The 56355-nt window shown below is 57.3% G+C and carries 65 protein-coding genes and 1 tRNA gene (2 of these 66 only partly in view); 4 read left to right on the forward strand and 62 right to left on the reverse strand.

What is annotated here, in order from left to right; genetic code table 11:
- From ACFPPD_RS03415 to spoIVA, 30 genes are all read right to left on the reverse strand, one after another.
- A protein-coding gene (locus tag ACFPPD_RS03415) for an RNA polymerase sigma factor (RefSeq protein WP_209743671.1) crosses the window boundary here: on the reverse strand, positions 1–147 show its 5' portion. Its footprint begins 450 nt before the window's first position; 147 of the gene's 597 nt are visible here — the first part of the coding sequence; its start codon is at positions 145–147; the stop codon falls past the left edge of the window.
- Between the two features lie 484 nt (positions 148–631).
- Positions 632–1777 carry a prephenate dehydrogenase gene (locus ACFPPD_RS03420; RefSeq protein WP_209743140.1) on the reverse strand — a complete coding sequence of 382 codons (1146 nt, stop codon included), beginning with the start codon at positions 1775–1777 and terminating at the stop codon, positions 632–634.
- Positions 1778–1781: 4 nt separating this feature from the next.
- Positions 1782–2879, reverse strand: a complete 1098-nt coding sequence (hisC, locus tag ACFPPD_RS03425) for a histidinol-phosphate transaminase (RefSeq protein ID WP_209743142.1) — start codon at positions 2877–2879, stop codon at positions 1782–1784.
- Positions 2880–3032: 153 nt separating this feature from the next.
- On the reverse strand, positions 3033–3890 hold the full coding sequence (gene trpA / locus ACFPPD_RS03430; protein WP_209743144.1) for a tryptophan synthase subunit alpha: 858 nt from the start codon (positions 3888–3890) through the stop codon (positions 3033–3035).
- On the reverse strand, positions 3887–5125 hold the full coding sequence (trpB, locus tag ACFPPD_RS03435) for a tryptophan synthase subunit beta (RefSeq protein WP_378081242.1): 1239 nt from the start codon (positions 5123–5125) through the stop codon (positions 3887–3889). The genes trpA and trpB overlap by 4 nt, the downstream gene beginning before the upstream one ends.
- On the reverse strand, positions 5122–5805 hold the full coding sequence (locus tag ACFPPD_RS03440) for a phosphoribosylanthranilate isomerase (RefSeq protein ID WP_209743146.1): 684 nt from the start codon (positions 5803–5805) through the stop codon (positions 5122–5124). The genes trpB and ACFPPD_RS03440 overlap by 4 nt, the downstream gene beginning before the upstream one ends.
- 2 nt (positions 5806–5807) lie before the next feature.
- On the reverse strand, positions 5808–6608 hold the full coding sequence (gene trpC / locus ACFPPD_RS03445) for an indole-3-glycerol phosphate synthase TrpC (protein ID WP_209743148.1): 801 nt from the start codon (positions 6606–6608) through the stop codon (positions 5808–5810).
- Positions 6598–7644, reverse strand: a complete 1047-nt coding sequence (gene trpD, locus ACFPPD_RS03450) for an anthranilate phosphoribosyltransferase (RefSeq protein ID WP_209743150.1) — start codon at positions 7642–7644, stop codon at positions 6598–6600. The genes trpC and trpD overlap by 11 nt, the downstream gene beginning before the upstream one ends.
- Before the next feature lie 18 nt (positions 7645–7662).
- A complete protein-coding gene (gene trpE / locus ACFPPD_RS03455; RefSeq protein ID WP_209743152.1) occupies positions 7663–9243 on the reverse strand; it encodes an anthranilate synthase component I in 1581 nt (526 codons plus the stop codon).
- 668 nt (positions 9244–9911) lie between these two features.
- Positions 9912–10118, reverse strand: a complete 207-nt coding sequence (locus ACFPPD_RS03460; protein WP_209743154.1) for a hypothetical protein — start codon at positions 10116–10118, stop codon at positions 9912–9914.
- 224 nt (positions 10119–10342) lie between these two features.
- On the reverse strand, positions 10343–10711 hold the full coding sequence (gene aroH, locus ACFPPD_RS03465) for a chorismate mutase (protein ID WP_209743156.1): 369 nt from the start codon (positions 10709–10711) through the stop codon (positions 10343–10345).
- Positions 10708–11823 carry a 3-dehydroquinate synthase gene (gene aroB / locus ACFPPD_RS03470; protein WP_209743158.1) on the reverse strand — a complete coding sequence of 372 codons (1116 nt, stop codon included), beginning with the start codon at positions 11821–11823 and terminating at the stop codon, positions 10708–10710. Before aroB ends, aroH begins: the two co-directional genes overlap by 4 nt.
- Complete coding sequence (gene aroC / locus ACFPPD_RS03475) at positions 11823–12998, reverse strand: chorismate synthase (protein ID WP_209743160.1); 1176 nt, start codon at positions 12996–12998, stop codon at positions 11823–11825. The genes aroB and aroC overlap by 1 nt, the downstream gene beginning before the upstream one ends.
- Positions 12999–13111: 113 nt before the next feature.
- The gene (locus ACFPPD_RS03480; RefSeq protein ID WP_209743162.1) at positions 13112–13270 is read right to left on the reverse strand and encodes a hypothetical protein; all 159 of its coding nucleotides are present in this window, start codon (positions 13268–13270) and stop codon (positions 13112–13114) included.
- A 64-nt stretch (positions 13271–13334) separates the two neighbouring features.
- Positions 13335–14156, reverse strand: coding sequence for a CheR family methyltransferase (locus ACFPPD_RS03485; protein WP_209743164.1), 822 nt, complete (start codon positions 14154–14156; stop codon positions 13335–13337).
- 12 nt (positions 14157–14168) lie between these two features.
- Entirely contained in the window at positions 14169–14612 is a 444-nt protein-coding gene (gene ndk / locus ACFPPD_RS03490; RefSeq protein ID WP_209743166.1) for a nucleoside-diphosphate kinase, read from the reverse strand.
- 63 nt (positions 14613–14675) lie between these two features.
- Positions 14676–15650, reverse strand: a complete 975-nt coding sequence (locus tag ACFPPD_RS03495) for a polyprenyl synthetase family protein (protein ID WP_209743168.1) — start codon at positions 15648–15650, stop codon at positions 14676–14678.
- 4 nt (positions 15651–15654) lie between these two features.
- A complete protein-coding gene (locus ACFPPD_RS03500; protein WP_209743170.1) occupies positions 15655–16539 on the reverse strand; it encodes a menaquinone biosynthetic enzyme MqnA/MqnD family protein in 885 nt (294 codons plus the stop codon).
- A complete protein-coding gene (locus ACFPPD_RS03505; RefSeq protein ID WP_378081247.1) occupies positions 16526–17113 on the reverse strand; it encodes a UbiX family flavin prenyltransferase in 588 nt (195 codons plus the stop codon). Before ACFPPD_RS03505 ends, ACFPPD_RS03500 begins: the two co-directional genes overlap by 14 nt.
- Before the next feature lie 47 nt (positions 17114–17160).
- A complete protein-coding gene (locus tag ACFPPD_RS03510; RefSeq protein ID WP_209743172.1) occupies positions 17161–18036 on the reverse strand; it encodes a UbiA-like polyprenyltransferase in 876 nt (291 codons plus the stop codon).
- Entirely contained in the window at positions 18033–18755 is a 723-nt protein-coding gene (locus tag ACFPPD_RS03515; RefSeq protein ID WP_209743174.1) for a demethylmenaquinone methyltransferase, read from the reverse strand. Before ACFPPD_RS03515 ends, ACFPPD_RS03510 begins: the two co-directional genes overlap by 4 nt.
- 6 nt (positions 18756–18761) lie before the next feature.
- Positions 18762–19637 carry a heptaprenyl diphosphate synthase component 1 gene (locus ACFPPD_RS03520; protein ID WP_209743176.1) on the reverse strand — a complete coding sequence of 292 codons (876 nt, stop codon included), beginning with the start codon at positions 19635–19637 and terminating at the stop codon, positions 18762–18764.
- 150 nt (positions 19638–19787) lie between these two features.
- Positions 19788–20321 carry a hypothetical protein gene (locus ACFPPD_RS03525; RefSeq protein WP_209743179.1) on the reverse strand — a complete coding sequence of 178 codons (534 nt, stop codon included), beginning with the start codon at positions 20319–20321 and terminating at the stop codon, positions 19788–19790.
- Between the two features lie 86 nt (positions 20322–20407).
- Complete coding sequence (gene mtrB / locus ACFPPD_RS03530; protein WP_209743181.1) at positions 20408–20629, reverse strand: trp RNA-binding attenuation protein MtrB; 222 nt, start codon at positions 20627–20629, stop codon at positions 20408–20410.
- Positions 20630–20738: 109 nt separating this feature from the next.
- Positions 20739–20815 (reverse strand) — tRNA-Pro (locus ACFPPD_RS03535).
- 114 nt (positions 20816–20929) lie between these two features.
- The gene (locus tag ACFPPD_RS03540; RefSeq protein WP_209743183.1) at positions 20930–21202 is read right to left on the reverse strand and encodes an HU family DNA-binding protein; all 273 of its coding nucleotides are present in this window, start codon (positions 21200–21202) and stop codon (positions 20930–20932) included.
- 130 nt (positions 21203–21332) lie between these two features.
- On the reverse strand, positions 21333–22319 hold the full coding sequence (locus ACFPPD_RS03545) for an ABC transporter permease (RefSeq protein WP_209743185.1): 987 nt from the start codon (positions 22317–22319) through the stop codon (positions 21333–21335).
- Complete coding sequence (locus tag ACFPPD_RS03550; RefSeq protein ID WP_209743677.1) at positions 22316–23806, reverse strand: sugar ABC transporter ATP-binding protein; 1491 nt, start codon at positions 23804–23806, stop codon at positions 22316–22318. The genes ACFPPD_RS03545 and ACFPPD_RS03550 overlap by 4 nt, the downstream gene beginning before the upstream one ends.
- Positions 23807–23933: 127 nt before the next feature.
- On the reverse strand, positions 23934–25073 hold the full coding sequence (locus ACFPPD_RS03555; RefSeq protein ID WP_209743187.1) for a sugar ABC transporter substrate-binding protein: 1140 nt from the start codon (positions 25071–25073) through the stop codon (positions 23934–23936).
- 329 nt (positions 25074–25402) lie between these two features.
- Positions 25403–26881, reverse strand: a complete 1479-nt coding sequence (spoIVA, locus tag ACFPPD_RS03560; protein WP_209743190.1) for a stage IV sporulation protein A — start codon at positions 26879–26881, stop codon at positions 25403–25405.
- A gap of 322 nt (positions 26882–27203) precedes the next feature.
- Between spoIVA and ACFPPD_RS03565 the strand changes: the two genes are divergently transcribed.
- Complete coding sequence (locus ACFPPD_RS03565; RefSeq protein WP_209743192.1) at positions 27204–27965, forward strand: fibronectin type III domain-containing protein; 762 nt, start codon at positions 27204–27206, stop codon at positions 27963–27965.
- Positions 27966–28046: 81 nt separating this feature from the next.
- Here ACFPPD_RS03565 and ACFPPD_RS03570 read toward each other — a convergent pair whose 3' ends face one another.
- The 22 genes from ACFPPD_RS03570 to ACFPPD_RS03675 form a co-directional block, all read right to left on the reverse strand.
- A complete protein-coding gene (locus ACFPPD_RS03570) occupies positions 28047–28781 on the reverse strand; it encodes a hypothetical protein (protein WP_209743194.1) in 735 nt (244 codons plus the stop codon).
- Between the two features lie 22 nt (positions 28782–28803).
- Positions 28804–29163, reverse strand: a complete 360-nt coding sequence (locus ACFPPD_RS03575) for a 2Fe-2S iron-sulfur cluster-binding protein (RefSeq protein WP_209743196.1) — start codon at positions 29161–29163, stop codon at positions 28804–28806.
- A gap of 28 nt (positions 29164–29191) precedes the next feature.
- Entirely contained in the window at positions 29192–29782 is a 591-nt protein-coding gene (locus ACFPPD_RS03580; protein ID WP_209743198.1) for a nucleotidyltransferase domain-containing protein, read from the reverse strand.
- Positions 29783–29804: 22 nt separating this feature from the next.
- A complete protein-coding gene (locus ACFPPD_RS03585; RefSeq protein WP_209743200.1) occupies positions 29805–30098 on the reverse strand; it encodes a 2Fe-2S iron-sulfur cluster-binding protein in 294 nt (97 codons plus the stop codon).
- Between the two features lie 28 nt (positions 30099–30126).
- Positions 30127–30345 (reverse strand): DUF2768 family protein, encoded by a 219-nt coding sequence (locus tag ACFPPD_RS03590; protein WP_378081253.1) that lies wholly within the window; start codon positions 30343–30345, stop codon positions 30127–30129.
- Positions 30346–30536: 191 nt separating this feature from the next.
- Positions 30537–30809, reverse strand: coding sequence for a stage VI sporulation protein F (locus ACFPPD_RS03595; protein ID WP_209743201.1), 273 nt, complete (start codon positions 30807–30809; stop codon positions 30537–30539).
- Between the two features lie 106 nt (positions 30810–30915).
- Complete coding sequence (locus tag ACFPPD_RS03600) at positions 30916–31950, reverse strand: NAD(P)H-dependent glycerol-3-phosphate dehydrogenase (RefSeq protein WP_209743203.1); 1035 nt, start codon at positions 31948–31950, stop codon at positions 30916–30918.
- Positions 31940–32557, reverse strand: coding sequence for a glycerol-3-phosphate 1-O-acyltransferase PlsY (gene plsY, locus ACFPPD_RS03605; protein WP_209743205.1), 618 nt, complete (start codon positions 32555–32557; stop codon positions 31940–31942). The genes ACFPPD_RS03600 and plsY overlap by 11 nt, the downstream gene beginning before the upstream one ends.
- Before the next feature lie 11 nt (positions 32558–32568).
- Complete coding sequence (der, locus tag ACFPPD_RS03610) at positions 32569–33891, reverse strand: ribosome biogenesis GTPase Der (protein WP_209743207.1); 1323 nt, start codon at positions 33889–33891, stop codon at positions 32569–32571.
- Positions 33892–34028: 137 nt separating this feature from the next.
- Positions 34029–34208 (reverse strand): capping complex subunit for YIEGIA, encoded by a 180-nt coding sequence (locus tag ACFPPD_RS03615; RefSeq protein WP_209743209.1) that lies wholly within the window; start codon positions 34206–34208, stop codon positions 34029–34031.
- Positions 34201–35118 (reverse strand): YIEGIA family protein, encoded by a 918-nt coding sequence (locus ACFPPD_RS03620; protein WP_209743681.1) that lies wholly within the window; start codon positions 35116–35118, stop codon positions 34201–34203. The genes ACFPPD_RS03615 and ACFPPD_RS03620 overlap by 8 nt, the downstream gene beginning before the upstream one ends.
- A gap of 8 nt (positions 35119–35126) precedes the next feature.
- The gene (locus ACFPPD_RS03625; protein WP_209743211.1) at positions 35127–35744 is read right to left on the reverse strand and encodes a hypothetical protein; all 618 of its coding nucleotides are present in this window, start codon (positions 35742–35744) and stop codon (positions 35127–35129) included.
- Between the two features lie 133 nt (positions 35745–35877).
- Positions 35878–37125: a 30S ribosomal protein S1 gene (gene rpsA, locus ACFPPD_RS03630; RefSeq protein ID WP_209743213.1), complete on the reverse strand. Its 1248-nt coding sequence runs from the start codon at positions 37123–37125 to the stop codon at positions 35878–35880.
- 121 nt (positions 37126–37246) lie between these two features.
- The gene (locus ACFPPD_RS03635; RefSeq protein ID WP_209743216.1) at positions 37247–37834 is read right to left on the reverse strand and encodes a lysophospholipid acyltransferase family protein; all 588 of its coding nucleotides are present in this window, start codon (positions 37832–37834) and stop codon (positions 37247–37249) included.
- Between the two features lie 3 nt (positions 37835–37837).
- Positions 37838–38542: a (d)CMP kinase gene (gene cmk, locus ACFPPD_RS03640; RefSeq protein ID WP_209743217.1), complete on the reverse strand. Its 705-nt coding sequence runs from the start codon at positions 38540–38542 to the stop codon at positions 37838–37840.
- Positions 38543–38686: 144 nt separating this feature from the next.
- A complete protein-coding gene (locus ACFPPD_RS03645; protein WP_209743220.1) occupies positions 38687–38971 on the reverse strand; it encodes a hypothetical protein in 285 nt (94 codons plus the stop codon).
- A gap of 57 nt (positions 38972–39028) precedes the next feature.
- Entirely contained in the window at positions 39029–39673 is a 645-nt protein-coding gene (locus tag ACFPPD_RS03650) for a flagellar brake protein (protein WP_209743222.1), read from the reverse strand.
- 232 nt (positions 39674–39905) lie between these two features.
- Entirely contained in the window at positions 39906–41264 is a 1359-nt protein-coding gene (gene ypeB, locus ACFPPD_RS03655; protein WP_209743224.1) for a germination protein YpeB, read from the reverse strand.
- A gap of 113 nt (positions 41265–41377) precedes the next feature.
- Positions 41378–41536, reverse strand: a complete 159-nt coding sequence (locus ACFPPD_RS03660) for a hypothetical protein (protein ID WP_209743226.1) — start codon at positions 41534–41536, stop codon at positions 41378–41380.
- A gap of 51 nt (positions 41537–41587) precedes the next feature.
- Positions 41588–42283: a glutamic-type intramembrane protease PrsW gene (prsW, locus tag ACFPPD_RS03665; protein WP_209743228.1), complete on the reverse strand. Its 696-nt coding sequence runs from the start codon at positions 42281–42283 to the stop codon at positions 41588–41590.
- A 237-nt stretch (positions 42284–42520) separates the two neighbouring features.
- Positions 42521–43120: a genetic competence negative regulator gene (locus ACFPPD_RS03670; protein WP_209743230.1), complete on the reverse strand. Its 600-nt coding sequence runs from the start codon at positions 43118–43120 to the stop codon at positions 42521–42523.
- 194 nt (positions 43121–43314) lie between these two features.
- Positions 43315–43581 (reverse strand): YtxH domain-containing protein, encoded by a 267-nt coding sequence (locus tag ACFPPD_RS03675; RefSeq protein ID WP_209743232.1) that lies wholly within the window; start codon positions 43579–43581, stop codon positions 43315–43317.
- 179 nt (positions 43582–43760) lie between these two features.
- Here ACFPPD_RS03675 and ACFPPD_RS03680 point away from each other — a divergent pair, with 179 nt between their 5' ends.
- Positions 43761–44648, forward strand: a complete 888-nt coding sequence (locus ACFPPD_RS03680; RefSeq protein ID WP_209743234.1) for a polysaccharide deacetylase family protein — start codon at positions 43761–43763, stop codon at positions 44646–44648.
- A gap of 53 nt (positions 44649–44701) precedes the next feature.
- Here the strand turns inward: ACFPPD_RS03680 and ACFPPD_RS03685 are convergent, their stop codons facing one another.
- Both ACFPPD_RS03685 and ACFPPD_RS03690 read right to left on the reverse strand, forming a co-directional pair.
- Positions 44702–45007: a hypothetical protein gene (locus ACFPPD_RS03685; protein WP_209743236.1), complete on the reverse strand. Its 306-nt coding sequence runs from the start codon at positions 45005–45007 to the stop codon at positions 44702–44704.
- Positions 45004–45600 (reverse strand): CPBP family glutamic-type intramembrane protease, encoded by a 597-nt coding sequence (locus ACFPPD_RS03690; RefSeq protein WP_209743238.1) that lies wholly within the window; start codon positions 45598–45600, stop codon positions 45004–45006. Before ACFPPD_RS03690 ends, ACFPPD_RS03685 begins: the two co-directional genes overlap by 4 nt.
- A 110-nt stretch (positions 45601–45710) precedes the next feature.
- On the opposite strand from ACFPPD_RS03690, the gene ACFPPD_RS03695 reads away from it, so the two are divergent.
- Positions 45711–46634: a hypothetical protein gene (locus ACFPPD_RS03695; protein WP_209743240.1), complete on the forward strand. Its 924-nt coding sequence runs from the start codon at positions 45711–45713 to the stop codon at positions 46632–46634.
- Positions 46635–46863: 229 nt separating this feature from the next.
- On the forward strand, positions 46864–48456 hold the full coding sequence (serA, locus tag ACFPPD_RS03700; protein ID WP_209743242.1) for a phosphoglycerate dehydrogenase: 1593 nt from the start codon (positions 46864–46866) through the stop codon (positions 48454–48456).
- Positions 48457–48764: 308 nt separating this feature from the next.
- Here serA and ACFPPD_RS03705 read toward each other — a convergent pair whose 3' ends face one another.
- From ACFPPD_RS03705 to ACFPPD_RS03740, 8 genes are all read right to left on the reverse strand, one after another.
- Positions 48765–50219, reverse strand: coding sequence for an ATP-binding protein (locus ACFPPD_RS03705; protein ID WP_209743244.1), 1455 nt, complete (start codon positions 50217–50219; stop codon positions 48765–48767).
- A 3-nt stretch (positions 50220–50222) separates the two neighbouring features.
- Positions 50223–50936: a response regulator transcription factor gene (locus tag ACFPPD_RS03710; RefSeq protein ID WP_209743246.1), complete on the reverse strand. Its 714-nt coding sequence runs from the start codon at positions 50934–50936 to the stop codon at positions 50223–50225.
- Positions 50937–50960: 24 nt separating this feature from the next.
- Positions 50961–52220 (reverse strand): cytochrome c biogenesis protein CcsA, encoded by a 1260-nt coding sequence (gene ccsA, locus ACFPPD_RS03715; RefSeq protein WP_209743248.1) that lies wholly within the window; start codon positions 52218–52220, stop codon positions 50961–50963.
- A complete protein-coding gene (gene resB / locus ACFPPD_RS03720; protein WP_209743250.1) occupies positions 52217–53926 on the reverse strand; it encodes a cytochrome c biogenesis protein ResB in 1710 nt (569 codons plus the stop codon). Before resB ends, ccsA begins: the two co-directional genes overlap by 4 nt.
- A gap of 21 nt (positions 53927–53947) precedes the next feature.
- Positions 53948–54481, reverse strand: coding sequence for a redoxin domain-containing protein (locus tag ACFPPD_RS03725; RefSeq protein ID WP_209743252.1), 534 nt, complete (start codon positions 54479–54481; stop codon positions 53948–53950).
- A gap of 459 nt (positions 54482–54940) precedes the next feature.
- Complete coding sequence (locus ACFPPD_RS03730) at positions 54941–55675, reverse strand: pseudouridine synthase (protein ID WP_209743254.1); 735 nt, start codon at positions 55673–55675, stop codon at positions 54941–54943.
- A gap of 21 nt (positions 55676–55696) precedes the next feature.
- The gene (locus ACFPPD_RS03735) at positions 55697–56236 is read right to left on the reverse strand and encodes a spore maturation protein (protein WP_209743256.1); all 540 of its coding nucleotides are present in this window, start codon (positions 56234–56236) and stop codon (positions 55697–55699) included.
- A gap of 5 nt (positions 56237–56241) precedes the next feature.
- Positions 56242–56355 carry the end of a nucleoside recognition domain-containing protein gene (locus tag ACFPPD_RS03740; RefSeq protein WP_209743258.1) on the reverse strand. The gene runs 522 nt beyond the window's last position, so 114 of the gene's 636 nt are visible here — the last part of the coding sequence; the start codon falls outside the window, past its right edge; its stop codon occupies positions 56242–56244.

Raw genomic sequence — 56355 nt, forward strand, 5'->3', positions numbered from 1 at the left:
GATGTCTTCCGCAAGCATTTCCAGCTTGGCGCTCTTGAGCATATGATATACGAAAGCCAGTATTTTTTTCTGATATCGACCCATAAGCGTAGAATACATCTCTACGTTACCGTCCTTGATTTCCCGAATTAATTGGGAATCGGTCATCATGTTCGCGACCCTCCCCCGTATTTGGGTGAACGTTCGCAGCCGGCGGTCTTACACAATTGTACCGGCCAAAAACGAAAAAGTTGCGCCCTGCGGCGCATGTCTATTTGATAAGCCAGTATTTTACAAATTCTATGAGTTATTGTATCACAGGAATCGCCTATTTGCGCTTAAAAATTTCTCAATTTTCTAAGGAAATGCTGTCCATTTACCAAGTCTTTAGGACCGAAACCCTGCGATGCCTCCTATCGGTTCGCGGGCAAAAAAAAATCCGCCCCGGAGGGCGGTCGCACATAGTGCAAGGATTGGATAGGAGTGGAGAGAAACCATACTGTACTTTTATTATATGTATCCGATTACATTTTGTCAATAAGCGCTTACATTTTATTTTAAAACGGTTTCATTCGTCTTTTCCATAGAAAAGACGACCGTTGCCGGTCGCCTTCCTGCGGGTCGCCGCCGATTCGCGCGCGTCTTCTCCGCCTTACATATGAACGTCGTATCCGATCGATTGCAATAAGGCCGTCGCCCGATCCAGGTCGTCCTCCTGCTTAAAGGAAAGCCGAAGCACGCCGGGAACGTCTTCCCTGCTTTCGATGATTTGCAGGTTGCTTAAGTTAATCTTCGCTTGTCCGAGCTCCGTGGCGATTTTCCCGATGATGCCCGGATGGTCAGGCACGTCGACGTAACATTCGTACAGCGACGTGATCATTCCTTTGCGCCTTTCGGGCAGTTGGCTGCGGAAATCCCCGGCGCGCCGGAACTCTTCCGCGATCCCGTCCCCGTCCTCGCGGGAGATAAGACCGGCAAATCGCTCCATGCCTTCCTGCCATTCTTTCACGAGCTTCAGCATGACGTCGCGGTTGTTCAGGAGGATGTCCCTCCATATATAAGGATCGCCGGACGCGATGCGCGTAATATCCCTGAAGCCGCCGGCGGCCAACGTGCGGTATAGCTCGTTCGTTTCGTTATACCCGGCGATCTGGTTCACGAGAGCGACCGCGATCATGTGGGGAAGATGGCTGATGGCGCCGACGATATCGTCGTGCTGAACCGCGTCCGTCTTGACGATATGGGCGCGAGTCAGCTTGAGCAGCTTCTCGAGCTTCTCGACCGCCTCTTCCGGCGTGCCCTCCGACGGCGTCAGCACGTAGTAGGCGTTCTCGAGCAAGTGCAAGCTCGCCGCCTCGACGCCCGAGCGCTCGGAGCCCGCCATCGGATGGCCGCCGATGAAGACGGCGCCTTGCAGCTTGAGCTTCGAGGCGTGGCGAACGACGGAAGCTTTCGTGCTGCCGACGTCGGTAATGATGCAGCCGGGCTTCAACGGCAGTCGGGACAGCTCGTCGACGTATTCTTCGAGCCTGCCGACGGGCACGCATAGGAAGAGGAAATCGGCATCGCTCGCAGCCTCCGCAATCGAAGTCGTCGCTCTGTCCACGACGCCGCGCGAGACGTATTTCTCCGTAGAAGCCGCGTTGACGGAGTGGCCGACGACTTCAAGACCGGGCTTGCCTTTGAAGCAAAGCGCCAGCGAGCCGCCGATGAGTCCGACGCCGAAGATGGCGATTTTGGTTTTATGACTCTCCGCGTTGCCGTTCGGCGCCGCGAAGCCGCTAAACTCTCCGCTCATGCCTTCACACCTTTACCGCGATTTCTTGCAGGACGGCGGATAAGGCTGCGACGACCTTCTCGTTCTGCTCTTGGCTGCCGACGGTAATGCGGATATGCGTCGGATATTTCTTATGGCCGCCGCGGACGATGATGCCTTTGCGCAGCAAAGCGTCGAAAACGTCCTGGGACGGACGCTTAACGTCGACCATGATGAAGTTGCCGTAAGCCGGGAACGCATCGAGGCCGAGTTCAGCGAACTTCTCGTTCAGGTAGACGAGGCCTTTCTTGTTCGCTTCGCGGCAAGAAGCGACGAATTGCTCGTCCTGCAGCGATGCGAGAGCGGCCGCTTGGCCGAATCGGGACGTGTTGAACGGCTCGCGCACTTGGTTAATGCTGCGAATGACGTCCGGGCGTCCGATGCCGTAGCCGATGCGCAGCGACGCGAGGCCGTATATTTTGGAAAACGTCCGAAGCAGGATGACGTTCGGATATTTCTTCAGCAAGGCGAGGCCGTCCGGGAAGGAAGGATCGTCGATATACTCGCAGTACGCTTCGTCCAGGACGACGAGCACGCCGGCAGGTACCTCGGACAGGAAGCTTTCCACCTCGTCCGCCGTATTGATCGTACCTGTCGGATTGTTCGGGTTGCACACCCAGACGACCTTCGTCTTGTCGGTCACGCGGGCGAGCATCGCCGGCAAATCGTGCGTGCCGTCTTTCAGCGGCACTTCGATGATCGAGGCGTTCTCGATCGTGCAATTGTGCTTATATTGAGGGAACGTCATGTCCGCCATGATCGTCTCGTCGCCTTGGCTCAAGTAAGCGCGCGCGATCATGAGAATGATCTCGTCGGAACCCGCTCCGAATATGATTTGATCCGCGTTCACGCCGAAGCGCGCCGCGATGGCGTTCGTGAGCTCGACGGCGGCGCCGTCCGGATAAATGCTGATGTTCTCGAATTCGTTCCGGATCGCTTCGAGCGCCTTCGGCGAGCTGCCGAACGGATTTTCGTTGGATGCGAGCTTGATGACCTCGGTCAACCCGAGCTCCCTCTTGACGTCTTCGACGGGCTTGCCCGGCTGATAAACCGGCAAGTGGACGATATTCGGTTTCGGTTGCATAGTGGATTCCCTCCTGTGTAAAGGCAAACGGAGCGTAAGCGCCTCGTCCCGAAAGACGAAGCGGCAGGCGCTCCGGATGAACATGTGCTTCTATTGTGACACATCGACGCGGTGGTGTACAGATTGCATTTAATCGGATGCGCTTATCGTTTGCTAGACGGTAGCCTTCCGCGGCTTCAGATCGGAAATAAAGTCCTCCACGGCCTGCAAGCCCCGTTTTCTTTCCTCGGCGGAAGACGAAGTCAACAGCGGCAACGCTTCTTCGACTTGTCGGACGATCGCGCTGCCGACGATGACGCCGTCGCATTGACCCGCGAATCGCTCGGCATGCTCGCGGGACGAGATGCCGAAGCCGACGCAGATCGGCACGCTGGCCGCGCGGCGAACGGTCGCGAGGAACGAGTCGATGCCTTCGTGGAACGTCGAGCGTACGCCCGTGACGCCGAGCGACGATACGCAGTACACGAATCCTTTCGCCTTGGCGGCGATGCGTTCGACGCGCGCTTCGGAAGTCGGCGCGACGAGAGGAATGAGATGAATGCCGTACGCTTCGGCGAGCGCGCGCGTCTCCGCGTCTTCTTCGAGCGGCAAGTCGGGCAGGATCGCTCCGCTGAAACCGTTGATCTTCAAGAGGCCGAAAAACTTCTCCAAGCCGAGCTGATACGCCGGATTGAAATAGCTGAACAGAATGAACGGCAGCTTCACGCCGCGGTCTCTCGCCTTGGAAGCGACGCGGATGCAATCCATGAGGCTGATCCGATTGCGAAGAGCGCGTTCGGACGCGCGCTGAATGACGGGACCGTCCGCGAGAGGATCGGAGTACGGCACGCCGAGCTCGATCATGTGGGCTCCTGCCCTCTCGGCCGCTTGGACGAGGGCGATCGACGTTTCCAAGTCCGGATCTCCCATCGTCAGGAAAGGAATGAGCGCCGTCTCGCCCGATTCTTTCAGCTGCGCGAATACGTCGTCGATCAGGTTGGTCGCGATGTTCGTTTCGTTCCGGTCGCTCATGCTTGCCCCTCCTCTGCCGCTAAGTAGCCCATAATGGATTCGACGTCTTTGTCGCCTCGTCCGGACAAGCTGACGACGATGATTTGATCTTTGCCCATCGTCGGCGCGATTTTCAGCGTATGAGCGATCGCGTGGGCGGATTCGAGCGCCGGAATGATGCCTTCCGTTCGGGACAGCAAGCCGAGCGCGTCGAGCGCCTCTTTGTCCGTAATCGGTACGTATTCGGCTCTCTTCGTATCCTTCAAGTATGCATGTTCCGGTCCGATGCCAGGGTAGTCGAGGCCCGCGGATATGGAGTGCGCCGGCAATACTTGACCGCCTTCGTCCTGCAGAACGTAGCTCATCGAGCCTTGGAACACGCCGGGGCGCCCCTTCGTCATCGTCGCCGCGTGCTCCTCGGTGTCGACGCCGCGGCCTGCCGCTTCCACGCCGATCAAGCGAACGCCTTCGTCGCCGACGAACGGATGGAAGATGCCGATCGCGTTGCTTCCGCCGCCGACGGCCGCGACGACCGCGTCGGGCAATCTGCCTTCGGCTTGCTGGATTTGCTCCCGCGCTTCAAGGCCGATAATGCGTTGGAAATCGCGCACCATCATCGGATAAGGATGAGGTCCCGTGACCGAACCGAGAATGTAGTACGTATCGTCGACATGGCTGACCCAGTAACGCAGCGTTTCGTTGCAGGCGTCCTTGAGGGTCCGAGTTCCCGATAGGACGGGAATGACCTCGGAGCCGAGCAGCTTCATGCGGAACACGTTCAACTGCTGACGCTTCGTGTCCTCTTCGCCCATGAACACTTTGCATTCGAGTCCCATCAAGGCGGCGACGGTCGCCGAGGCGACGCCATGCTGTCCCGCTCCCGTTTCGGCGATGACCTTTTTCTTGCCCATCCTTTTGGCGAGCACCGCTTGCCCGATCGTGTTGTTGATTTTGTGCGCGCCCGTATGGTTCAGATCTTCGCGCTTTAAGTAGATTTTCGCTCCGCCCAATTGCTCCGACAGTCTCTCCGCGTAGTATAGCGGCGTAGGTCGACCGGAGTATTGCTTGAGCAAATAGCGGACTTCCTCGAGGAAATCGGGGTCGTCCTTATATTTCAAATAGGCTTCTTCCAGCTCGATAAGCGCGTTCATGAGCGTCTCGGGGACGTACTTGCCTCCGAATGGTCCGAAGCGGCCGTTCTCGTCCGGCACCTGTTTCCCGTCGTACGGTTTCGTTTGCGATTGCATTTGGCTCATGGTAGATGCACCCTTTCTACGAATGCGGCGATTTTCCCGTTATCCTTGGTTCCGTCCGTCTCCACGCCGCTGGAGATGTCCACGCCTGCCGGCCGGTAAGCCGAAATCAGTCGGTCCGCGTTATCCGGCGATAAGCCGCCGGCGACGAACAAACGCAAGCCGTTCGCCTTGGCCGCCTCCTGATAAGAAGGGATGACGTCCCAGCGGAACGTCTTGCCCGTGCCTCCGCCCGCCGTGTCCAGCAATATCGTCGATACGGCGCCTTCATAAGCGGTCAATCTGGCCGGCCCGTCCGTCGGCTCCTCTTCGGAGCTTTCCGTGACCGGCAATGCGCGCCACACTTCCACGCCGAAGCGCTCTCCGACTTCGCGGCTAAACGCCGGCGTCTCTTTCCCGTGCAATTGAACGACGTCGAGCGGCACGGCGGCAAGCGTCGCCTCTAGCTCCTCCATCGACGGATCCACGAATACGCCTACGGCGAGCGGACGATTGCCGCCGGCCATCGGCACGCCTCGGGCGACTTCGAGCAATCGAGCCGCCCGCTCAGGAGTCACTTGCCTCTTGCTTTTCGCGAACACGAAGCCGATATAGGCGACGTCGAGTCCGCCCATGCCTACCAACGTCGCTTCTTCTTTGATGCCGCATATTTTGACCGCCGTAGCGACCTTCGCTTCGTTCATTTTCAAGCGCCTTCTTTCGCGACCGGACCGAGCAAATCGTTCACCGCTTGGCCGACCTGCGGTTGCCGCATGAAATGCTCGCCGACGAGCACCGCTTGCGCGCCCGCCTTGCGAACGAACGCGACGTCGCCCGGAGAAGAGATCGCGCTCTCGCTAACGGCGACGACGTCTTTCGGCATGAGGCCGATCAGCCGTTCGGTAACGCCGAGGTCCGTGACGAACGTCTTCAGGTCGCGGTTGTTGACGCCGATCAGCGTCGCCTTGCCGACTTCGAGCACGGCTTCGAGCTCTTCGCGGTTGTGGACCTCTACGAGCACGTCCAGACCGAGGTCCCGGGCGAGCGTATGGAAATCCGACAACTGGCTCTTCGACAGTATCGCGGCGATCAGCAAGATCGCATCGGCGCCGATCAAGCGGGCTTCGTAAATCTGACGCTCGTCCACGGTGAAATCCTTGCGCAGCAACGGCACGTTCACGGCCGAACGAATGCTTGTCAAGTAAGCGTTGCTGCCTTGGAAATAGTCGACGTCCGTGAGGACGGAGATGCAATCCGTTCCCGCTTGCTCGTAAGCTTGCGCCAAGCCGACCGGATCGAAGTCCGGACGGATGAGCCCTTTGGACGGGCTCGCCTTCTTGACTTCGGCGATCAGTCCTACCGGGCGGTTGCGCCTCACGAGAGCCGCCTCGAAACCGCGGCAAGCGGCCAGCGATGAGATTTCCTTCTCCGCTTGGGCAATCGATAACGTTTGTTTTAGCGTCTCCACTTCGCGTTGCTTGGTGGCGACGATGCGATCAAGAAACATGGCTCACTTCTCCCGTCGTTGCGATCCATTGCTGCAATTTTTCCGCCGCGAGGCCGGCATCGATCGTCGCCGCGGCGACTTTCACGCCGTCTTCGAGCGATTCCGCGCGGCCGGCGACGTAGATGCACGCGCCCGCGTTCGCGAGCACGACGTCGCGGTATGCGCTTCGTTCGCCGCCGAGCACCCTGCGAATGATCTGGGCGTTCTCGACCGCGTTGCCTCCTTGCACGTCCCCTAGCGATACGCGGATCAAGCCGAGCTGCTCCGGCGAGATGTCGTACGTCGTCACTTCGCCGTTCCTCAGCTCCGACACCTGCGTCGGCGCCGACAAGCTGATCTCGTCGAGACCGTCGTGGCTGCCGACGACCATCGCGCGTTTCAGCCCGAGACGGCCGAGCACTTCGGCCACTGTCGCCGTCTTCGTTCTATCGTATAGACCGATTAGTTGGCGATCGGCGTTCGCCGGATTGGCGAGCGGTCCGAGCATGTTGAATATCGTCCGAACGCCCAGCTCGCGGCGAGGGACTGCCGCGTGCTTCAGCGCGGGATGGTACAGTTGAGCGAACATGAAGCAAATATTCGTACGTTCCAAGCATACCGCAGCTTGCTCCGCGGTCAAGTTAATATTCACGCCGAGCGCTTCGAGCACGTCCGCGCTGCCGGCTTTGCCGCTCATCGCGCGGTTGCCGTGTTTGGCGACGCGCGCGCCCGCGGCCGCGGCGATGATCGCCGACGCCGTGGAAATGTTGAATTTATGAATGCCGGAGCCGCCGGTTCCGCACGTGTCGAGCAGATCCTCGTTCTCGGTCGCGACCCGGCTGGAGAAGGAACGCATCGCCTCGGCGAAACCCGTAATCTCGTCCACCGTCTCGCCTTTCATTCGAAGGGCGATTATCGTGCCGCCGATCTGCGCCGGGGTCGCTTCGCCCTTCATGATCGTCGTCATCGCGGCGTAAGCTTCGTCGCGGGTCAAGTCGTCACCGTTCATCAGCCTCGCGAGCGCTTGAGGCAAGCTGAACGTCATCGTTTCGTTCATGTCGAGTCATCCCCTCTCTCAGTCGTAGTCGAGATTCGTGCGGCGGTCTCCGGCCAGTACGGCGGAGAACCCGTTCTCATTGCGTTTGGCTTGGCCGGCTGGCGGGAACGCCGCTTCCGCGGCTCTGATCGCCTTAAGCATCCCCTTCGCCTTGTTGACCGTTTCCTCGTACTCTTTTTCCGGAACGGAGTCCCACACGATGCCCGCACCCGCTTGCACGTACGCTTTGCCGTGTTTGAAAATGATCGTCCGAATCGTGATGCACGTATTCAGGTTACCCGAAAATCCGAGATAGCCGATCGCTCCTGCATACGCGCCCCGGGCTTCGTTCTCGAGCTCGGCGATGATCTCCATCGCCCGAAGCTTCGGAGCGCCGGACACCGTGCCCGCCGGCAGGCAGGACAGGAACGCGTCGTAGAAGTCTTTGTCCGGACGCAGCTTGCCGGCGACGTTCGAGACGATGTGCATGACGTGGGAGTATCGCTCGATCTCCATGTAACTGTCGCATTTGACGGTGCCGAACGTGGATACGCGGCCCAAGTCATTACGGCCCAGATCGACGAGCATGACGTGCTCGGCGCGTTCTTTCTCGTCCGCGAGCAGCTCCTTCTCGAGCGCCAAGTCCTCTTCCGGCGTCGCTCCGCGCGGCCTCGTGCCGGCGATCGGGCGTGTTTCCACTTTGCCGTCGTCCACTTTGACGAGCAGCTCCGGCGACGTGCCGACGACGACTTCGTCGTCCAGCTTCAGGATGTACATGTACGGCGACGGATTCATCGTGCGAAGGACTCGATACACGTGAAGCGGATCGACCTCCGTCTCGATATGAAACCGCTGGGACAACACCACTTGAAAAATGTCTCCCGCGCGAATGTACTCTTTCGCTTGATTGACGTTGTCGATGAACTGCTCCTTGCTCAAGTTCGACGAGATGTTTCCGAGATCCGGATCTTGCGGCGGCGCGCCTCTCGACGGTTGTATCGGCAACGGCTGCTGAATGCGGCGGATCGTGTCGTCGATCGCGTTTAGCGTCTCTCGGTACGAGGCTTCGATATCGGCGTCCGTCGCGCCCTCGGCGATATGCACGTTGCCGATGACGAGCGCTTGCTGCTTAAAGTGATCGAACACGATGACGCGGTCGCAGAACATGAATTGCATGTCGTCCATGTTCAAGTCGTCATGCTTGTGCGGCGGCAGCTTCCGCTCGTAGTATTGCAGCAGGTCGTATCCGAAAAATCCGATCGCCCCGCCCGTGAACGGAGGCAGCTCCGGCAACGACGGGCTACGGTATCCGCGAAGCTTCTCCCGAAGCAATTGGAGCGGCTCCGTCGTCCTATGGGACTCGATTATGCCGTTCTGCTCCAGCGTCAACTCGCCTTTTTTGAGCTTCAGCACGAGGAAAGGATCGGTGCCGATGAACGAATACCGCGCCCATTTCACGCCGCCTTCCACGCTTTCCAGCAAAAATGCCCGCTTATCCTTGCTCAGGTGCTGGAACACCCGTATCGGCGTTTCCGTGTCCGCCATCAAACGGCGCACGACCGGAATGACGTTGTATTGTCCGGCCATCGACTTGATCCCTTGAAGCTCGCGCTGATCCATCTCTCATCTCTCCCTTGCCGCCAATGCGGCCTGATCGCCTTTTAGAAACAAAAAAGCACCTCTGCTTCGCAGAGATGCGTTAAAATCGATAAGGTTAGTCCGCCGGCTAACCGCATCGCGCGACCACTCGGTCGGGCGTGCCGGATTCGGCAGCTCCGCTCATCTCTTCTCGTCTCTACTCGGCTAGCGTCCGCGTAATTTGCCGTCCCTATGGCCGGCCGTTCCGCAACGCTTAATACGTATTACTATAGCACCCGCCATGGCGGGAGTCAACAGGGCTTGGGACAGTAGAAGCGAAACTGAAGCAATCAATTCCGCCAACGATCCCCATTTTGCACGCTGCAAGCGTACTACGCGACCAATTCGGACGAAGATCCCCCTTTTAGCACGCTGTCAGCGTACTACGCAACCTATTCGGACGAAGATCCCCCATTTAGCACGCTGTCAGCGTACTACGCGACCTATTCGGACGAAGATCCCCCATTTAGCACGTCTGCCAGCGTACTACGCGGCCTATTCGGACGACGACCTCCCATTTAGCACGCTGCCAGCGTACTACGCGACCAAATTCGGACGACGACCTCCCATTTAGCACGCTGCCAGCGTACAACGCGACCAAATTCGGACGACGACCTCCCATTTAGCTCGCTGTCAGCGTACTACGCGGCCTATTCGGACGACGATCTCCCATTTAGCTCGCCATACAACTGCCGTCGGCAGGCTTCCGTTTTCTTGTCCATCTCGTCGAAGTTGAACGGAACATACAGAATGCCGAGTGTTCCCATCGAACGCACTCTCATCTTCCCAAAGTCAAGGCGGGCCAGCGTGATATTCTCTACATGAGCAACGAAGCCTTCGGCTTCCAGCAGAATCACGCCCTACCGTCGTAAGCGTCGATATAAGCTTTCACGCAGGACAACGTACAAAACTCTTTTCCAACTCGATACCTTTGAACGTACCTCGTTCGGGCCAAGTCAAATCGACGAGCAATCTCCTTTTCCCCTATTTCAAAATAAAAAACGCCGTCCATCCCCGAAGGGACAAACGGCGCGTTCTTCGCGCATATGGCTTTGATCTACTTTATTACCGATTTCCCGGTTCACTTCCCGACCAAATCCGGGCGAAGCGCTTGGGCACGGTTCAGATAGACGTGACGAATATCCTTCTGCGCGACGTCCGTGTTCACGAGCACCATCAAGCGGATGCATTTCTCGAGGCTGCCTTTAACCGGCACCTCCAGCGAGCACATCAAAGGGACGAGTTCCCAGCCTTCCATCTGGCGGATCGCCCGCGCCGGGAAGGTCGCGTCCAAATCTTGCGTGACGGTGACGAACACGCTGGCGATATCCTCGGGAGAAAACCGGTTCACTTCCACGATGCCGTTCAGCAGCTCGATGGTCGCGTCCAGAATCTCTTTTTCTTCGTTTGCTTCAACCGTAATGGCACCGCGGATTCCCCTCACGCTCATGCTTGCCCATTCCCCTCTCTTAATCCGTCGACGATTTCCCTCACCCATGAGGACGGAACGTCTTTACGGATTTCCACGCTGCCGATCGCCGTCGGAACGACGAAAGCCATGCTTCCTTCCGCGAATTTCTTGTCGTGCATCATCGCGTCCATGATCTCGTCCGTGCTTAGTTCCACCGGGAACCGAACGGGCAATCCGAACTTTCGGAAAATACGCTCCGTCTCGGAGGCGATTGCCGGCGAATAGCCGAACCGTTCGGCCAAGCGGGCGGAACCGACCATGCCGATGGCGATCGCCTCGCCGTGAACGAGCTCGCCGTAGCCGGCGACCGCTTCGAGCGCGTGGCCGATCGTGTGGCCCAAGTTCAAGATGGCGCGAAGATCGTTCTCCTTCTCGTCCCGCGACACGACGATCGACTTCACGAGGCAGCCCTCGTACAACGCGTAGCCGAGCGAGTCCGGATCGAGCGAAAGAAGCTGATCCGCGTTCTCGTCGCACCAAGCGACGAACTCCTCTTTCCAGATGAGCCCGTGCTTGATTACTTCCGACAGACCGGCGCGGACTTCCCGAATCGGCAGCGTCGCCAGCGTATCCAGATCGTACAGCACGAATTCCGGTTGATGGAACGCGCCGATGATGTTTTTGGCCAATCGATGGTTGACCGCGACCTTGCCGCCGACGCTGCTGTCGTGCGCGAGAATCGTCGTCGGCACTTGAACGAATCGAACGCCCCGCATGAACGAAGCGGCCACGAAGCCCGCCAGATCTCCGACGACGCCGCCGCCGAGCGCGACGACTGTCGATTTGCGATCCAGGCCGGCTTCCAGCGCCGCCCCGATCAATTCGTCCAGCATCTCGAGCGACTTGGACGCTTCGCCTGAAGGGACGACGGCCGTCGTTACCTTGTATCCGGCTTGGCCGAGCGACGCCTCCAGCTTATCCGCGTGAAGTTCGACGACGGACGAATCCGTCACGAGCAAGATCGGCGACTTGACCGGCAAGCCGTGTTTCAGGAACGTATCCCCAGCGCCGGCGATCAGGCCGCTTCCGATATAGATCGGATAAGAACGTTCGCCAAGGTCGACGGTCAATTCCCGCGTCTCGGTGGCCATTAGTAGGCACCGATCTGTTTCAAATAGTTATCGAGGTTCGCTTGGATTTCTTCGACGGAGTCTCCGCCGAACTTCTCCACGAACGCGTTGGCCACTTCCCATGCGACTACGTGTTCCATCACGACGCTCGCCGCGGGAACCGCGCAGGCGTCGGAGCGCTCGACTTGCGCCGTGAACGCTTCCTTCGTGTCGATATCGACGCTCGCGAGCGGTTTGTACAACGTCGGAATCGGCTTCATGACGCCGCGGACGACGATCGGTTCGCCGTTCGTCATGCCGCCCTCGAATCCGCCGAGACGATTCGAAGCGCGATGGAATCCGCGTTCTTCGTTATACATGATTTCGTCGTGCACTTTCGAGCCCGGCGTACGGCCCGCTTCGAAGCCGATACCGATCTCGACGCCTTTGAACGCGTTGATGGACATGACCGCCTGCGCGAGTCGTCCGTCCAGCTTGCGATCCCACTGCACGTGGCTGCCCAAGCCGACGGGAAGGCCCGTCACGATGCACTCGACGACGCCGCCGATCGTATCGCCTTCCGCTTTCATGCGGTCGATCAGCTCGATCATCTTCTGTTCGGCTTCCTTGTCCGTTACGCGAACCGGGGATTCCTCAGTGACCGCGATCAACTCGTCGATCGACAAATCCGGCGAAGGAGCGGCGGCCGTGATTTCTCCGATGGAAACGACCCGTCCGGCGACTTTAATGTCGAACTTCGCCAGCAATTGGCGGGCGATCGCGCCGACGGCAACCCGCGCCGCCGTCTCGCGCGCGCTGGAACGCTCGAGCACGTTGCGCAAATCCCTCAAATTATATTTCAATCCGCCGTTCAAGTCGGCATGGCCAGGGCGCGGACGGAACACGCGGCGCTTCGCCTCGTCTCCGCCTTCGATCGGTTCCACGTTCATGACGCTCGTCCAGTGCTTCCAGTCTTTGTTCTCCACGATGACGGCGACAGGCGCGCCCGTCGTGCGTCCATGACGGACGCCGCCGACGATGTTCGCCGAATCCGTCTCGATTTGCATGCGGCGGCCGCGGCCGTGTCCCTTCTGGCGGCGCTGCAATTGAAAATTCAAAGCTTCGAAATCAAGCTCCAGGTTGCTCGGTAATCCTTCGATAATTGCGGTAAGCTGCGGACCGTGCGTCTCTCCCGCTGTCAAATAACGTAAACTCACTCCGGTTCCTCCCTAATCGCCACTACAGCCATAGCCTTTAAGCCGTAAAGCCGTGAACATCTTTGACCATTATAGTACAGCGTTAAAGCGTTTGACAAGAAAACAGCCCGTCTTTAGCGGACGGACTGTTTCGTTACGGCTTTCGAACCCGGGACTCTCGGTTCCCTCACGTACCCGAGCAATTCCACGTTATCCAAGCCCAATATTTGCGCGCATTCCTGCACGGATATCAACCCTCGCCGATAGGCGGCGATCACCTTGCGTTTGTCCATGGCTCCCTCCGCTAACGTCGTCTGATACCCGTTAGTATCGGTTGGCAGCCAATTCCTCATACGCTTAATTCACGCGCCGGTAGAAAAAAGTGTCGGCCGTCTCAAGGCCGTACTGTCCGGGGGAGAAGATCTGTTCCGTGCTGCCGACGAACAGCAATCCGCCCGGCTTCAGCGCCTTGGCGAATTTGCCGTAGAGCAGATGCTTCGCTTCTTCCGTGAAATAAATCATGACGTTGCGGCAGACGATCAGGTCGTAGCGTTCGCCGAAAGAGTCGAGAAGCAGATTCTGCTTCTGCAGCTTGATCGCCTTCTTCAGCCGATCTGACACTTTGTAAGCCCCGTCGGCTTCGCTAAAATATTTGGAGACGAACGCGGGAGGCACGTCGCGAAGGGATCGTTCCAAGTAGACGCCGTCCTTTGCTTTCGCAAGGACGCCCTCGTCGATATCCGTCGCGAGCAAAGACGACTTGTCCAACGCGCCGAGCGAGTCTAGAATCATCGCGAGCGTATAGGGCTCTTCACCCGTCGAGCAAGCCGCGCTCCACACGTTCAAACGACCGTTATCCTTCAGCATGGCGGGAAAGAACTTGTCCTTCAGCACTTGCCAACGGTTCGGATTGCGCCAGAACTCGGACACGTTGATCGTCATCCGGTCCAGAAATTCGTTCCGGATTTTATCGCTTGCGGTCAGCGCGGCGAAATAGTCCTGGAACGTCTGATGGCCGTATTTCATCCGCAGCGTCGTCAACCGGCGCCGCATTTGATTTTCCTTGTATTGGGACAAGTCGATCGACGTCGCCTTCTTGATATTGACGATGAACCTCGCGAAATCCTCGTCCTCCGAAAGCCCGCCGCTCGCCAGCGGGTTCGCGCTTCTGTCTCCCATGATGGCGTCCTCCTATATCCACACCTGAATCGCCTTATCGTACGATAGCAACTCTTCCTCGTCGAAAAAGATGCGTATTTCCCTGTCCGCGTTTTCCGGAGAATCCGAACCGTGAATCAAATTGAAATTCGTATGTATCGCGAAATCGCTTCGTATCGTGCCCGGAGCGGCTTCCAGCGCGTTCGTTTTGCCGATCATCGCCCTCGTCAGGCCTACCGCTTGGTCGCCCTCCCATACCATAGCGAAGACGGGTCCGGAAGTTATGAATTGCAGGAGCCGTTCATAGAAATCTTTCCCCTTATGCTCCGCGTAGTGCCTTTCGGCGCGCTCCAGCGACACTTTCATGAGCTTGGCTCCGACCAGCTTCAAGCCTTTGCGCTCGAATCTGCCTACGATTTCGCCGATCAATCCGCGCTCAACGCCGTCCGGCTTGACCATTAAGTAGGTTCTCTCCATGCGTTCTCTCCTTTCAACCATCCCTGGATGGCGTATCCACTATATTACCATAAAATCGCGGACTTAATAACTCCGTTTCGCCACAAAACGGGCGATATCGGCTAAATTCCTTTTGGCCGGAATATCGGGCAACGTCTCCAGCGCTTTCAGCGCTTTCGCGATGTAACGATCCGCTAGCTTCTCCGCCATGCCGATGCCTTGGCTTGACCTGACGAGCTTCACTGCCGCCGACGAAACGGCTTGTCCTTCTTGCGCGCGAATCCGCTTGATCTCGTCGAGAAGCGTATCGCGAATCGCCGGATCCTGAAGAGCGAACAATACCGGAAGCGAGATGTTGCCTTGCCGAAGATCGCTTCCCGGCGGCTTGCCGATCGCTTTCTCCGTGCCGCAAATATCGAGTAGGTCGTCCGTAATCTGGAACGCCATGCCGACGTTGTAGCCGAACGTGTACAGCGTGTTGCTGACGCGGGCCGGAGCGTCGGTCGCCATCGCGCCGAGCCGGCAGCTGATCGCGATCAGCAGCGCCGTCTTGCGGCGAATTCGCCTTAAGTAATTACGGATGCTCTGATCGACGTTAAAGAAGTCGCGGATCTGCTCCATCTCTCCAATGCACATCTGCACCATCGAGCCGGATAGAATCTGATGGATTCTCGGCTTGTCGAGCTCCGTGACGACCGTCAGCGCCTTGGCGTATATGTAATCCCCGGTATACATCGCGATCCGGTTGTCCCATTTGGACTTAACCGTCAATTGGCCGCGGCGCGTATCGGCGTCGTCGATGACGTCGTCGTGGACGAGCGTGGCCATGTGGATCAGCTCGAGCGGCACCGCGACCTTCTTGAGCGTCTCGAGCGAATAGTTGCCGAACTTGCCGGACAGCAAGACGACGACCGGACGAATCCGCTTACCGCCGGCCTTGAGCAGGTGAAGCGAAGTCTCGCTCAGGATCGGCAAGTCGGAAGTGACCGTCCGCGCCATCTCGTCCTCTATCGATTGGAGCTCCGATTTCATTGAAGCGTAAAGCTGAATTAATTTCATGAGTTCACCTGCGGTTCGTTAAGGTGTCCGTTACGGGAAGACCCGGTAATTCCAGAAGAGAAGGTTCGTTCTCCATCAGTCCGAGTTCTTTCGCGTAGCGGAAATACAGTCTGAGTCCGGCTTGCTGCACCGGACCGAAATCGTGGCGCAAGCAGGCGAAATAGCGTTCCCAGTAGCCGGAATCGCCGCCGATCTGGTTCGTCGCCTTCGCGACGATCGGCCCCATGTCCGAATAGGACTTCGCTTTGCTACGGAGCAATCCCTCGTAAATGCTATGAACCGCCTCGGGATAGCGATGCGCCGTGTCTTTATGGACGGCCCACAGGGCGAACGTCATCCAATGCCCCGTCCAGACGTTCCATACTTCGCCGAGATCGAGCACGCGATAGCCGTGGTTCGTCCAGGAGGCGCGGATAGCGTGATCCCCGATCAGTAGCGCGGCATCCGCGTTCTCGAGCATTTGCTCGAGAGCGGGCTCGGCATCTTCGTAAGTCGGTTTGCCGCCGTAAAATTTCTCCATGATGATCTTCAGCAGGTTCACGGACGTCGCAGATGTGGTCGTCAGCGCGATTTTGCCATTGATCGCTTGCTCAAGCGGAGACTTAAGGAACAGCAGGATCGACTGGACTTTGCCGAACGCGCTGACCGACAAGTTCGGAAGAACGTAATACGAATCCGAAGATACGCCGTAGGCGTAAGACGAAATCGCGGCCATGTCGATGTCGCCGGAACGGAGCTTCCGGTTCAAAGTCGCCGGCAAATCCGAATGGAGCTCCATCGCGTAAGGAATATCAGCGGGATCGAAATGATGGAACACGGGCCAAGAATTCGCGTATGAAATGCGGCCGAGTTTAATCGGCCGCGCGTTTCTTTCGTTATTGTTCGTCATCGGGTTGTCCCCATCTTCTGTAAATATGATGCTCGATGCCCATGCCGTCCATGACTTTGCCGACCATGAAGTTCACGATATCGTCCAGCGTCCGCGGGCCGTTATAGAAAGCCGGCATCGCCGGAATGATCCGCACGCCGAGACGGGATAGCTTCAGCATGTTCTCGAGATGTATCGCGTTAAGCGGCGTTTCCCGCGGCACGATCAGCAGCGGGCGTCCTTCCTTTAACGTAACGTCGGCCGCCCTCGTGAGCAGATTCGTCGACGCGCCGCTCGCGATGGCGGACAGCGTGCCCATCGAGCACGGCACGATCGCCATCCCTTCGCAACGGAAGGAACCGCTCGCGATGCTCGCGCCGATGTCCGCGAGCGAATGATAGGTCATCCGCTTGTCCGCGATCGCGCCGTCGAAGCGCTCGTTCAAAACGTCGACCCGCCGGGTCGCTTCCCAACCCGTTTCTTCCTTCAGCACGCGCCAACCCGCTTCGGACACGACCAAGTGCACGTGAAATCCGAAAGCGAGCAATTGGCGGCATAACGTAATGCCGTAAATCGCGCCGCTGGCGCCCGTCATTCCGACGACCCACCTGCGCGGCTCACGTCCTGCGCGGTCGGTCGGCATTACCACGATCTCACCACCACGAGATCGATGAACGTAAAGAAGAAGATGACGGCGCTCAGAATGCCGTTCATCGTGAAGAACGCGGCGTTCAGCTTGCTCAAGTCGTTCGGTTTCACGAGACGATGCTCGTACAGCAGCAATCCGGCCGCGACGATCATACCCGCGAAGTACCACCAGCTAAGGTCGGTCAGGACGAGCAAAAGAGCGAATCCCGCCGCGGTCAGCGCATGGAACGATCTGGCTATGCCAAGCGCACGCGAGATGCCGAATCGCGAAGGAATCGAATACAAGCCTTCCTTGCGGTCGAAATCGACGTCTTGGCAAGCGTAGATGATATCGAAGCCCGCCGTCCACAACGCCACGGTCACGTAAAGGATGATCGCCGTCCACGAAACGCCTCCGGTCACGGCAACCCATCCGCCAAGCGGCGCAAGTCCGAGAGTAAGGCCGAGGACGATATGGCAAGCCCAAGTGAATCGTTTCGTGTACGAATAAATGACGGTCATGAAGACGGCGATCGGAAGGAGCTTAACCGCCAGCGAATTCAACTGCGCCGCGGCCCAGAACAAGACGAAGAAAGATACGACGATAAAGATAAGGACATCTTTCGATTTCAGAAGACCCGCAGGAATGGCGCGCATCGCCGTTCTCGGATTCCGGGCGTCGATCGCCTTGTCGATGACCCGGTTAAGCCCCATCGCAGCCGTTCTCGCGCCGACCATCGCCAGCAAGATCCAGCCGCATTCGCTCCATTCGGGTAATCGGTTCTCGACCGTCACCGCGCCGAGAATCGCTCCCACGTAAGCAAACGGCAGAGCGAACAGCGTATGTTCGAATTTGATCATTTCAAGAAACACGCGAATTTTGCCGATCATGCGCCTTCATTCCCCTTCGTGCCGATATGCAGCGCCGCGACGCCGCCGGTCAGCGGATAGGCTTTCACGTTGCGCATGCCGACGCCGCGGAACATCTCAGCGAGCGCCTGCAAATCGGGAAACGACGCGAGCGATTCCGGGAGCCAGCGGTACTGCTCGTATCTTTTGACGAACCATTTGCCCATAAGCGGCAATAACTTCTCGAAATAAAAATAATAAATGCCTTTGAACGGCTGCCACGAAGGCTTGGACAATTCCAGGCAGACGATTTTGCCGCCCGGCTTAACGACCCGTTTCATTTCCTTAAGCGTCCGGACGATGTCCGGCACGTTCCTCAAGCCGAAGCCGATCGTGACGAAGTCGAACGAATTGTCCGGGAACGGCAAGTCCATCGCGTTGCCCTGGACGAGCGTAATTTGCTCTCCGAGCTTGAGCTTGTTCACCTTCGTCTGCCCGATGTCCAGCATCGCTTGGCTGAAATCGAGGCCGACCGTTTTTCCGCCGTCGGTCGCCTTCGCGAGGGCAATGGTCCAATCGCAAGTGCCGCAGCACAAGTCGAGCGACGTCTGTCCCGGCTTGACTTCCATCTTGCGCATCGTGAACCTGCGCCACGCCTTGTGCCGTCTAAAGCTTAAGAGGTCGTTCATCATATCGTATTTCGGAGCGATGCTTTCGAACACCGCGTGAACATGCTTCTGTTTGGATTCCGCGTCTATCATAATCCTTTATCCCAACTCCTTCAGTACGGTAGCGCGATGCTTGCCGGCTTGGACGAACGGTTCGATGATCGGCTGCAGCTCGCGAAGCAGCTTATCCGATTGGAGCCGCTGAAGCGACGTCTGCAATTGTCCGGTCGCTTGGCGAAGCATGCCGCCGAGCTTCTCGGAGACGTCGTATTTGCGCAGCAGAACCTGGATCGCGCCCGCGTCTTCGCGGCGTTCCGATAGCATGCGGCGATCCTCCTCAGAGCCTTCCTGCAGGATGTGCCATACGCCCCAGCTTCCGTCGAGGGAAGTACTGGACTCGACTTTGCCGATCTCGTGCAGCAGCACTTCGCAGCGGCTGAAACCGTTCAAGATCTCCGGCCATAACCGTTCGTACAAACCGCTCATGAAGCCCGTGAACGAAAGGAAAAGCCCAGATCTCAGCTCTGCGCCGTAGTGGAGATATTCTTCCGCGTTCATTTTCATTTGCTTCGCCTTGCCGTAGAAAATCATCTTCAACCGGTTGATCTGGCATACCGCTTCGCTTAGCCTTCGCACCGCGTCGATCTGACCGGCCTGCGACAGCAGATGGTAAAACCGGCTGCTGAAGTAATCCCCGGCGAGCACTTTCAATTGCTGCGCCCTCATGCCGAGCATGCCGCCAATGCCGGACGGAGGCGCGTTATCGACCATTTCGTGCGTATCGAGGGCCATTTGCACGAGCGACGTGACGAGCGCGAGCAATTCTTTATCCTTCGACGCCTCGGGCTGTTGCCCGAGTACCGCGTATAGCAAAGATATCCTGCCCTCCGGAAATTCCGGCAAATCCGTATGCAGGCTGATCATGTCGTGATTCATGTATTTGCCGGCCAATTGGTCGATCCTTGCTCTACTCATTCCTACCGCCTCCGAACTTGCTGCCAGTCCGATTTTGATCACGAAGTTTTTCGAAAATCGGACTTATTGAACTTGCGTTAAACATCGATTTTTATTTCATATATTATAACATAACCGATAAAGCCTCGCATAAGACAAGGACTTTGTTCATCAATTTGCAAAATTTGCGAGCCACCGCTTGCCCGAAGTCGTCACGGACAAGCGGATGATTTCGCGCCCGTCGGGGTCCGCCAGCTTCGCCGAAAGAAGCGGGTCCGCCAGCGCCTCCGCGCTCCAATCGCTTTTCCTCGTTTCCGCCGCCATCATGAGCGTCCGGCCGCCGGCTTTGCTCGCAAAGATGCGCACGAGCAGTTGTTTGACGTTGCGCGTGTCCGCGCACGCGAACGACACCAGCTGCGCCATGTCCGCCCAGACGTCTCCCTGGGAGGCGCCGGTCAGATCGACGGTCAAGATCGCGTGGTCCCATCCGACCTTGGCAAGCCGTCCGCGAAGCGGAAGGGCAGCCATCTCGTCGACGAGATTGTCGTCCGTCAGCCACTTTCCCCCGCCGGGTTGGAAAACGGCGACCGCTTGGCGGCGTTGCTCCAGCTTCAGATCGACCGAAGGCAACGCGCTCAGCGACAAAACAACGATCAAGCCGGCGGCGACGAACAAGACGAACGATTTGAACGGAATGGCGGGCATGGCGAAATCCCCCTTCTAAGGAAAGGCTTCTCCCTACCCATTGTACAAACAAAAAGGGCAGGCTATGCCTGCGCCTTCGCCCCGTCCTATGTATCCGTCTCGATCGTCCCGTGTTTCGTCATGATCGTCGCCTTGCCCCTGATTTTCATGGCGGACGTATGATCGGTAAATTGCACGATCAGCACCTCGCCTTTGTCGAGCTTCTCCGTATGGTGAAACTTCGTATCCTGCCCGCGGGTCAATCCGATCACTTGCACGCCGGAGTCCTTCGCTTTAATGACGACGTATTCTTGCATATCGTTGTCCATCGGTTCAAGCCCTCCTCCCTTGCATCTATCATGAAGGATTCCATGAAGCACTGTCAAACAAAAACTGCCCCCCCGCATCGGTAGCGGGAAAGCAGTATGCGGTCTTGTCTGGTCGGAACGGAGAGATTCGAACTCTCGACCTCACCCACCCCAAGGGTGCGCGCTACCGGGCTGCGCCACGTCCCGATCGAATACGAGAGGATTATAGCACAGCCGATTCTAGCGTTGCAACCCGGATAACCTTGATAGACAAGCAAAAAGCGCGCTACAAGCAGCAGATGGATCGAGATTTTCCGCTACTTATTTGATACCTTCTTTAAGCGCTTTGCCCGGCTTGAATGCGGGAATTTTCCCGGCCGGAATTTCGATTTCCACGCCGGTTTGCGGATTGCGTCCTTTGCGCGCGGAACGTTCGCGCACCTCGAAATTGCCGAAACCTACGAGTTGCACTTTGTCTCCGCTTTGCAACGCTTCGGAGATGACGTCGAATACGGCGTCAACCGCTTGCGTGGCGTCTTTCTTGGACAAATCGGCCAGTTCGGCCACTTTGGCGATCAATTCGGTTTTGTTCATTTGCATTCACCTCCCCGGACGAGCTCGTCGGCATGTTATCTGTTTAACCGATTACACGGAAATTATACACTTCGGATTCCGGAATATTCAAGCGTGGCGCGATTTTCAGACGTTTCCGCCGGAAAATGCGTCATGCCCTTCTGCGATTCAGGTGAATGAATGTGACTGCAAGGGCAAGAACGAGCACGACACCTTTAACGATGTCGGTATTGTAATATTGCACGTTCATCATCGTTAGGCCGTTCACTAGTACGCCCATGAGGACGGCTCCGAAGAACGTGCCGATGATATTCGGCCTGCCGGCCGCGAACACCGAATAGCCGACGAACACGGCAGCGACGGACTCCATCAGCATCGGAGCGCCCGCGTCGATCTGGCCTGAACCGATTCGCGACGCGAACAGAAGGCCGCCGATGGCGGCGAATACGCCGGACGCGACGTACGCGAGCGCGCGCACCTTCTTGACTTTCAATCCCGACAGTCTGGCGGCCTCTTCGTTGCCGCCGGTCATGATCATTTGCCTGCCCCAGCGCGTGTATTTGAAAAAGACGTGAACCGCGATGACGGCGAGAAGCATCAGGATGACGGGGAACGGGACGCCGAGCAGCTTGCCTTGGCCGATCCAGAGGAAATCCTTGCTCATGACGCCGGGAGCGGTCGAGCCGTCCGGCATCGGCATGTTGCCGTAAATCGAATAACCTTTCGTGTAAGTCTTATGAATGCCGTTCACGATATACATGACCGCCAGCGTCGCGAGCAAATCCGGGATGCGGATCTTCACGATCAGGAAGGCGTTCAGCAAGCCGACCAGGGCGCCGACGGCAAATGGAACGAGAATGACGACGACGAGCGGCATCTCGTACCAGACCATCATCGTGGCCGTAACGACCGTCGATAACGATACGGTCGCTCCGACGGACAGGTCGAAGCCGTCTACCGTCAGCGAGATCGTGACGCCGATCGCGACGAACGTCACGATCGAGATCGAACGCAAAATATCCGTCATATTCGCGTAAGTGAAGAAATGTTCGTTCCAGAAGGAAAAGAACACGAGGACTAGCCCAATAAAGATCAAGGCGCCGTATTTGAACGTGAACGGAAGAAGATGTTTTTTCATTCGAGATCCTCCCGAACCGCGCTGGCGTAGTTCAGCAAGTCTTCTTGCGTCGCTTCCCCGCGGTTGAATGATTTAACGATGGCCCCATCGCACATGACGAGTATGCGATCCGCCAATCCGAGCGCTTCGGCGAATTCGCAAGTCAGATAGAGAATGCCTTTCCCTTGCTGGGCGAGCTTGCCGATAATCCGGAATATATCGCTCTTCGCGCCGACGTCCACCCCTTTGGTCGGCTCGTCGAACAAGAAGACGTCCGCGTCCGTGCCGAGCCACTTGCCGATCGCGACCTTCTGCTGGTTGCCTCCGCTTAAATACGCGGTCAGCTGCGAGGGCGAAGGCGTCTTAATGCCCAAGTCTTTGATCTGGTCGTCCGCGAACTCTCGCTCCGCCTTCCCCGACAAGAAGCCCAGCTTGCTGATCGACGACAGGATCGGCAGACTTAAGTTATGAAGCACGGAATGCCTGACGAGAATGCCTTCCTTGCGGCGTTCCTCGGGCACGAGAGCGATCCCGGAACCGACCGCCGCCGCCGGGCTTCCGAGTCTCGCCGGCCGGCCTCCGACCGTCACCGTGCCGCCATCCGCCGGATCGGCGCCGAACAGCACTCGCGACAATTCCGTCTTGCCCGCCCCGACCAGTCCGACGACGGCGACGATCTCCCCGCGCCGCACGTCCAGATCGACGCCTTTGACCCGCTTGCCCGCTTCGAGACCGCGTACGGATAGCACGGGCTCTCCGATTTTCGCTTCGAGCTTCGGAAATTCTTCCTCGAACGTGCGGCCTAGCATCGCGCGAACGACTTCCGATACTTCCAAGTCGATCTTGTTCTCGGTCAGCACCCTTTCCCCGTCTCGCATGACCGTTATGCGATCGCAGACGCGGAACACCTCCGGCAGTCGGTGAGAGATGAAGATAACGCCGATGCCCGCATCCTTGAGACCGTTCATGATGCCGAACAGCTTCTCCGTCTCTTCCAAGCTGAGAGGAGCGGTCGGTTCGTCCAAGATCGCGAACTTCGCTTCCTGGGCGAGAAGCCGGGCGATCAGCACGAGTTGCTTTTCCGAGAGAGTCAGGTCGCGTACGAGCGTTCTCGGCGATTCGGAGAATCCGATTCGGGCGAGAACCGATTTCGCTTCCTCGTGCAGGCTGCCCCATTTCAGCCAGGCTTTCCCCTTCGAAGAGGCGAGACGATCGAGGGAAATGTTTTCCGATACGCTCAAGTGGGGGACGAGAGACGTATCCACTTCTTGATAGACACAGTGGATGCCTGCCGCTTTCGCATCGGAAGGAGACCGGAAATCGTATTCGGCGCCCGCGACTTCGATTTTCCCTTCGTCGGATTCGTACGCTCCGGACAATATTTTCATCAGGGTGCTTTTCCCAGCTCCGTTCGCTCCGAGCAACGCGTGTATTTCTCCTCCGCGCACGGAGAAATCGACGTTTTTGAGCGCCTTAACGCCCGCGAACGATTTGGATACGCCTTTCATGTGCAATGCCGACGGCGAATTTGCGTTCAAGTCCGCTCCGCCTCCTTCCAAGCTTGGATTTCGAGCTATGTACAGCAGGAAACGGCGCGGAGAAATTCCGCGCCGTGCCGTGCTTTTAGCGATTCGATTATTGCGCGCCTACAGCCGTTTCGAGTTCTTTCAAGAAGTCCGTGTTGCCCAGATCGCTGCTTCCCCAGCCGGGAACGTATTGAGCCAGTTCGGCCGTCGTGATCACTTTGTCTTTCGGCAACGCGTCGCGGTGCACGAAGATCGGTTCCAATTGCACTTCCGGAGGCGTCGTTTCGCCATGGAACTTCTGGTACAGGTAACGCACTTGAACCGTTCCGATCGAAGTCGGATCGACCGCCGCGGAAGCGACCCATGGGCTCGTCGGATCTTGGATCAGCTTCAAGTCTTCGTCGCTGAGGTCGATGCCGTATACTTTGATTTCGTCGCGGCCGGCTTGCTTGATCGCGTTGGCGGCGCCTTTGGCGAACTCGTCCCAAGATGCCCATACCGCCGTAATGTCGCCTTTGTTCGGATATTGTTTCAATACCGCCTCGAGCTTATTCTGCGTATCGAGCTGCGGGTTGGAAGCGTCGCCGAAAGCCGCGATTTCCTTGATGCCCGTATTTTTCTCGATGAACGATTTGTAAGAGATTTGACGGCTTTCCATCGGCGGGAAACCGGCTACCCATACTTTAACGATGTTACCTTTGCCGCCCGCTTCTTCGGCCAGCTTGTCCAGCGTCAGTTGCGCCAGCAATTGGTCGTTCTGCGCGAGGTTCGTAATGCCTTCGAACGCGTTCAGGCCGGAGTCGAACGCGACGATCGGAATGCCGGCCGCTTTCGCGTTGTTCAGGCCGTTCGTAAGCGCCGCAGCGTCGCCGTGGTCGACGAGGATGCCGTCGAACTTCTGCGTAACGGCGGAATCGAGATTCGCCGCCATTTTCGCTAGGTCGTTGTCGGAAGCCAGCACGGTTACTTCGCCGCCGTATTTCGCGACTTGTTTCTTGACGCCGTCTACGTATTGAGCGGAGAACGTGCCGGTGTTGAAGCGCATGACGAGCGCGATTTTCTTGCCTTTCAAAGCATCGGCCGCAGGCGCGGCGGACGCGCTCTCGGACGGTTCGGCGGATGCCGAAGGCGATGCGGAAGCGGAGCTTCCCGCGTTATTGTTTTCATCTTTGTTTCCGCAAGCCGCGAGCACCAATACGAGCGCGAGCGCCAATGCGAACCACGAAACTTTCAGTTTGCGTTGCGTCATTGTCTGATAGCCTCCCAATTCAATCTTCTCTATTTGATAAAATGACTATAAACATATAATCCGAGTATGTCAATCGGTTTTTAATAAATTAATGGTATTGCCGATCTTGGAAAGGCCCGTCCGCCTATGCCATCCATCATTTTAGGGCATTCGACTCGATCTGACAATACCTGACGCGTTTTGTTGCGAAATCGCCCCCCGTTGGAAGGGCTTCCATTTCTATTCCCATTCGGACGCCGGCGCGAAAGAGATTTCCCCGAACGGCAAAAAGCCCGAACGGCTTCATTCCGCCGTCGGGGCTTTTCTATATTTTCGACCAGGCATTCGGATTACAGGATGATAGCGATCAGGCCGCCGGAGCCTTCGTTGATAATGCGCCCGAGCGTTTCCTGCAGCTTGTAGCGGGCGTTGTCCGGCATCATCGCGATTTTGCCTTGGATGCCCTCGCGGACGATCGAATGGAGCGACCGGCCGAAAATATCGGACTCCCAAATTTTGATCGGATCCTTCTCGAAGTCCTGCATCAAGTATCGGACGAGTTCTTCGCTTTGCTTCTCCGTTCCGATGATCGGCGCGAATTCGGATTCGACGTCGACGCGGATCATGTGAATGGACGGCGCCGTCGCTTTCAGCCTCACGCCGAAGCGCGATCCTTGGCGGATCAGCTCCGGCTCGTCGAGCACCATCTCCGCGAGAGAAGGCGCCGCGATGCCGTAGCCGGTCGTCTTGACCATCTCGAGCGCTTCCGCGAACCGGTCGTATTCCCGTTTCGCGTGGGAGAACTCCTGCATGAGCTGCAGCAGGTGATCCTTGCCGCGGATTTCGGTGCCGACGACTTCCGTCAGGATTTTGTCGTACAGCTCGTCGGGCGCGTACAGATCGATCTCGGCGACGCCTTGGCCGTAGTTGATGCCGCTAAGACCGGCCCGCGCGACGAAATCGTATTCCATGAATTGTCCGACGACGCGTTCGACGTCCCGCAGGCGGCGAATATCTTTCACCGTGTCGCGGACGGAGTTCTCGTAGCTCGAACGCAGCCAATGACCTTCGTTCAGCACCATGACCCAGCTCGGAAGGTTCACGTTCACTTCGTGCACGGGGAACTCGTAGAGCACCTCGCGAAGAACGCCCATCACTTCTTCTTCGCCCATCGTCGCCACGCTGACGGCCATGACGGGAATATCGTATTTCGCGGCCAATTCGCTTCGAAGCGCTTGCGCTTCATCGCTCTTCGGACGCGAGGAGTTGACGATTAGCACGAACGGCTTGCCGACTTCCTTCAGCTCGTTGACGACGCGTTCTTCCGCGTCGACGTAAGAACTACGCGGTATTTCCGCGATGGAGCCGTCCGTCGTGACGACGACGCCGAGCGTCGAATGCTCCTGGATCACTTTGCGGGTGCCGATCTCGGCCGCTTCCTGGAAAGGAATCGGGTCGTCGAACCACGGCGTCGTGATCATGCGCGGCCCGCCTTCGTCTTCGAAGCCTTTCGCTCCCTCGACCGTATACCCGACGCAATCGACGAGCCTGACGTTGACTTCAAGCCCTTCGGCGACTTTCAATTGAACGGCGTTGTTCGGCACGAACTTCGGCTCGGTCGTCATGATCGTGCGCCCCGCCGCGCTTTGCGGGAGTTCGTCGATCGCGCGTACCCGGTCGGCTTCGTGCGCGATGTTCGGCAATACGACGGTTTCCATAAACCGTTTAATAAAGGTCGATTTGCCCGTGCGTACGGCACCCACGACCCCGAGGTAGATGTCGCCGCCGGTGCGCTCGGCGATATCCTTGAAAATGTCCACTTTTTCCACTAGAGATTCCCTCCCATCGTAATCGCGAAACTTTCGTGACCCGCCATAGGGCGGAACTCGTACACGAACTTGGACTGGTAACATTGTATGTGCGAACGCCCCGAATATGACGCCGCTCGCAAAATGTTTGCCAAGCCGGCCAACGTCCGCCGGCGCCTCGTTGTTTCCCCCATGAGCATATGAAAGAAGGGACACACGTATGACTTCCGCCCTCGCGACCCTGCGATTTTTTTGCATCTATTCACTCGATCGCGAAAAAAACCGAATAATAGGTTGTTCGAGCAATTACTAACTTAACCTTACCTTCGAAAGGACGATCCGCATGAGAAAAAAACCGCGTTTTCTGTTCCTAGCTCTATTAGCCGCTTCCCTAATCACATTCGCAATGCCAGTGCAAGCCGCTTCCGTTACCCGCGACGTGTACGGAAACCCTGAAGTCGCTAGCCTACCCGTTAAAACAGTTCCAGGGGACAAGCAATTAACGGTACAATTCCCGGTAAAATTTTCTGAAAGCACCGAAGCCGTTTCATTCATTCTCGAGATCCGGAAATCCGAAGAAAAGCTACCTTTCCGGGATGTTACGGTGCTCGCCGGCGTGGTCTCGTCAGACACCGCAAGCTATACGTTCAAAGAGCTAGCGAACGACACCGGCTACACGATCGACGTCACTGGCTATTCCAAAGACGCCGAGATCATCGCTCATGGAAGAGCGACGGGTACGCCGATCGTCAAACCGATAGAAAAGCCTGTCGTTAAGCCGGCAGCCAAGCCCGTCGTCAAGGGCGTCGCGGCCAAAGCAGGCAATGCGAAGATTGCCGTATCGTTCAACAAGCTTGCCGGAGCGACGAGCTACCAAATCCAATACTGGACGAAAAAAGACGCCGCAGGCAATCCGGTATACGAGAAGCCAATTACGATCCCGGCCGCTTCCGTCAAGAGCGCGACGTTCACGTATACGTTCTCGAAGCTCAAAAACGGAACGGTCTATCACTTCAACGTCGTCGCCTTGAAGAAAACCGAGGTCATCGCCTTAACGTCCAACGTAACCGCAACGCCGAAAGCGCCGTCGGCCAAGAAAAAATAATCTTTCGACTAAAAAGCCCCATCCCGTTACCGACTCGTCGGTATTGGGATGAGGCTTTTTTCATTGTTCGAATTAATCGGATTAATGAACGGCAACCGGGACGGGCTCCCCGTTCGTCCAGACGTATTCCGGAGACTTAACGGGCACGTAATACGATTGCTCGATCAACACGCGCCTCAAGTCTTCGTCCGGCTTCGGCTCGGCGCCCGATTTCTTGATCGCCGTGACGATATCGATGCCGTAGTCGACGCGGACCTGGCCGTTGCCGTCGAGCATCGCGTTAAGCGTCTGGCGGGAATAGACGCTGACGATGTCCGGCTCCTTCATCCCCAGCTTTCCGAAGTCGATCGAAGGATAACCCGCGTAAAGCTCAGCTCCGGCCGGCAGCTTGTCCGCGTGCGCGGCGCGATAGGCATCGACCTTCTTCTGGACGTCGGTGATCGTCTGGTAGGTCGCCAGGTCAAGCAGCTTGACCTGCGGATTCGTCTCTTCGTCGATGACTAGAAACTGGAACTCGCCTCCGTTCTCGAACGCCGCGGACGGCACCTGGCCGATGAAGCCCATTCGTTTGAGCTTGCCGAAGTCGATCTTGTATTTCTCGTAGAGCGGTACGCTCGCGTCCGCATTCTGGATCGGCAGCAGCCCCGATTGCTCCCGATATCTGTCAACCGAGTCTTGAACGGCGAGAACCGCTTGCCTGACGGAGCCGTCGTTGCCCGGCGTCTGATCTTCCGGGTACAGACAGCCCGTCAGCGTCAGCAACGCCGCGACGATCAAGGTTACGGCCGTCGCTCGAACCCATTGTGGTGCCTTCATAAATGAATCCTCCCGATCCCTCTCATCTGAACCAATCGTCCTCTTCGTTCTGTTCCGCCAGCTTTTTGCGGATGGCCGCCTTCAGAGGATCCTCCGGCACGACGACTTCCGCGTCTCCGGCAACCCTCGCTTGGCAGCTCAGGCGGAAGCCTTCTTCTAGCTGCGACCCGAGCTTGCGCGTTTCCGCCTCCGTCGGAGGCAGGAGAGCTCCCGCATGCTCGGCGGGGACGTTCACCTTGCACATTAGACACCCCGCGACTCCGCCGCAGCGGGTCCGTATCGGCACGCCGGCGCGCCGAGAAGCTTCTAGCAATGTCGTCCCCGGACGGACGGCGACTTGGATCCCGTCCGGCAGGAACGTTACGGTTCTCGTCTTGCTCATCGGCAATGGTCGCCCCTTTCGCCCGCGCTCAGCGGCATTCGCCGCAACCCGCGTACGTTCTCGCCAACGCGACAATCTCTTCCGATATCCGGTTCCGTTCGAGCAACCGTTCAAGCAACGGACGATGGCGTTCCGGATCGGCGGCCATGAGCGCGCCCGTCGCTTCCGCCCTGTCGCGGCGGTCCCTTAATAAATTAAACACGAGCTCGTGCGCTAGCGGAACGAGTACGACGCTTCTTCCTTCGAGCCGAACTTCGTCTCCCGACGGAAACAAGAAATCGGACACTTCCGTCTCGTATACCGAATCCCTTGCCGCCACGCGGAACTGTCCGACCAGTTCGACGATCGTTCCGTGAAGGTCGTAGTGCGACAATATCGAGCGGTACTTGTCCGTCTCGTCTTCCGCGGGAACGTCGATCGCGAACCCGGCAAGCCGTTCGTGAATCGGTCGAACGTCGCGCCCGTCGGCATATAGATCGACGTCCCGAGGGGCGCGGCCGAGCTCGGCGCCGCGCAGCGCCAGCCCCGTGCTGCCGCCGACGACCCAGCGAGCGCCGCTCGCTTCCAGAAGCTCCGAAAGCTTCGCCAGCGCCGCTTCCGAACTTTCGGCGTCGTTCATGCGAACCACTTCCTATCCCGTTTCAGAAATATGTTTTGTTCTTCGCCGCGATGTCGCCGCTCTTAAGGACGACCGCTTGGCAGCCTAGACGATAGCCGGCGTCCAGTTCGTCCGGTCCGAGCCGGTCCCATTCGGCGTCCGTGTAGTCCTCGAGCAAATCGGCCCCTTCGGTCACGATGCACCTGCACTTCGCGCACGTCCCTCTGGAGCAATTAAACAGCCAATCCACCGATGCGTCGGCGGCATGGCTCAGCAGCGTCTTGCCGGGTTGCGGCTCGACCGTTTTCGTGATGGTTTTACCAGTTAGCGTTAACAAGACGTTTCACTCGCAATCCCGATTTCGATTAGAAGAGGGCGACCAATTCGAACCCGCAACCGTAAATGAGAATAATGACCGACACGATCGTAAGGACGACGCGGATCCATCCCTTCGTTTTGCTTCTCGCGAAAAAAATCAACAACGCGGATACGATCATCAATCCCATGCCGATGAAAGAAAACCACATTTTCATCATGCCGTCGAGCTTGGCGACAGCCGTAAAGGCTTGCAACATCAGTAACATCGAAAAGTTCCTCCGTCTTGGCACTACGATAAATGCATCATATTATACCATTTTGGCGGAAACTTCTCCAAGCTAGCATCCCGCCAATGGCCGAATTGTCATAAAGTTGTCGATTTCGAAAGAGAATTCGATGCCAAAGGGAAACAAAAACGGCCCTTACCCGGCAAAAGCCGACTAAGGACCGTTTCGCGTCACTTCTTGATCATCATTTTCATGAGCGACTCCAGGCTGTTCATGTTCATGCCGCTTTTCTTCACGGTGTTCACGATTTCCTTCACGGTATCCTCGGATACGGGTACGTTCGCCATCGTGGAGACCTGCTTGATAAGCTGCCGGATTTGCGCTTCGCTCTGCATCGTGCTGGACGAGACGCCGCTCGCGATTTTTTTGATCGAATTCTCGGAAATGTTTTTGCCCGATTTCTTGTTTACGGCTCCGAGCAAATCTTTCGGAAATTTGTCCATGCTTCCCCTCCTCCGGGTCGTTGCCATGCATCCTATGAGGAGAAGGACATAAGCGTGTGGGCTCGTTACCCGGTTTCGGGTAAGGCCGCTTCCGCTTTTTGCGGGGTTAGCCTTGGATCCATTTTTCCTTGATTTCTTCGATCTCGTGCGTCTTGACGCGACCCATCAGCGCGCCGACGGCGCGATCCGGGGACAGACCTTCGAACAACACCGCGTACAGCTGCGCCATGATCGGCATTTCGACGTTGTATTCGCGTGCGAGCGCATGGGCCGCGTTCGTCGTCCGAACGCCTTCCACGACCATGCCGATCCGGTCTTGCACTTCCGACGCCGGAACGCCTTGCGCCAGGAGAGAGCCCGCCCGCCAATTGCGGCTGTGCTTGCTCGTGCAAGTCGCGATCAGGTCGCCGACGCCGGCGATTCCCGCGAACGTAAGCGGGTTCGCCCCCATCGCCGCGCCGAGACGGGCGATCTCCGCGAGTCCGCGGGTGATAAGCGCCGCCCTTGCGTTATCGCCGAAGCCGAGCCCGTCGGATAAGCCCGCGCCCAGCGCGATGATGTTCTTGATCGCCCCGGCCGTCTCGACGCCGATGTGGTCCGGGTTCGTGTACACGCGGAAGTATTCGCCGTTCATGAACAAATCTTGAGCCGCCTGCGCGCACGCGACATCCTGGGCGGCGACGACGATCGTCGTCGGCAACCGCTTCACGACTTCTTCCGCGTGGCTCGGTCCGGAGAGCACGACGATCGCGCCTTCCGGACGTCCCAATTCCTCGGATAGAACGGTGGACATCCGCTTGAGGCTGTCGATCTCGAACCCTTTCGTCGCGTGAATGACGAGCGAGTCGTTATGTAAGTGCGGTTTCGCCAAACGGGCGACGTCTCTCATGGCGGAGGAAGGCGCGACGACGAGCACGGCCGCTGCGCCGTCCAGCGCTTCCGCCATGTCCGTCGTCGCCGTAATGGCGGCCGGAAGATCCGCTCCCGGCAAATACTTCTCGTTCGTGCGATTCCGGTTGATTTCGTCCGCCTGCCCCGCGTTTCTCGTCCATAACGCGACAGTGTGGCCGTTGTCCGCTAGAACCCTCGATAACGCCGTCCCCCAGCTTCCGGCGACGAGTACCGCGATTTTAAGCGCCATGTGGCTCACCCTTCTTCCCTCCGCCCAGCTTGTTCTCGGTACCGTTAGCCAGCTTCACGATGTTTTTGCGATGTCTCACGAGCGCGAGCGCGCCGACGACGACCGCTCCCCAGACGTAAGCCGCGTTCAGATCGAACGCGTAGAAAAGGATCGGAAGCAAGACGCCGAGAATCATCGAGCCGAGCGATACGTATTTCGTGAGGGCGATAACGGCGATGGCGACGAGCCCCGCGATAAGCGTCGGCAGGAATCCCCAGATGACGAGCGCGCCGACGGTGGTCGCAATGCCTTTCCCGCCTTTGAAGCGAAAATAAATCGGCCAGTTATGCCCGGCGATCGCCGCGAGACCGCAAGCGACCGGAACCCAGTGATGCCCGTCGCCGAGACCCATGCCGATCAGCGCGCCGACGGAGCCTTTCGCGAAATCGAGAAGAAACACTAACAGCGCGGGACCCTTGCCGAGTACCCGCAGCGTGTTCGTCGCTCCCGCGTTGCCGCTGCCGAAATCGCGGATGTCGATTTTGCGCAGCCAGCGGGCCATCAGAATGCTAAAGGAAACGGAACCTAACAAATAACTGACGATAATCGCGATGGTCGCACTCAACACGACGGCCTCCCCTAATCTTGATCGGATTTCTTACGGGTGAACAACCGAAGCGGCGTTCCTTCGAACGCGAACGCGGCGCGGATTTTGTTCTCCAAGTAACGTTCATAAGAAAAATGCATCAATTCGGGGTCGTTAACGAAGATAAGCAACGTCGGCGGCTTGACCGCGACTTGCGTCACGTAATTGATGCGCAGCCTGCGACCTTTGTCCGTCGGCGGCGGGTTCATGGCGACCGCGTCGGAGATGATGTCGTTCAGCACGTTCGTCGGGACGCGAAGCGCGTGTTGCTCGGCGACGTGGTTAACGACCGGCAGCAGCTTGCCCAGCCGGGATTTCGTCAGCGCCGATAAATAAACGACGGGCGCGTACGACATGAACAGGAAGTGATCGCGGATCGTGTTCGTGAAGTGTTGCATCGTTTTGTCGTCTTTCTCGACGACGTCCCATTTGTTCACGACGAACAACGCGGCTTTGCCGTTCTCGTGCGCATAACCCGCGATATGCTTATCCTGCTCGATGATGCCTTCTTCGCCGTTGATGACGACGAGGACGACATCCGCACGCTCGATGGCCTGCATCGACCTCATAACGCTGTATTTCTCGGTCGTCTCGTACACTTTGCCCCGCTTGCGCATGCCGGCCGTGTCGATAAGCACGTACTTCTGTCCGTCCTTCTCGAACGGCGTATCGATTGCGTCCCTCGTCGTTCCCGCGACATTGCTAACGATGACGCGTTCCTCGCCGAGAATGGCGTTCACGAGCGACGATTTGCCGACGTTCGGGCGTCCGATGAGAGCGACCTTGATGACGTCGTCGTTATAGGTCACGTCTTCCTTCACGGGGAGCTGCGAGACCGCGGCGTCGAGCAAGTCGCCGATGCCCGTCCCGTGGGAACCGGACAGCGGAATCGGCTCGCCGAATCCGAGGGAATAAAACTCGTAGATGTCTTCCATCCGCTGGAGATTGTCCACTTTGTTGACCCCGAGCACGATCGGCTTGCGGGACCTGAACAGCATTTGAGCGACTTCTTCGTCCGAATGCGTGACGCCGGCTTTGGCATCCGCCATGAATATGATGACGTCGGCCTCCTCGATGGCGAGTTCCGCCTGGGCGCGCACCGAGCGCAACAAGCTGTCCTCTCCGTCGATCTCGATGCCTCCGGTATCGATAACGCTAAAAGCTTTGCCATTCCACTCGCCAGTGCCGTAGATCCGATCCCGGGTAATGCCCGGTTTGTCTTCGACAATCGCAAGCCGGTCGCCTATGATCCGGTTAAATATCGTCGATTTGCCGACGTTCGGTCTGCCGACGATGGCGATTACGGGTCTTGCCATATTTTCACTCCTCAACTAGTCGCACTGCTTTGTCGCCTTGATGACGATAGCGTTAAAAACAACCACAACTTTCATCATATCAAAAATCGTGCGGCTTTGCTAACGATTCTTCTCGCTCGTCATGCCTCGGGCGCCAATTAATGGCGGTCGACGATAATGAACAGGTCGGAATGAACTTCGTGCACCGCGCAGTCGAGCACTTTCTCGAGCAGATGGGACACGGTCTGCAAATCTTCCCTGTCCTTCGCGATGAAGATCGGCGCTCCGCCTCCGACGCTCTCCCTGGCGGTCGTCACGATGCCAACGATTTTAGCCAACGGCGTTCCCCTCCGTGCTTTTCCTATTCGCCTCCGTCGGTTTGCGGACCGCCGCTTCGAGCAGCGGAACGTTACTGACGGCTTGATATGCTTTATCCTCGTCCTTCTCCCGCGGCAACACGAGAATGCCCAGTTTGCCCGTCTTCAAGCCGAGCTTCGCGATCGGCAGAAGAGCGGGATCGCCGTCGTCGCGATAGACGCCGAGTCTCGTCGATACGTCGTGGAGAATCGCCTGCCGTTGCCCCATATTGGCGATCGTCACTTTCGCGTCGTCGCTCTTGGGCGTCAGAATATATCCGACCCCCTGTTCGCGAATAATCTCGCGGTTCTCGTCCAAACCGACGTTCATCATGTACACGTCTCCTACGTAGAGATTCGGCCCGTCAAGCTTGACCTCGGCTCTCTCTACGTCGGCGATATGCGTAATTTTCTTTCCTTTCATGAAGCGATGCACGACGAAAAGCAAGATCGCCCCCGCGATCGCTCCCGCCCACCAAGTCGAAAGCATGACGACCATACTCGTGACGAATGCCGTCAGAATGGACAAATAGTTCCTTCCCTCGAACACGACGGCGATGCCTTCGATGTAAGCCGCGCCCCGGGGCACGAGCTCCAGGTGATCGATCGCGGTCAGCGTGTTTCGTTCCATGTTGCGTACTTCCCTGAATTGTTGGGCGGCAAGAGACAGGAACGTGATCGCCGTGTAGTCTTTGTTGTACAGCGCCGGAACCGCAACCGCGCCCAAAGCGCCGGCGATGAGACCGAGCGCCAAGTGAATGATTTTCCCGTGCGGGTACGCCGGATACTGCCTGTAGTCGCTCCGAAGCATGAAGATCCTTGCGGCTACCCCGAATCCCGTACCTAAAGCGACGCCCAGCAATTCGTGATGCGAGCCTAGCCAATCGTGCATCGCCATCGTTATCCTCCTCTTCGGCTTCCCCATCGCGGAATCCATCTGCCCGCCTTTTCCGCGGCCGCATCGACGCCGATCGTCCACAAGCGGGCCGCGAGCACCGCCGTCCACCACGATTCCGTCCATTCCGTCGCCCAAAAAGGGTGCGCCGCGACGTCCGTTCCCTTAACGAACGCCATCAAGCCGACGCTCGAGTAGAACGCGACCGATATCGCCAGCGTCTGGTCGGACGCCGCCCGGAGGAACAAGCTCGCCATCCATCCGATCATCGCGGCGAGCAACCATAACGTCGCCGCCCTCGGATATCCCCCGGGGTAAGAAGCCAACCTGCCGAACAACAAATAGACGGCGCCGAGCAACACGCCCGAAGAGAGCGCCGTCCATCTGCGCGCGCCGGGCGTCTTCCAAGCGAGCACGCATACCGCCGATAGCGTCCACGCCCAAGCGCCGTTAATCGTCGCGAAAGGCGTCGGGATATCCATCCGAAGCAAGAACGGCCATCCGGCCAGAAAGACGCCGACCGCCCATCGCGGCACGCGACCGTCCGGCTCCTCCCGCCATCCGCTCCACCAGAGCACCGCGGCGAGCAGCCACAGAAACGCCGATCCGTATAACGGCGACATTTCCCCACCTCCATAAAGGTAGTATGCGCCGTAAAGCGAGGATTAACGTCTATCCGGCAAGAGCGGTCAAGAACGACAAAAAATCGACCTTCCGCGTGGAAGGTCGATTCGTTCGTTCATAGGCCTGATCGGCTTATTTGAATTTGCTCAATTTGTCGCCGAAGCGCTCGCCGAGGTTAAAGCTCATGTTCTCGACCGGAGGCAGGTTCGACTCCTCGCGACGCTCGCGCGGCGCGCGCGGTTCGCGGTGCTCGCGTTCCGGACGCGCAGGCGCTTCTTCCGTTTCCTTGATGGACAACGAAACGCGTTTCTCGGCAGGGTTGAAGTCCAATACTTTCGCTTGAACTTCTTGACCTTCCTTCAGCACTTCGAACGGAGTCGCAACGTGACGGTGAGCGATTTGGGAAATGTGCACGAGGCCTTCGACGCCCGGAGCGATTTCGACGAACGCGCCGAAGCTTACGAGACGTTTGACGACGCCGGTCACGATATCGCCGATGTTGAATTTGCCGGACGCGCTCTCCCAAGGACCCGGTTGGGCCGCTTTGATGCTGAGAGAGATTTTGCCTAGCGAAGGATCGACCTTCAGCACTTTGACTTTAACCGCTTGGCCTTCGGTTACGACGTCGGCAGGATGCGCGACATGGGACCATGCGATCTCGGATACGTGCACGAGGCCGTCGATGCCGCCGATGTCCACGAACGCGCCGAACGGCGTCAAGCGTTGGACTTTGCCTTCGAGCACTTGGCCCGGTTGCAGCGTGCCCATGATTTGTTGTTTTTGCGCTTCGTATTCCGCGTCCAGTACGTCTTTCGCGGAAAGGATGACTTTGTTGTTCTCGCGGTCGATTTCTTTCACTTTGACTTTCAGCGAACGGCCTTTGTAGCCGGCGAAGTCTTCCACGAAATGACGCTCGACCATCGAAGCCGGAATGAATCCGCGAACGCCGACGTCGGCGACGAGACCGCCTTTGACGACATCTGTGATCGTGACCTCGAACGCTTCGCCGGCATCGAACTTCGCTTGAAGTTCGTCCCATGCGCGCGGGCTGTCGATTTGGCGTTTGGAAAGGACGAGCGATTCTTTGGCGTCATTGATGCTGACGATTTTCGCTTCGACTTCCTGGCCGATTTTCACTGCGTCCCCCGCGTTATCCAAGTTCACGGACGAGAGCTCGCGCAACGGAATGACGCCGTCGTATTTATATCCAAGGCTGACGTACGCTTGGTTATCCTCGATTTTGACTACCGTTCCTTTCACGGTATCGCCTTTTTTCAAGGTCACGAGATTTTCCAGTGCGTCCTGGCTCACCGTTTCCGTTACCGTTTCCGTTACCGGTTCTACGGCAGCCGTTTCCTGGACGTTGATTTCTTCAGACATGAAAATTACCTCCTCAGTTCTACCCCAACTTTATTTAAACCCGCGTCTTAGCGGCGCTTAAATCGAAATCATCCAAATAATGCCTTTAGTATGAGATCTTCTCATTAAAAACATGCATTGGTCAAGAGGCCGGACGACCTGTTTTGACCATTTCGCGTATGCTCGACATAATAAGCTCCGTCGCTTCTTCCATGCTCTCCGTCGTCCCTTGTTCCTTGTATGGCTTCAAGTCGATCGGCGCCCCGTATACCGCGAGCATTTTACGGAACGGTTTGTACTCGCCCACGAGCGCTACCGGTACGACGATGGCTTCCGCGCGCATCGCCATCGCGACCGCGCCCCTCTTGCCCATCCCTACCGACTCGTTCCGGGTACCTTCCGGAAAAATCCCCATCACCTTGCCGCTTTGAAGCAAAGTGATCGCCGTCCGGATCGCTTCTTTGCTGACTCCCCCGCGTTTGACGGGGAAAGCGCCGACGGCTCGGATCAGCCTGCCGAAGAGAGGAATCTTGAACAGCTCTTCCTTGGCCATATAATGAACTTTGCGAGGCACTAACACCCCCAAAGTGATGGGATCCTGCAAACTTTTATGATTGCTGCACAGCACGACGGGACCTTCGCGGGGAATGTTGCTGATCCCTCTCGCTTCCAGCCGGTAGAACAGGACATAAATGGTGCGGAGAATGAACCTCATAAATAGGTATAACATAATTTACTTCTCCTCCGCCGAAATGGTGCTCGCCGCCGCGCCTGCCCACCGAACGATTTCTTCGGCGACTTGTTCGATCGACAAGCCCGTCGAATCGAGCAGTATCGCGTCGGCCGCTTGGACGAGCGGAGCGATCTCCCGCTCCCGGTCCAGCCTGTCGCGCTCCTCGATCTCGCGTTCCAGTTGATCCAGCGAAATGCCGGAAGCCGGATCGAGCTCGAGAAACCTGCGCTGCGCGCGTTCCCTGGGCGAGGCCGTCAAGAACACCTTCAACTCGGCGCCGGGCAACACGTGCGTACCGATATCCCTGCCGTCCATGACGACGCCTTTGTCCTGCGCCATAAGGCGCTGAAGCTCGGCCATCCTGGAGCGAACGCCTTCCGATCGGGCCACGTAAGAGACGTTGCGGTTGATTTCGAGCGATCGCAGTCGCGACGTGACGTCTTCGCCGTTCACCCGAACGCGCTGGCCGTCTTCGCCGGGAAGGAGCTCGATGTCCAGTTTCTTCGCGAGCAGGCCTACGTCGACCTCGTCGTCGCTGGCAATGCCCGCTTCGAGCGCCTTCAGCGTTACCGCTCTGTACATGGCGCCCGTGTCTACGTAAATATAGTGAAGCGCCTTCGCGGCCAACCGCGCGACCGTGCTCTTGCCGGCACCCGCCGGACCGTCGATGGCGATGTTTATTCGAGGGGTCATCTTTACATTCATGACGGAACGACTGGCCTCCTAATAGATGACAACACCAAGTTGGAATCAGAAAAAATAAGGCAGGCTAAGCCTGCTGTCATAGAGAAAATTATACCACACCGCCCGCGGCGATGCAAAAACCGCGACGAAGACGACGAAATCCGGTCACCTCGTAGACTGCCGAAACGGAATGCCCTCGGCGCGGTCGGCCGAAGTCACCAATCTGCGGACCGAAGGAAATTGCAGTAGCAATTGCGAGACGACGAGAAGAGCGGCGAGCACGAGGATCGCGCGCGCTATTCTTCTTTCCGCTCTGCCGGACCACTTCCGGAATGCGGAGGAATAGCCGGCGTGTTCCGCGTCGCCGGCCGATTCGTCGGTATGATATTCGCTGTGCTTCCGTTCGAAAGATGCCGCTCCGATAGAAGAAGCGTCTTCTTCATGCGCCATATGACTTTGGCCGCCTTCCGTTTGCGCGCGAGCGCAAGCGATGGAATCGACGCCGGCTCAATCTTTGCGCTTGTCTAATTGACGCTCGAAGCAGTAACGGATGATCTTCTGCTGGTCGGCGTCGGCGATATCCTTGAACCTCATCATGACCAGATGCCTGTCCGGTTCCGCGGGCAGCACGCGAACCACTTCGCCTTCGAACTTCGCATGAGCGATCGCGCCGCCTTTATAATTCAATAATAGCCAACAACCGAGCACGGCATTCTGAACGATCGGCCATTTGCGTTCGCATTGGAACGAAACGCCGCCTCCGCCCACGTCTTCCGTCACGGCGACGAAACGGAGCTTGTCCCCGATACTGATGGCGATTTCCAAGTTCGCTTCCACGCGAAGAAAGCTTCTTCGCTGGTCTTTCGTGATCTCGTCGAGCTCCGGCTTGCGGATCGACACGAGCTGCACCTTTTCCCTTCGGAATCCGGTAACCTCGCTCGCGAACAAATGCTTCACGCCGTCCTGCGTGAAGAAATAAAGTTGAAATGGCTCGCCTTGCTGCGCTCGATATAGGCCGCGCGTTTTCTCGTTCAGCGGCACTTCGATAAAGATGTTCCCGTTATCCATATCCGCGACCCGGGAGCGCAGCGTAATCGGCTCCCCGTTCGCCGCAGCCTGTATGTACATCGTTTGATTGATTTTCGGAAGCACCCGCAACCCTCCACCTGTCTCGCCCGGACAAGGCCGGAACTTAGCACCATTATAGCATGGCGAAGGTCGTTAGGTAACCAAGCAAAAACGTCTTCGGCGCCCCTCCGGACGCCGAAGAAGCTTTGCGGAGGTATCAGGCGAGTTGAGGCGGCTCGGATGCTTATTTATACCTGATAGGCTAGCAAAACGCGCTCCGCCCGGCCGTCGCCGGCCGATCGAAGCGCGTTGCTCGTTATTTGTATATCGCTTTGGCGGCATCGGGAATTTCCTCGATGCTCTCTTCCATTCCCGTTTCCGCGCTCATGAAGATGCGGTACCGGCGATTGTCGATTTTGCCGTCGAATTCATGGCAAAGGACGGGCTCCTTCATGTCGTTCTCGATCAGGGAGAGCGAATAGTTCTCTACTTTGAAATCGGGATTCAACCCGGACTGAGCTTGCTGCTTCGTCACTTTCGGCTTTCCGGGATCGAGGATTTTTTTGGCGAATACGTGGTCCGAAGCCTGCAAGCCGACGATTTCGCCGGTATCGAGCGCGACTCTGACCGTTACTTTGTCCGAGAAGTTGCGTACGCCGCGGACCGTCTGCGCGTAAGTAAACACGGATACGTGATCGTATTCGTCGTACGTGACCGGCGTCACGTCCTTGTAGCCGTGCCTGAGCAGGAACTGAGAGCCTTTGTTGCGGGCCGTATCGAAATTCAGCCTCCGCGATTTCACTTGCCTTGGATTCATGAACCAAAGCAGGTGCCCGCCCTTGCGCGTGTAATCCATTTGAATATTCGCGTCGCCGCGTCCCTTCACGCTGAGCGAATAGACGGGCATGTCGGTTTTACTGCCGGAATCCGAAATTTTTACATTCGCGCCGGACGACGCTTGGGAACCGAGGAAATCGAGCGCCTTGCGTTTGACTTCGTCCTGAGTCATGTCTTTGCCCTCCAAGCCCGCCGTGGACAGCTTGCGGTCGGTCGACATCGCGGATGGTCCCCACCCGGTTTCGGGGTATTCTCCCAATTGCTTGTCCACCGTCTTGAAGCCGTCGATGATCATGTTGTCGTTTGGCCCTTTTTCGCTTGCCATCGCGACTTCGACGTCCATCCAACGGAGCCTGTCGGAGATGACCGCCTCCTGCACTTTTCCGAGCTGCTCGTTGACGGAATTCGCGGTCGCGTATAGCGACTTCATCATTTTCATCTCGTCCTTCGTGAGCGGCTGCTTCGTCAAATCCCTCACGGATGTCCGGTAGGCGAAGCTCGAGATGCGCGTCAGGAACTCCTCCGCCTTGTTGAACGGCAGCATCGCCAGCGGAAGTTGATTGATTTCATTCTGGGCCTCGCTCGTCAGGCGCCAAATATTGACGAGCCCTTTGCGCTGCATCCCCTGGGATGCGGAAGAAACGGCCAACGTCTGTCCGAGTTGCTCCTTCAGCCTTCCCATATGGTTGCTCAAATCGTGGAACGCGCGCTGGTATTGGTTCTCCGCCTTGATGAGAATCGAGTTTTTTTCCTGATGCTCCTGATACCCCCAGAACAGCGCTCCCGCGAACAACAGAGCGGCAATCGGGAACATTATGGAACTTAAACGTGCGTACATGAGCGGCCGACCCCTTTCAATCCCATACGGTTTTGCCGTTATTGTGGGAAAAAGGCTCCGTCTTTATGCGGGAATCCGAGGGAATCTTCGGCATGCAAAAAGCGCCCGTCCGATTAGACGAGCGCTTCTTCTTCGATGTCGAAATCTTCGGCGTTGTTGCATATGCATTGCTTGAAGCCCGTATCCACGCGTCCGCGCTCCTTGCGTCCCCTCAGAACGAATTTCTCGTTGCAGCGGTTGCACCTGATCGTGATTTTCAGTCGGTTGGACACCGCCCATCCCTCCTCTACCGGATATTCCCACACCCAGTATGGACGGATCGGTCAAGATTTAATCTCTTCCTCCCGCTTGAGGAACCTGAACGGGGAGACGGCGTTGGCGCTGTTCACCTTCCGCATGCCCCAGAACCATAGGACGAACATAAAAGGAACGACCAGCCAGATCCAGGCGGACGACACGGTGAGCATGATGAAGTCGTAGAGTCCGTGCCAGAGTACTGGAAGCAGCAGCGCGAGCCACAAGTGCAGCTTGACGTTCTTCCCGACGGAGAATTTCGCCCGTCCCATCGAGTATCCCATAAATACGCCGAACAAGGCATGTCCGGATACAGGCAGAAACGCGCGCATCATCAGGTTGCCGAACGTAGCAGGCTGCATGAACGCGTAAAGTACGTTCTCCAGCGTCGCGAAGCCGAGCGACACGGCCACGGCGTATACGATTCCGTCGTAAGGCTCGTCGAATTCCGTATGGTTATAGATGATATGATAAAGAACGAACCATTTGAAAAATTCCTCGACGCCCGCCGAGATGACGAAGGCGAACGTGAACGGCGAATCTCCGAGCCACAACGTCAAGCTTCGCTGGACGATCATGATCGGAAGCACGACGAGCATGCCGGTCAGGAACATCCGGAGCACGATCGGAACCGGTTCGGTATCATAGCGGTCTTTCCAGTAAAAATAAGCAAGCAGCGCGATGCCTGGGACGATCGCTGCGGCGAGAACCGATACGAGCGGCATGAAGTTCCCTCCCTTCCCGTCTTCTTATTATAACAGTAATCGGACTCGCGGTAGAAAGGAACTTTTGGCGGTTGATTAAAAAATCCGATTTTGATCACGAAGTATGACCGGGAGCCTATTCGACGTCGAATCTTGAATGCTGCACGGAATTTCCGGTTCTCACGTAGGTTTTGCCTACGCTCGCGCCAAAAAATAAAGCCCCTCGAAAGGGGCTTGCATCGACCGAAAAAAATGAAGTCAGTCCGCGAAATGCTCGGTTAGCGTCTTCACCGCGTTCGACGCGATGATCAGCTTGCCGTATTCCTCGAGCACGGCGGGCGTAATCGATGTCGCTTCCCCGTACTCCGCGAGCACGGCGATAAGCGCGTGATATTCGGACGTCTCCATACCGGCCGGGTCGAAGCACAATACCCACTGATTCTGGTAGCGGTACATCCTACCTTCTTCCGTCATGCGGCCGACTAGCGTCTTCGCCGCTCCGATCGCATCCTCGATGTCCCTGAAGCGATATATGATGGCTTCGCTCTGCTCGAGCGTCACTTCTAATTCGTATACTTCTTCTTCGTCTTCCGTATGGGCGTCCGAATCCCGTTCCAGCTTACCGCGGGTCACGATGACGACCATGCCTTGCGCGGGCATCGCGAAAACTTCGACGGCGAGAGGACCCGAAGCATCGAATCCGAGCTCGTTATAGGCTTGATCCATCATTTCGCTAAACAGCTCGTGCACTTTCGGTATTTCCCGCCACATGTCTTCCTTCTGGATCCCGCGTTCCGTCAAATCGTCGAAAGTGAGGAAAATCCGAATTTTGTCCTGACTAAGCCGCTCCATCCTCATGGCAGGATCCTCCTTCTGTGGGTGATAACAGCTTATGAATATGCATATAATGCGTGAATGAATCTTTGCTTTAGATTATGTTATCATTTCTCCATGCGAAATGCACTAGTGAATAGCTTGGACATGAAAAAAACGGCACCTGCTTCCCCTTGTCCGGGGGAGCCGGCACCGCCTCGATCATTCCTTAAAATGAACTATATCCGATGGTCCATGTCGTGTTCTTGCATCGTATGCATCGCGCCTTCGGCCATATGCTCCGCCTTGGACGTCGCCCGCCTGAAGCTGCTGGCGAATTTCATGTTCAGCGCCTTCTCGATGGCATCGTCCTTCATATCGCTCATCCGCTGCCTCAACTGTCCGCCGACGTTCGACGCCACCGCGGACATGATCCGGTTGCGCCTGACCATCATGACGACCGCCGCTCCCGCTAAACCGCCTATTACGAAAGTCCCGAGTTTCATTTGCCACCTCCTTAGTACCTTTATTGTTGCCGCGCAGGCGCAGGACATGCGCCATCAAAATAAGGAAGTCCGCTCGATGTCGAATGACGGAGGAAATGTGATACAATCGAAACGCTCGATCGGTCGGGAACCGTTCGATCCGAGCGAATCATTCGACAGATCACGAAGGGAAGCTTGCGATGAACAGACATTGGATCGCCGCGAACGCGGCGGCGCTTATGCTCCTGCTTACGGCATGCGGCAACGCTGCGCAGAACGGCGAAAGTTCGCCTTCCGCAACGGCGCCCGCCGTCACGCAGGAAGCTTCCGCTTCCCCGCCTGGGAAGGCCGGCTCGCCATCCGCGGAACCGACGCCTTCCGCCAAGCCGTCCGCATCGGCCGAACCGTCCGAACCGGCTACGCCGGCTGCGACGGAAAAGACGTACAAGATGAACAAAAACTACTTCATCGTGCCGATCGACAAAGAAAGAACCGAAAACAAAGTCGTCCTTCTTACGTTCGACGATGGACCGAAAGCGCCGGAAACGCTCGATCCGTTGCTCGATACGCTCGACAAGCACGGCGCCAAGGCGATCTTCTTCGTGAACGGTTACCGCGTCAAGGCTCATCCCGAATTGTTGAAGCAAATCGCGGACCGCGGGCAGATCATCGGCAACCATTCCTGGGATCACATCGATTTGAAGAAGGAAAAAGCCGCCAATGTCGAGAAGCAGATCGGGGACGTGCAGGCGATCGTCAAGGAAACGACCGGCCAATCGCCCGTGTTCTTCCGTCCGCCGTTCGGTTCGGGCGGCGACGAAGTGCGCAAGGTCGCCAAGGAAAACGGATTGCTTTACATGACCTGGTCCAACGGATCGCTCGACTGGGCCATGGCCAAGACGCCGGAAGAAAAACGGCCGCAAGCGGTCATCGATAACGTATTGGAACAACTGCATCCGGGCAGCAACATTCTCATGCACGAATTGGCTTGGACGGGCAAAGCGCTCGATAGCCTGCTCGATCAATTGGAAGCGAAGGGCTATTCGTTCGTCGATCCGAACGCCATCGATACGGCTTTATTGCCTTAACGACATGCAGAAAGGCCGACTCTTGCCCCAAGAGTCGGCCTTTCACTGTTCCTTTATTGGTCGCCGTATTCGCGACGTCCCCACCATAACAAGCCGACGACGAGCGCCGCGAACAGCACGACGAGCGATAAATAAAACCATTTCGATAATTGAAGCCGGCTCGGCGTATGGATGCCCGATCGCGGAGGCATGCCGGTTTCCGGAATGCCTGAACTCGCCGCCGCCTCGGCGATCGCGGCTTCGAGTTCTTCGATCGTGAGCGCCGCTTCGGGATCGGCATCCGGGCCGAACGCCGCGTTCTTCGCTTGGACGTAACGTTCCCAAGCGTTAGCTCCGTTTTTTTTGCTGTCCTCGTTCATTCCTGCTCCCTTCGAAATCGGATTATGCACCCCATCGTCAAGTCCACCAGGAAATGAGCCAAGATCGGCGCCCATATCGTACTTGACTCGATCATGATCCATCCGAGCCCGTAGCTGATCCCGAACACCAAACCCGTCGGTACCCAGTGCCGTAAGTAGCGGACGTGAATGGCGGCGAACAAGATGCTCGTCCAATACGCTCCGAACGCGTGCTGAATCGCTCCCCTGAACAGCGCTTCCTCGCAGATGGCCACGATCAACGAAATGACCGCAATATGCCATATGGGACGGTTTTTGAAAAGTTTCTCGTTGATGCCGCCGTCGTCCGCCGCTTCCTCCGGGACGAAACGGGATATCGCGAGATCGAATACGAGTACGAGAATCGCCAGTCCCGCGCCCCAGAGCGCGAAATTCCAGCCGCCCGGAAGCTCGAATAGAACAATTGGATTTCTCCCCTGAAATAATAGCCACGCGATACCGATAATAAGAGTAAGTCCTTGCGTTAAATACAAATTCGCGAGCAGCATTCGATCGTCGAGATCTTCAGCGTTCACTTTACGGATTTTGATGTTTCGTATGTCGAATTTTCTCATGTAACCTCGCGATTTGCATTTTTTGTATGTTCATTTGTTACGTATTTTTTTATACTAGTACTTACCGTTCAACCCGTTCAACTATAACTAGCCGTTCAAAGGAGCACCCGATGGAGAAGCGTCTGAACCGATCCGATCTCATGTTTTCCTTATCTTTCATCCTCATGCTCGTAATCGCGGTAGGCGCGTTTTTCTACGGCGTCAAAGTGGGAACGGATCGCGTCGAGGCCAAATACGCCGAGGCCGCGGAAGAACCCGCCGCCGCGCAGGAAGCCCAACCTTTCGCTTACCAGCAGCAAGATCTCGTTTCCTTCTATCATACCGTATTTTTATCGTATCGTGAATTTCAAAACGAATGGCTCGCCGATCAGGACAAATGGCTTGCCGATCCGACGCTCGACCGCGCGGCGACGCTTAAGGATCTCGCCAAGCTGTCCCAGAAGAAATACGACCAAATCGGCAAAGTCGCCGTCTCGCCGGTCTCGCCTCAGTTAAAGGAAGCGCAGACGAGCTACATGAAGAGCTTGAAACTATTTCACGACAGCTTCGGCTCCCTCGCGGACAAGGCGAACCAAGGAAACGCCCAGATGGCGCTCGATAAAGTCGAGGCGGACGCGTTCTACAAACAAGCGCTCTCGCACTCTCTTACCGCGCAGCAGCAATACTTCGGTTCGATGCTCAAGTGGGCCGCCACGATCGATACGAACATCCCGGACGATATCGCGGCCGAGGAAGCGATCGCGATCTCCAAGTGGAAAACGTATCCTCTCGTCGTTAAGTTAAAAGTCGCTTCCGACTACATGGCCAAGCAGCCGGAGTTGACCGAATACTTGCCGAGCGACTTGACCGCCCGCGTCGACCAATTCATCGTCTCCGGTCAAGCGAGTAAACGCAACGCCAAAAGCTTCAACGCGATCGCGGAGCTTCTGACGAGCACGGAGGCGGTTCGAAACGGAGACTTCGTCGCGATGAAAGCACGGTTCTACGAGCAAGAGCAATTGCCTCAGCTTCCGTTCTTCTTCTCGGACAAGTAATCCGGCATTCCGTCGCCCGTTTTCTTGATATCGGCAACAATGTCGCACTTTTGCCATTGCAATTGGCCGTGCCGTTGCTATAAAATAGGAAAGGCATTGCGAACGGGCGTGAACGACACGAGTACGACAAGAAGTGACCTTGCGGAGTCACCCTCTATGCACCGTCTTTCCGCTTTACGCGGCGGGCGGCGGTCGAGGGTGTTTTCTATATATCGAAGGAGGGTTCCATATGTTTAAAGTATTGGTATCGGATCCGATAAGCGACTTGGGCATCTCGCTCCTCGTCGAGGCTTCCGACATCTCCATTGACAAGAAAACGGGCTTGAGCGAGGATGAGCTGGTCGCCATCATCGGCGAATACGACGCGCTTCTCGTGCGCAGCCAAACTCGCGTGACCGAGCGGATCATGAACGCCGGCAAACAACTGAAAGTTATTGGCCGCGCCGGCGTCGGCGTCGATAACATCGATCTCGATGCCGCGACGAAACGCGGCATTATCGTCATTAACGCTCCGGACGGCAATACGATCACCACCTGCGAGCATACTTTCGCGATGATGATGGCCGTTGCCCGCCACATTCCGCAAGCCTACCTGAAAACGGTCGGCGGCGAATGGGACCGCAAGTCGTTCGTCGGCGTCGAACTCCGCAACAAAGTTCTCGGCGTACTCGGCATGGGCCGCATCGGCAGCGAAGTCGGCGCGCGCGCCAAAGCGTTCGGCATGGAAGTGCTCGGCTACGATCCGTTCCTGACCGAAGAGCGCGCGGAGAAAATGGGCGTGCGCAAAGCGTCCGTCGAAGACATCATCGCCGAAGCGGACTTCATTACCGTCCACACCCCGCTCACGCCCGAAACTCGCCATATGATCGGTAAAGAACAATTCGCTAAAATCAAAAAAGGCGTACGCATCGTCAACTGCGCGCGCGGCGGCATCATCGACGAGCAAGCTCTCGTCGAAGCGATCAACGCCGGACAAGTCGCGGGAGCGGCGTTCGACGTATTCGAGGAAGAGCCGCCCGCGGCCGACCATCCTTTCCTCTCCCATCCGAAGATCATCGTGACGCCTCACTTGGGCGCTTCGACGATCGAAGCCCAAGAGAACGTCGCGATCGACGTATCGGAGCAGTTGCTGCACATCCTGCGCGGCGAGCCGTTCAAGAACGCGGTGAACATGCCTCCGGTCGCCGCCGACGTCCTTGCCAAGCTCGAGCCTTACTTCTCGCTCGGCAGCAAGCTCGGCAGCTTCGCCGCCCAAATCGCCGAAGGTCCGGTCAAGGAAATCTCGGTCGCTTACGCGGGCGAGCTCGCCGACGTGGACACGCAGCAATTGACGCGTCACGTCGTCGCAGGCGTGCTCGCTTACCACCTCGGTTCCGATCAAGTCAACGTCGTTAACGCGATGCACTTGGCCAAAAACCGCGACGTCAACGTCGTTATCGTCAAATCGCACGCGTCCAAGGGCTTCACGAACCAAGTGAGCGTCACGCTGCGCACGGACAAAGAAGAGCGTCTCGTCGCCGGTACGTTGCTGAACGGCTTCGGCCCTCGCATCACGCAAGTCGACAAGTTCCCCGTCGACGTGGAGCCGCAAGGACATATCTTGCTGATATCTCACCACGATAAACCAGGCATCATCGGCCGCGTGGGCACGCTGCTCGGCACGCGCGACATCAACATCGCGACGATGCAGGTCGGCCGTAAAATCGTCGGCGGAGCCGCCATCATGGTGCTGGGCGTCGACAAAGGCGTCACGAAGCAAGTACTCGGAGAAATCACCGCGTTGCCGGACCTCAACAACGCCAAAGAAGTTCAATTGTATTAATTGAGGCTTAATCGATAGCCGCAAAACCCCACCTTCCAAAGAGAAAGAGGAGGTGGGGTTTTTGCGATGTTGGGCACCTAAGGGGGGGCGATGTTATTTTAAGGAATTCGAGCAGTCAGGTCATTTTACGGTGTGGGGCGATGTTATTTCGCGGAATTTGAGCTTTCGGACCATTTAGCGGTGCGGGGCACCGCTATTTCGTGGAATTCACGCATTTGGAGCATTTAGCGGTGTGGGACACCGCTATCCAAAAAAAGCCTCCGGGTCAATTAATGACCTCCGAGGCGTTTTTTGTGCCTGAGTATGACTTACCTTCCCTGCTTTCCGTTTAACTTGCGGTTGGCGGAGACGGGGAGCAAAATCGTAAACGTCGTCCCCTCGCCCGGTGCGCTGGTCGCGGATATTTCTCCGCCGTGCGAGACGATGAGGTTTTTAACGATCGCCAGGCCGAGCCCGGTGCCACCGCCGGACGTTTCCCTTTTGCGCGCTTTGTCCGCCTTGTAGAAGCGCTCGAAGATGTAAGGCAAGTCTTCGCGAGGAATGCCTTGCCCTTGGTCGATGACCTTAAGCTCGAGTACGCCGCCGGCCGCGTCTTCGATCCTTCTCGCGGCCAGGGCGATCGAAGCTTCGGCAGGCGTATGCCTAAGCGCGTTGTCCATCAAGTTCGTCAGAACCTGCTCCAGCCTGTCCCCGTCCGCGGCGTCGAGATGAAGCTCGGGACTTTCCGGCGTCCGGGTAAACGTAATATGACGCTCCTTCGCGATCGCCGAAAATTTGCGGTACACGCGGGAGAGAAGGCCGTTCACGTCTAGCGGCTGCAGGTTCATGTCCAGATAGCCGGCCTCCATGCGCGCCAGATCGAGCAGATCCTTCACGAGGCGACCCATTCTGAGCGACTCGTCGTGGATGACCTGCACGAGCTCGTTGCGCTCTTCCGGCGTCGCGGCGATGTCGTCCATCAGCGCTTCGCTGTACCCTTGCACCATCGACAGCGGCGTGCGGATTTCGTGCGAGACGTTGGCGACGAAGTCCTTCCGCATCTTGTCGACGCGGAACTCCTCCGTCACGTCCCGAAGCACGGCGACGGCGCCCCTGACCGAGTCGGTCGACGCCAGAGGCGTCATGACGACCGACCAGACGCCGCTTTGCACGTGCACCTTGACGGTCAGCTCCTTGCCGCAATCGATGACTTCCCGGAACGTCTCGCGCAGAGGTCCCGGTACGCTTTCGTCGCGTTCCGGCTTGTCGCCGTCGGCCCAATCGACGGAGCCCCACTCCTCCAACAAATACTGGCCTTGCGGGTTCGTCAAGATGACCTCGCCTTCGGAATTGAACGAGATGACCGAGTCCGTCATGCTTCGAAGAACGCTGCTCAGGTGATCCCGCTCGTGCTGCAGGTCGCGGATGAGCGTATGAAGCTCTGATGCCATTTGGTTGAACGTGTTCGCGAGCTCGCCGATTTCGTCGGACGAGCGGATCGCGACTCTCGTCGAATAATCCCCTTGCGTGACCCGGTTCGCAGCGTCTTTCATTTCCCGCAGCGGCTGCGTGATCTTCGTCAGCAGGAAAAACGCGAAGAAAGTCGTCAGGAGAAACCCGATCAATCCGGTATAAATAAACAAATGCTTGATTTTCACGGGGTCCGCGAACGTTTGCTCGTCGATGTATTTCAGAAGAAAAATACCGAGCGTGGAAATGACGACCGCGACCAATCCTATGATCGTCAGCCACATTTTGCCGACGACCGATCTCCAGATGGCCATCCTTTACTTCGCCGCCTCCAACTTGTAACCGACGCCCCATACGGTCGTAATCATCGAGGCCGCTTCCGCCGAGACGCGGTTCAGTTTCTCGCGAAGCCGCTTCACGTGCGTATCGACCGTTCTAAGGTCGCCGAAGAAGTCGTAGTTCCATACGTCCTTCAACAATTCCTCGCGGGAAAACACTTTATCCGGCGTGCTCGCCAAATAATGGAGCAGCTCGTATTCCTTCGGCGTCAAATTCACTTCGTGGCCGCTGGCGGTCACGCGGTGCGCATCGTGCTCGATGACGAGGTACGGGAACACGATATTGTTGCTCGTGTTCATCTCTTTCGACAAGAACGCGGTCGCGGAAGACCGGCGAAGGATCGCTTTGATGCGGAAGATGACCTCGCGCGGGCTGAACGGCTTTACGACGTAATCGTCCGCGCCGACTTCGAACCCTTGGACGCGGTTCACTTCCTCGCCCTTCGCGGTCAGCATCAGAACGGGCGTCGCCTTATGTTGGCGCAGCCGGCCGCACACTTCGATGCCGTCGATTCCCGGCAGCATCAGATCGAGCACGATCAGGTCGAAGTCTTCTTCTTGCGCTTTGCGAAGAGCGCTCTCCCCGTCCTCCGCTTCCTCGATGACGTAGCCTTCCTTCTCTAAATACATTCTAAGCAAGCGACGAATCCGTTCTTCATCGTCCACGACCAATATCCGGTTGCCCGTATTCATGCCGAAGCACCTCTTTCGAGTAGGTTAAACGCCTGCGTACGAATGCAAGCCGGCGATAACGAGATTGACGCCGACGAGCGTGAACATGACGACGAGGAAGCCGATGACGGCCAGCCATGCCGACCGGGTGCCCTGCCATCCGCGGGACAACCGCAAATGCAAGTAAGCGCTATAGAACAAGAACGTAACGAGAGCCCATACTTCCTTCGGATCCCAGCCCCAGAACCTGGACCAGGCGATCTGCGCCCAGATCATCGCGAAGATCAACGCGCCGAGCGTGAAGATCGGGAACCCGATGGCGATCGCGCGATAGCTGATCTCCTCCAGGTCGTCCGGATCTATGTCCGTCAGATGCGGGTGAATGACCGCGGCGAGCTGTTTGCGTGCGATCAAGCGAAGCAAGCCGTACAACGCCGCTCCGGAGATGACGGACCAGAGAACCGTGTTGAGCTTGCGGCCCGCGTTGGCGCCGTTCAGCCAAGACGGCGATTCGATCGGCGCGTCGGTCATGCCGAGGAACGATTGGAATTCGACCTTCTCGCTGTTGTAAGGCTTCACGAGCGGCGGCAAGCCGTACTTCACTTCCTTGAATTCGGACGAAGCCGTGCCGTCGTCCGCGATCGTGACCTTCTCTTGCGAGAACGTCGCGGTATAACCCGCTCCGCGGAAGGCAAATACGGCGACGAGGAAGCCGATCAGGACGATGATGACGAACAAGGAAAACTCGGTCCAGAAGCGCGCCCTCTTGCCGGCTTTGTCCGTTCTCGTGAAATCGACGACGCGGATGAGCTGCATAAGCGCCGCGGCGAAACCGACGGCGAAGAACGCCTCTCCCGTCGCCGCCGTCGTCACGTGGATTTTCAGCCAGACGCTGTTCAGCGCCGGAATGAGCGGCTGCGCTTCGGACGGAAAGACGGATGCGTACGCGATAAGAATGATGACGAGCGGAAGCGAGAACGCCCCGAGAATCATGTTGCGATAGATCAGATGGACGACGATGAACGCGAACATGATGGCCATGCCGAGGAACGTCATGAACTCGTACATGTTACTCGTCGGAATATGGCCGCTGCCGTACCAACGGGTAAAGAAGAACGTCAAGTGGGCGACCCAGCCGACGACGGCCAAGCCGAAGCCGATTTTACCCCACCGGTTCGTATGGTCTTCCGGTTTGCGATTGCTCCAGCGCTTGCCCGCTACCGCGATGGCGAAGCTGATGAAAGCCGCGCAGTACAAATAGAACGCGACCATAAACGAGTCACTGCTGAAATCGAGCCAATTCAACGGTCATTCCTCCTGTTATCGAGCGCCTTCGGCTGAACCTCGATGCCGGTTCTGCCTAACGCCCATGCGACGTCGGCCCGTAAACCGAAGCTGTTCTTGTTCGTGTGGCCGCCGAGCGTAAGCTTGTCTTCGTCGATGCGCAGCCAGATGCGCCTGTGCTGCCAGTAGAAGCCCATGATCAAGCCGATCATGGAGATGCCGGCGCCGACCCAGATGTACGGCATGGCCTTGTCCATGCGGATGTTCAAATAGGTCATGTATTCGGAATACTTGATATTGTTCATTTTACCATCGACGACCGGATTTTCCACCGTAATCGCGAAACGTCCCGAGCTGTCCCCGCGCTCCTTGAAGCTATCGTTGAACAGCTTGCCGTACGCCTTGCTCTTGTCGCTCGGCATCGCGAAGTAAATGTAAACCTCGCCTTCGTCCGGCGTGTCGTCCCCGAAGATGCGGAAAACGAAAGCGGGATTGTTCGGCTCGCGCGTCTTCGTCATCGGGCGGCTTTGTTCGTCGAGGCTGAAGTCCGGGTAATAATCGATCAGCTTCAGCTTGTACTTGCCTACCGTATAGGCCTCGGACGGGTTATCCATCAGCAAGTCGAACGAGCCGAGCTGCTCCATCGTGTCGAGGTTCGTTAACGTCGGATGAACGGACAGGAACCGGACGCGTTGCTGGAAGCTGTTCTGGTAAAGGCTAAGGCCGTCGTACGTCATCGCGCTATTGACCCTGATGTCGTGTTGCTTTACTTCCGTCAGCACCGGTTCCTTGATCGGATCGTCGCAATCGGCCGCGCATTCGTACAGAACGGCGTTCGTCTCGTATTTCTTCGCGACCAGCGTTCCCTTCTGGTTGCCGGCGAGCTCTTCGTCCTTGTAGTAATCGACGGTGAAGTCGACGCTTTTCACGTAATAGTTCGTGCCCGGGATCTGTCTCGTCTCCCCTTCGTACAGAGACAAGTACTGGTCCATGTGCCATGCGGGTATGCCTCTGCCGAGAACCGCGAGGAGGAAAATAATCAGTCCGATATGATTGATGTAAGGTCCCCAGCGGCTGAATCTGTTCTTCTCGGCGAGCAGGGCTCCGTCTTCCCGGTACACGCGGTAATGCTTGCGCTTAAGCTGCTTGCCCATGTTTTCCAGCCAAGCCTCCGAATCGTTCGGGACGATGCCGGAATACGCGACTTGCTGGCGCTTGATGAACTGAAGATGCTTGCGAATTTGCTGCTTGGACAGCGCCCGATAAAGAGGCAACACCCTGTCGAGGCTGCATACGACGAGCGACGTGCCGATCATGACGAGCAACAGGATGAACCACCACGACTCGTACGTGTGGGACAAGCCGAGCGCATGATAGATTACGCCTATCGTGCCGTATTTTTCTTTGTAGTACGCCGCGAATTCGGAATTCTCCGTCATGTTGATGAGCGTGCTCTCTTGTTGGAACACGGTGCCTATGGCCGCTCCCAGCAACGTGATGACGATAAGGTAGACCGCGATCTTCACCGAGGAAAAGAAATTCCATATCCGGTCCACTACGTGAGGGTTCGCCTTCTGCGACCTGCGGGCCACCCCGTCGTATCTCATCTCCAGCAGCGCGTCCTCGTTCGCCAGCAGTTCCTCGTCGAGCGGTTTCCCGCACGATTCGCACAGAACCGTGCCGACGGGGTTCTGATGGCCGCATTCGCACTTGGTGTTCTGAAACAAAGCCGTTTATCCTCCTTGGCGTTACGAGCTCGACTTCATAAGCCGATCGACGCGCGCCTCTATTTCCTCTTCCGTCAGCAGTCCGCCGATGACGACTTCTTGTATCGTACCTTTAGAAGTGATGAAGAACGTCGTCGGGTACTGCTTCAAGCCGTATCGTCGTTCCGTCTGCTTATCCTTGTCCATCAAGATCGGGAACGACACCCCGACCTGCCGGATAAAGCTTTCCGCCGTCAGCTTGTCCTCGCTCAGATTGATGCCGACGAGCTCGAGGCCTTGCCCCTTCCATTTCTCGTATTGCTGTTGCAAGGCGGGCATCTCGTTGCGGCAAGGCGGACAGAACGTGCCCCAGAAGTTCACGATGAGCGGCTTGCCCTCGTAATCCTTCAGATTATGTACGGCGTTATCCAAGCCCGCGAGCCGAAAATCGGGCGCCTTGTCGCCTTTTGTAAGCACGACGCTCTTCGAAAATAGCGAATTGCCGACCGCATAACCTCCCACGATCAGCACGATAACGAGAATGGCGTATTGCACCGTTTTGCGATAACGTCCCATTGCTTTTTCCACCGCCTGTGATTAAACGTTCAAAAAGTTCGGTTTTCGGCACCTTGGATGATACTTCGTGATCAACATCGACTGTCGATGTTCAGCACCGAGAAGGTTGAATGATGCAGGAACTGAGGATCGGAGCGTAGGCAAAACCTACGTGAGAACCGGAAGGGCCTGCAGCATTCAAGATTCGATGTCGATTACGCTCCCTGGCATACTTCGTGATCAACGTCGACTGTCGATGTTCAGCACCGAGAAGGTTGAATGATGCAGGGACTGAGGATCGGAGCGTAGGCAAAACCTACGTGAGAACCGGAAGGGCCTGCAGCATTCAAGATTCGATGTCGATTACGCTCCCTGGCATACTTCGTGATCAACGTCGACAATCTATTATAACGAAAATACCGGGGGTGGGGGTAAATCCCCGACCTCCGGTTTCTGAACATTGTGTGACGCAATATGGGACTAGCCGTCGACTTCCGCGGCGAAGTCCTGAAGCTTGCCGACCTCTTCCGCCGTCAGCTTGCGATGCTTGCCGCGCTGCAGGTTGTTCAAGTACAAGCCGCCGAACGATACCCGCTTCAACCTCGTGACCGGATGGTGGATCGCCTCGAACATCCGGCGAACTTGCCGGTTGCGGCCTTCGTGGATCGTGATCGCGATCGTCGCGAATTTGCCGTCAGGATCGATGTCGTGGTATTCGACTTCGGCGGGCGCGGTCATGCCGTCGTCGAGCTTGATGCCCTTCTTCAGTCTCTCGAGCGCGCTGCCGTGAGGCACCCGTTCGACGGTCGCATGATACGTCTTCGGAACGTGATGGCTTGGATGCGTCAGCTTGTGCGCCAAGTCGCCGTCGTTCGTGAGCAACAGCAATCCTTCGGAATCGTAATCGAGACGCCCGACCGGATACAGCCGTTCCTTCACGTCCTTGATGTAGTCCGTGACGACGCTGCGTCCTTTCGGATCGGTGACGCTCGTAATAACGCCCTTCGGCTTATTGAACATCATGTAAATTTTCGTTTCTTTCTTGATCGGCTTGCCCGCCACGGCGATAGCGTCGACGGCCGGATCGGCTTTGCGCCCGAGTTCCGTCACGACTTCCCCGTTGACCGTTACTTTGCCGGACGCGATCAACTCTTCGCATTTGCGGCGCGAAGCGACGCCCGCGTTCGCGAGCACCTTCTGCAATCTTTCTTCCACGGTGTTTCACCTCAACACCCATCATACCAATCCGAACAACAACCAGCAAGCGGCGACGGCGGCGAAAAAACCGACGAGATCGGAAAAGAGCCCGACTTTGAGCGCGTAACGGGAATTGCGGATGCCGATCGCCCCGAAATAGACGGTCAACACGTACAGCGTCGTGTCTGTGCTGCCTTGGATCGTCGAAGCGACGCGGGCGACGAACGAATCGGGGCCCTGCTCCTTGATAAGGTCGGTGACGAAGGCGAGCGATCCCGCTCCCGTAATCGGCCGGAGCAGCGCGAGCGGTAACACGTCGCCGGGAACGCCGATCCCTTCGAGCGCCGGTCGGATCAGGCCGATCATGGCGTCCATCGCGCCCGAAGCGCGGAACATGCTGATCGCCGTCATCATGCCGACGAGGTGGGGAATAATGCCGATGGCGGTCTGGAAGCCGTCCTTGGCGCCGTCCACGAACGTCTCGTATACGGGAACCTTCCGGAGGGAGGCATAGAGAGGAATAAATGCGATAAGCACCGGAATCGTCCACGTCGAGAGCAATTGGATGATCGCGACCATCGGCTTTAGCCTCCTTTGGCCGCGGGAGCGGTAGGCGCGTATGTCGTCTTGCTTCTGGGCGGCTTGCGGTCTATCCGCCTGTACCATCGGTCCGCCAAGATGGCTGCCCCCGTCGAGAT

This window comes from Cohnella suwonensis, from assembly GCF_042655365.1.
Classification (GTDB): domain Bacteria; phylum Bacillota; class Bacilli; order Paenibacillales; family Paenibacillaceae; genus Cohnella; species Cohnella suwonensis.

Coding starts and splice junctions, on each gene's coding strand:
- ACFPPD_RS03420 (WP_209743140.1), bottom strand. CDS start 1,777: ATGAGCGGAGAGTTTAGCGGCTTCGCGGCGCCGAACGGCAACGCGGAG.
- hisC (WP_209743142.1), bottom strand. CDS start 2,879: ATGCAACCGAAACCGAATATCGTCCACTTGCCGGTTTATCAGCCGGGC.
- trpA (WP_209743144.1), bottom strand. CDS start 3,890: ATGAGCGACCGGAACGAAACGAACATCGCGACCAACCTGATCGACGAC.
- trpB (WP_378081242.1), bottom strand. CDS start 5,125: ATGAGCCAAATGCAATCGCAAACGAAACCGTACGACGGGAAACAGGTG.
- ACFPPD_RS03440 (WP_209743146.1), bottom strand. CDS start 5,805: ATGAACGAAGCGAAGGTCGCTACGGCGGTCAAAATATGCGGCATCAAA.
- trpC (WP_209743148.1), bottom strand. CDS start 6,608: ATGTTTCTTGATCGCATCGTCGCCACCAAGCAACGCGAAGTGGAGACG.
- trpD (WP_209743150.1), bottom strand. CDS start 7,644: ATGAACGAAACGATGACGTTCAGCTTGCCTCAAGCGCTCGCGAGGCTG.
- trpE (WP_209743152.1), bottom strand. CDS start 9,243: ATGGATCAGCGCGAGCTTCAAGGGATCAAGTCGATGGCCGGACAATAC.
- aroH (WP_209743156.1), bottom strand. CDS start 10,711: ATGAGCGTGAGGGGAATCCGCGGTGCCATTACGGTTGAAGCAAACGAA.
- aroB (WP_209743158.1), bottom strand. CDS start 11,823: ATGGCCACCGAGACGCGGGAATTGACCGTCGACCTTGGCGAACGTTCT.
- ACFPPD_RS03480 (WP_209743162.1), bottom strand. CDS start 13,270: ATGGACAAACGCAAGGTGATCGCCGCCTATCGGCGAGGGTTGATATCC.
- ACFPPD_RS03485 (WP_209743164.1), bottom strand. CDS start 14,156: ATGGGAGACAGAAGCGCGAACCCGCTGGCGAGCGGCGGGCTTTCGGAG.
- ndk (WP_209743166.1), bottom strand. CDS start 14,612: ATGGAGAGAACCTACTTAATGGTCAAGCCGGACGGCGTTGAGCGCGGA.
- ACFPPD_RS03495 (WP_209743168.1), bottom strand. CDS start 15,650: ATGAAATTAATTCAGCTTTACGCTTCAATGAAATCGGAGCTCCAATCG.
- ACFPPD_RS03500 (WP_209743170.1), bottom strand. CDS start 16,539: ATGACGAACAATAACGAAAGAAACGCGCGGCCGATTAAACTCGGCCGC.
- ACFPPD_RS03505 (WP_378081247.1), bottom strand. CDS start 17,113: ATGACGGGCGCCAGCGGCGCGATTTACGGCATTACGTTATGCCGCCAA.
- ACFPPD_RS03510 (WP_209743172.1), bottom strand. CDS start 18,036: ATGATCGGCAAAATTCGCGTGTTTCTTGAAATGATCAAATTCGAACAT.
- ACFPPD_RS03515 (WP_209743174.1), bottom strand. CDS start 18,755: ATGATAGACGCGGAATCCAAACAGAAGCATGTTCACGCGGTGTTCGAA.
- ACFPPD_RS03520 (WP_209743176.1), bottom strand. CDS start 19,637: ATGAGTAGAGCAAGGATCGACCAATTGGCCGGCAAATACATGAATCAC.
- ACFPPD_RS03525 (WP_209743179.1), bottom strand. CDS start 20,321: ATGCCCGCCATTCCGTTCAAATCGTTCGTCTTGTTCGTCGCCGCCGGC.
- mtrB (WP_209743181.1), bottom strand. CDS start 20,629: ATGGACAACGATATGCAAGAATACGTCGTCATTAAAGCGAAGGACTCC.
- ACFPPD_RS03540 (WP_209743183.1), bottom strand. CDS start 21,202: ATGAACAAAACCGAATTGATCGCCAAAGTGGCCGAACTGGCCGATTTG.
- ACFPPD_RS03545 (WP_209743185.1), bottom strand. CDS start 22,319: ATGAAAAAACATCTTCTTCCGTTCACGTTCAAATACGGCGCCTTGATC.
- ACFPPD_RS03550 (WP_209743677.1), bottom strand. CDS start 23,806: ATGAAAGGCGTATCCAAATCGTTCGCGGGCGTTAAGGCGCTCAAAAAC.
- ACFPPD_RS03555 (WP_209743187.1), bottom strand. CDS start 25,073: ATGACGCAACGCAAACTGAAAGTTTCGTGGTTCGCATTGGCGCTCGCG.
- ACFPPD_RS03565 (WP_209743192.1), top strand. CDS start 27,204: ATGAGAAAAAAACCGCGTTTTCTGTTCCTAGCTCTATTAGCCGCTTCC.
- ACFPPD_RS03570 (WP_209743194.1), bottom strand. CDS start 28,781: ATGAAGGCACCACAATGGGTTCGAGCGACGGCCGTAACCTTGATCGTC.
- ACFPPD_RS03575 (WP_209743196.1), bottom strand. CDS start 29,163: ATGAGCAAGACGAGAACCGTAACGTTCCTGCCGGACGGGATCCAAGTC.
- ACFPPD_RS03580 (WP_209743198.1), bottom strand. CDS start 29,782: ATGAACGACGCCGAAAGTTCGGAAGCGGCGCTGGCGAAGCTTTCGGAG.
- ACFPPD_RS03590 (WP_378081253.1), bottom strand. CDS start 30,345: ATGTTACTGATGTTGCAAGCCTTTACGGCTGTCGCCAAGCTCGACGGC.
- ACFPPD_RS03595 (WP_209743201.1), bottom strand. CDS start 30,809: ATGGACAAATTTCCGAAAGATTTGCTCGGAGCCGTAAACAAGAAATCG.
- ACFPPD_RS03600 (WP_209743203.1), bottom strand. CDS start 31,950: ATGGCGCTTAAAATCGCGGTACTCGTCGCCGGAAGCTGGGGGACGGCG.
- der (WP_209743207.1), bottom strand. CDS start 33,891: ATGGCAAGACCCGTAATCGCCATCGTCGGCAGACCGAACGTCGGCAAA.
- ACFPPD_RS03620 (WP_209743681.1), bottom strand. CDS start 35,118: ATGCACGATTGGCTAGGCTCGCATCACGAATTGCTGGGCGTCGCTTTA.
- ACFPPD_RS03625 (WP_209743211.1), bottom strand. CDS start 35,744: ATGTCGCCGTTATACGGATCGGCGTTTCTGTGGCTGCTCGCCGCGGTG.
- rpsA (WP_209743213.1), bottom strand. CDS start 37,125: ATGTCTGAAGAAATCAACGTCCAGGAAACGGCTGCCGTAGAACCGGTA.
- ACFPPD_RS03635 (WP_209743216.1), bottom strand. CDS start 37,834: ATGTTATACCTATTTATGAGGTTCATTCTCCGCACCATTTATGTCCTG.
- cmk (WP_209743217.1), bottom strand. CDS start 38,542: ATGAATGTAAAGATGACCCCTCGAATAAACATCGCCATCGACGGTCCG.
- ACFPPD_RS03645 (WP_209743220.1), bottom strand. CDS start 38,971: ATGGCGCATGAAGAAGACGCTTCTTCTATCGGAGCGGCATCTTTCGAA.
- ypeB (WP_209743224.1), bottom strand. CDS start 41,264: ATGTACGCACGTTTAAGTTCCATAATGTTCCCGATTGCCGCTCTGTTG.
- prsW (WP_209743228.1), bottom strand. CDS start 42,283: ATGCCGCTCGTATCGGTTCTCGCCGCAGCGATCGTCCCAGGCATCGCG.
- ACFPPD_RS03670 (WP_209743230.1), bottom strand. CDS start 43,120: ATGAGGATGGAGCGGCTTAGTCAGGACAAAATTCGGATTTTCCTCACT.
- ACFPPD_RS03675 (WP_209743232.1), bottom strand. CDS start 43,581: ATGAAACTCGGGACTTTCGTAATAGGCGGTTTAGCGGGAGCGGCGGTC.
- ACFPPD_RS03680 (WP_209743234.1), top strand. CDS start 43,761: ATGAACAGACATTGGATCGCCGCGAACGCGGCGGCGCTTATGCTCCTG.
- ACFPPD_RS03685 (WP_209743236.1), bottom strand. CDS start 45,007: ATGAACGAGGACAGCAAAAAAAACGGAGCTAACGCTTGGGAACGTTAC.
- ACFPPD_RS03690 (WP_209743238.1), bottom strand. CDS start 45,600: ATGAGAAAATTCGACATACGAAACATCAAAATCCGTAAAGTGAACGCT.
- ACFPPD_RS03695 (WP_209743240.1), top strand. CDS start 45,711: ATGGAGAAGCGTCTGAACCGATCCGATCTCATGTTTTCCTTATCTTTC.
- serA (WP_209743242.1), top strand. CDS start 46,864: ATGTTTAAAGTATTGGTATCGGATCCGATAAGCGACTTGGGCATCTCG.
- ACFPPD_RS03705 (WP_209743244.1), bottom strand. CDS start 50,219: ATGGCCATCTGGAGATCGGTCGTCGGCAAAATGTGGCTGACGATCATA.
- ACFPPD_RS03710 (WP_209743246.1), bottom strand. CDS start 50,936: ATGAATACGGGCAACCGGATATTGGTCGTGGACGATGAAGAACGGATT.
- ACFPPD_RS03725 (WP_209743252.1), bottom strand. CDS start 54,481: ATGGGACGTTATCGCAAAACGGTGCAATACGCCATTCTCGTTATCGTG.
- ACFPPD_RS03735 (WP_209743256.1), bottom strand. CDS start 56,236: ATGGTCGCGATCATCCAATTGCTCTCGACGTGGACGATTCCGGTGCTT.